The sequence below is a fragment of the Fibrobacter sp. UWCM genome (genome assembly GCF_900129735.1).
Lineage (GTDB): Bacteria > Fibrobacterota > Fibrobacteria > Fibrobacterales > Fibrobacteraceae > Fibrobacter.
On record NZ_FQWR01000006.1, the window covers coordinates 115343 to 173013 of the forward strand.

The following is a 57671-nucleotide window of genomic DNA, read 5'->3' on the forward strand; positions in this document are numbered from 1 at the left end:
CAAGTACCGGCGCAAGCGTGGTACTCAACCACATGCGCGGGACCTTCGGGAACATGCAGCAGGATTTCAAGCCCTATGCGAACGTGGTCGCAGAGGTGCGCGAAGAACTGGTATCGCGCGCGGAAGCCCTCATCAAGGCGGGCGTCGAGAAGTCCAAAATCTGCATCGACCCCGGCATCGGATTCGGGAAGACAGCACAGGACAATATCGACCTGATGAAATCTACCGAGGAATTCCTCGCGGAAGGCTACCCCATCCTTGTGGGCACATCCCGAAAGTCCTATATCGGGAAGATTGCGGGCCTCGAAAAGAGCGACAGGCTCATCCCCACCATCACCGCGGGCATTATCGCTGTCCTCGGGGGTGCATCCGTACTCCGCGTTCACGACGTGCGGGAGACAAAAGAATCTATACTTTACCTGGAGGCGCTGAAGACCCATGGTACTGTTTAAACTTTTTGACGTCATCGACGTGAGAATGGCCGATATCCTGGATGTCCTCCTGATTTCCATTCTCCTTTACTACGTGTTCCTGCTGTTCCGCGGTACACGCGCCGTGCAGATGATCGTGGGCGGCCTTTTGCTGATTGTCGCCTGGCTCATCGCGCAGTGGTGGGAACTGCGGAGCATCTCGTGGATTCTCAGTAACCTTACCGGAATCGGCATCATCGCGCTCGTGATTCTTTTCCAGCCCGAAATCCGAAGCGCCCTTACCCGCATAGGCCAGACCATAAGCCGCGCGGACATACGGCAACTGTTCTTCCATTCCAGCGGTCTCGACGAAGTTACCGAATCCATTACGTCTGCAGTGCAGGACCTCGCCAAGAATCATGTGGGTGCGCTCATCGTGCTCGAAAAGCGCGTGGGCCTGCGCAACTACGAAGAAACCGGTGAAATCCTGAACGCCCGAATCAGTTCACGCCTGCTGAGGGCCCTGTTCTTCCCAAATTCCGCCCTCCACGACGGCGCAGTGCTCCTGAACAGCCACAGCATCGTCGCCGCAGGCTGCATTCTCCCCATGCCCACGGGTAACGCCGAAGGCGATGCGGGCTACGGCATGCGTCACCGCGCCGCAAAGGCACTCGCCGCAGAATGCGATGCCATGGTGATTGTCGTTTCCGAAGAGACGGGCGGCATTTCCATCGCCTACCGCAACAGCCTGCGCCGCAAGCTTTCCATCAAGGAACTTGAAGCCGAAATCAAGCGCCACTGGGCAGAACTCTTCCGCGAACAGGTCGTTGTACCGGAGAAGGTCGACGTAGAAGACAACTAGCAATAAACTTTTTTAGAACTACGGCAATATGAACGAGAACAACGAAAATACGCAAGAAAGCAAAAACGCGAGCAAGAGAAAGAAGAAGAACATCGCCGTACTGGTCATCATGTTCCTTCTGCTCGTCTGCCTTTTCATTGTGCAGTGCCAGCTTGACAAGATCAAGCAGGAAGCACAGCAGAAGGCTCAGGAAACAGAACTGGAAGCGCGCCAGAAGCATATTCTCGATAGCCTTCGCAGGCTCGAGCAGGCAAAGGCCGACAGTCTCGCGAATGCAGAAGCCGCACGCATCGCCGACAGTTTACGCCTTGCAGACAGTGCTAGAGTCGCAGATTCCATGCGCGTCGCCGATTCGCTCGCCTCGCTCAAGCCCGAAATAAACAAGGATAGCCTGCGCCACGTGCGTGACAGCATCAAGCACGTGCGCGACAGCGTCGCAGCCGCCGACAAGGCCCGCAACGATTCGCTCGCGGCAGTCGCCGACAGCCTCGCAAAAGTTGAGAAGGCCCGCCTCGATTCTCTCGAAAAGAAACGCGTGCAGGACAGCATCCGCGCCGCAGACCAGGCTCCGCCCTCCGCCGAAATCGTACCGCCGAGCGGCCGCTACTACGACCCCATCAAGCTGAAGGTCAAGTGCGACGAAATCAAGTGCAAAACGTTCCTTTCTATCGGTGACACGCTGAACCCCGTAGAGGCGGGCAAGGCCGTGGAATACAACAAGACGGGTAGCGTGTTCTACTTTGCGGAAGATTCCGTCGGGAACCGCACCAGGTGGGAAGAAGCAAAATACGACATGGCATCGGACAACATCTGCGGCAAGAACGCCTACCCCGTGCCCGTTGGCGGGAAGACCGTTTGCGTGGACGCCTACGAATACCCGAACGAAGCCGACGCCACTCCGCGCGACATGGTGAGCCAGGAACAGGCGGAAGAACTCTGCAAGCAGGCAGGCAAGCACCTCTGCAGCATCGACGAATGGCAGGCAGCATGCCGCGGCAAGGACAAGACACGCTTCTCGTACGGTGACGGCTACAAGCAGAACAAGTGCAACACGAACACCAAGGCCATGAAACGCAGTGGGCGCAAGGAACAGTGCCGCAGCTGGTTCGGCATGTACGACATGAACGGAAACCTTTGGGAATGGACCTCGACCAAGAGCAAGGACCACCCGAACATGTTCCTCGTGGCAGGCGGTGCCTGGAACACGAACAACGAAAGCAAGTGCACCGACAGCAAGTTCAGCTTCTATCCGCAGAACCAGTACCCGAGTGTCGGCTTTAGGTGCTGCAAGTAGGCGGCTGCGCCGCAGTGTGAAGTGTGTAATGTGTAATGTGTATTTTTCTCGTAGAGGATAACTCTACTAAGGTGCTAAAGCATCAAGTATCGTTTAAGTCATTTCTCATTCCACATCCCACATTCCACACTATTCTAAAAGTTCTACATGCAGGTGTTCGGCTTCTCCCTTTTCCCACAGCACGCGGAAGCGGTACCCCAGACGCAACTGGACCATTTCAACCAGCTCGCGGCGCTTGTTCATCGGCAGGTTAACTATCCGAAAATCTAGCGCGGCATTCATGTAGTGCTTCGAGTTCTTCGCATGGTACGGGTAGTCGTTCCCGCTCGTAATCACAGGCACGTAATCATCGCCCATCACCTTATGGAAGCAATGCACCACCTCAATTCCGGCGCTATCCATCGCAGGGAGCAGGCTTTCAAGATACACGCCCTCCTTCTGGCGGGTTCTCTTAAGCAAAAGCAGGTGCACACCCTGCTGGTTGAACGGCTTGTTTTTCGCCTTCAGGCTGCGCAGGTATTCTTCTGCATCAAAAACGATTTCCTCGTGCTTGATTTCGACATGCGGAACAGGCTTTATTTTCGATTTCAAAAAGAAATAACCGCCCACCACAGCCGCAATGGCAAGAATGGGCGCAATTAAATACAAATGTTTAACAAAAAATTGCATTTTTCCGCACACAAAAATACTATTTTAATGGCATGAAAAAGATTCTCGCCCTCATTACCGTTTCCATTCTCCCCCTGATGTTCACCGCCTGTGGCCTAAAGTCCGATACTGGATCCTATATCGGCTACTGGCAGAGCGATGCGAACACCATCTTTGAAGTGCTTACCGAAAACGGCGAAGACTACATTATCCGCAACATCTACGGCGACCTCACCGCAAAGGTCGTGGATGGTGCTCTCCGCGGCAAGAACAACGTTGATATGGACTACTCCATGACGGTAAAGGGCGATTCCGCATACTACCTGTTCGCGGACATCACTACCGGCTACAAGCGCATCACTAAAGAAGAATACGACAAGATCTTCGCGACGCTCTCCAAGCCCGCAATCCAGTAATTCCGGATTACCCGCAAAAAGTTTAAAGCCGCTGTAAAGCGGCTTTTTTCATTTGCAGTTTTTTTATTGTTTGTTGTTTATTGCTTATCGTTTATCGCGCGCGGCCTACTTGCCGCTCATCGTCTCGACAACAATCTGTTCGAGCGCCTTCGCATTGGGCACGCCACTCCACACGCCCTTGATGTAGCCCTCGCTATCGAGCAGCATGAGCGTCGGTACGGCGCGAATCCCGTAACGCATCCACATTTCTTTCTTTGCGTCGCGGTAGAGCGGGTACGGCGAGCGGTGCTGCCTCTCGTAGAAGGCGTTGAGCGTCGGGAGCGCTTCGTCTGCAATGCCGATGACTTCCAGCCCCTGGTTGCCGAGCTTGTTGTAGAGGTTCTCGAGAATCGGGAGCGTCTGCCTGCAGGGGCCGCACCATGTGGCCCAGAAATCGAGCAATGTCGCCTTCGGTTTATCTTTCCGCCTGTCGGCATTCTGGTAGAAGTTCTTGCCGAATTCCGCCATCTTGCTCCCGATGGCAGAACCCGTGAGGCTGCTGATGTCATCGGGACGGTCGGTGAGCTTTACCTTGAGGTTTTTCTTCTTGCCGTCGCGCAGGATTTCGACCGCAACGGTAGCGCCCGTCTTGGAACCGGAAATGACGGAGGTTATCTGCGACATGTCGGCAAGCGGCTTACCCGCAAAGCCGATAACCTTGTCACCCGCGACAATGCCCGCGGCCATACAGCCCGAACCGGGATGCACGCCCTTCACGTCGAGTGCCAGGTGGTTCTCGAATTCAGTCTTCTTGAAAATAAGCCCGAGCCACGGACCCGCAAACGAGGGAACCGTAGCAAATACAATCAGCAACAGTGCAGATAAACTAAATCGCATAGTCTAACCTCTAAAAGAACAGTACGGAAAATTTCAGGTAAAGGAAGAACCTTACCGGTTCCACAATCGGCAAGTGTTCGTTTTCCTTCTCGACAGGCTCGCCTATCACGTAGCTGCCAAAGAATTCAAGCCTCCCTGCAATCGAGCCCTTTTCAAAAAAGAGAATGTCACGGCCATACCCGAACGACACCACCGGCGAAAAATGCGAGCCGTCCTCGTGATCGAGGTAGAAGCCCGATACCGCAAACTTGAGAAAGTCGTCGTGACCGGAGCGCATGAGCGAGCCCAGAAAATACCAGTGCCAGTCAATGCCCGCCTCCAGGAATTCGGCAGCAAACGGAACCGTCCCGAAAACTCCGAGAGAATGATTCTTGTGCAGCCTGTATTCGGCATCGACACCCACCGAGCCATCGAATGTCTTGAGGTAGTAGTCGAGCGACGCTCCCCCACCAAACAGGAACGAGGGCAGCGGGCGTTCATCCTTCTTTGCACGGTCCTCTATGGGTAGCCCCATAAAGTCATCGGCCAGGCACACGCCCGCGACAAACAGAACCACCAGCAAAGTAAGAGAACGGAGCATCATCCAGACAAACTAAACAGAGCGGACCATCGGCTTCTTGGGATTACGGTCATCGTATTCGCCAAGCGACTTGTAGCCGTCATTCAGCAAGGCATCGTAAAGTTCGTTGCGCATGGCATGTGCGGCCATCCAGCGGAAGGCCACCACGGAGTAGCACTGCACCGCGTCGACACCGAGCTTGATGAGGTCGTAAATCTTGTAGCCGTGGTCAATGCCGCCGCACGCAATAACGCTCATCTGCGGGTAATGCTCGCGGATGTACTTCACGTTCCAAACCATGTTATCGAACAGGGGCCTGCCCGACATACCGCCGCAGTCACCATCGGCACGGAGCGGGGTCAAGTCCTCGTACTTCGCGTTCATCGGGAGTTCGCTCATCTTCGCCGTCGGGTAGGTATTGCCAACGACCACACCGTTCACGCCGGTCCGGACAAGCATATCCATGATGGAAATCAGGTGACGTTCCGAAAGGTCGGGGCTAAGCTTCGCGTACACCGCCTTCCTGAGCGTCTGGGAATTCCGCACGTTCATGATTTCGGTAAAGATGCGTTCCGAGAAACTCATGTCCAAGTCGACGCGCGACTCGCCCGTATTGGGGCAACTCACGTTAATCTCGATGTAGTCCGCCGCACGGTAGGCAATCGAGAAACTCTCGACGATATCCTTCAGTTTTTCTTCAGGGTCCGAAAGGCCCGGAGTCTCCGCAACGGAAATGCCCACGCAGAGTCCGGCCTTGTGCGCCTTCACGAGCTGAGAATCTACGCGGCGCGCGATAACCTCGACACCCTCGTTGTTGAGCCCCATACTGTTGTGGATAGCGCGGTCTTCTTCCAAAAAGCCAATGCGCGGCCTGTGGGTGTTGCCCTCGCGGAAATGGCGCGTCGCCGTTCCCACGGTAATGCCGCCAAAGCCCACGTTCGCATAGTCGCGGATGCGTTCTGCCGTCTTGTTCGCACCGGCGGCCAGGATGATGGGGCACCCGAGGTAAAGCGAATTGCTGCGGTCCGAAAACGTAATTACACGACGGAGCGGCTTCGAAAGATCTGGGCGGCCGCCCATGAAGGGAATAAACGGAGCAAAACGTGCGACGTGCTTGAACGAGTCGTGCCTGAACTCCGGAGACTTGTGGAAAATCTTACGGATAAGCGCAAGAACCTTGTCGCTAAAACGCAAATAATATTCGTGGTTGATGCAATCATTCGCCATATTATTTAAATTACAAAAAAAAGAGGTAACAAAAGTGCTTTTGAACGTAGAAAAGACTACTCATGCAAATTTCGACGGCTATATCGAGGCCCTCAAGCGCCTTGTGCGCATTCCATCCATCAGTTTTGACAACTTTGACCAAAAATTCGTGCAACAGAGCGCAGAAGCCGTAAAGGCGATGTTCGAGGAGGCGGGGCTCAAGAATGTGCAGCTCTTGCTGCCGCCAAGCGGGAGGGCGACCGTATATGCGGAGAGCCTCACGAGCCCCGACAAACCCACGATTCTGCTCTACGCGCACCACGACGTGCAACCCACCATGCGCGAGGCCCTGTGGAACAGCGCTCCGTTCGAACCCGAGATTCGCGGCGACCGCATCTACGGGCGCGGCACCGCCGACGACAAGGCGGGCATAATCACGCACCTTGCTGCATTCAAGCAAGCCCGCGAACTGCTCGGCGACAAGGGACCGAACCTCAAGTTTATCATCGAGGGCGAAGAGGAATCCGGAAGCGCGGGCTTCGCAGAAATATTGCGCGAGCACGCGAAACTCCTGAAGTGCGACGCGGTGATTGTGGCCGACCTCGGGAACTTCGCGAAGGGGACACCCTCCATCACAACGACACTCCGCGGGATGAGCGCCGTGAACATCACCCTCCGCAGCACCAAGACGCCGCTCCATTCCGGCAGCTGGTCGGGCCCGATTCCCGACCCCGCGCAGGCACTCTGCCGCATGATAGCATCGCTGACCGACGAGCACGGGAACATCGCCATCCCGAATTTTGAGGATGGCCTCGTACCGCCTACGCCCGAAGAACTGGAATCGTACCGCAGTCTCGGCTACAGCGAAAAGACGTTCCGCAGCGAGAGCGGCGTTTTGAACAAAGTAAGTCTCACCGTCCCCGAAGGGGAAATTCTCGAATCGCTCTGGCGCAGGCCTTCCATCGTGGTGACCGCGATGGAGTCGGGCAACCGATCGAGCGCGGGTAACGTGCTCCAGGACTGCGCCTACGCCCGCATCGGAATCAGGCTTGCGCCCGGCATGAACGCGGACCGCTGTTCACAAATGCTCGTGGACTTTTTGAAGGCTCAGGTCCCGAACGGGCTCGAATTTACCGCCGAAATCGAGGACGGAGCAAACCCGTTCGTCACCGACACGCAGCACCCCTTCTTCAGGAAGATGAGCGAAGCAATGGCGCAAGCCTACAAGAACGATACCAAGTTCATCGGCTGCGGGGCAAGCATCCCGGGTGCAGAACTCTTCCGCAAGACCTTCGGCGACATTCCCATACTGCTCACCGGCCTCGAGGACCCCGAATGTGCGGCCCACGGCGAGAACGAGAGCCTCTACCTGCCCGATTTCGAGGCAGGCATTGTCGCCGAGACGCTGTTCTTTATGTCGCTCGCATAGGGCGACCCCATTTTTTAGAATTTGCTATATTGAAAAACATGGAAAAGAAACTGGTTGTACTGACGGGCGCAGGAATTAGCGCAGAATCCGGACTCCGCACCTTCCGCGGAAACGACGGGATGTGGGAACACGAAAACATCGAGGACGTATGCACGCCCGGTGCACTCAGGCGTGACCCGAAGCGCGTCATGGACTTCTACAACTTCTTGCGCAAGGGGCTCCCCGAACACAAGCCGAACGCAGCCCACATTGCACTCGCCGAACTCGAAAAGCGCCTGGGCGACCGTTTTCTGCTGGTGACCCAGAACGTAGACGACCTTCACGAACGTGCGGGCAGCAAGCGCGTTTTGCACATGCACGGCGACCTGATGAAACTCCGCTGCATGAACCACCCCGACCACGAATTCATGTTCAAGGGTGAAGAAACGCTCGAGACCAAGTGCCCGTTCTGCGGCGCAGGTACTCGCCCCGATATCGTGTTCTTCGAGGAAGTCCCGCTCTACATGGAAATGATCCAGGACGCGCTGCGTGAATGCGACGAGTTCGTGTACATCGGCACGAGCAGCGTCGTGTACCCCGCCGCCGGTTTCAAGAACTTTGCCAAGCGCTTTGGCGCGAAAGTGACATGCCTTAACCTCGAAATTCCCGCACACGACCCGGATACCGACGTATTTGTGCAGGGCAAGGCGACCGAAATCGTACCCAAGTGGTGCGAAGAGTTTAAGTAAGACGCGCAACCAACGCGCGATAAAATTAGTTTATATAAAATGCCGCGACTTAGCGAATCCGAAGCTTTAGACCTGTTTTTAAACGCACCGCTCGACGAACTCTGCGCACGCGCAAACACCGAGAAGGAACGCCTGCACGGGAAATCCGTGTACTGGGTGAACAACCGCCAGATCAACTACACCAACGTGTGCGTTCTGCACTGCAAGTTCTGCGCCTTCTCAAAAATCAAGAAGGATAGCCCCACCGCATACGACTGGGACTACGGCACCATACGCAACAAGGCCGCAGAGGCGATTGCCGGAGGCGCGCGGGAACTGCACATCGTAGGCGGGCTCCACCCGGACCACCCCTTCGATTACTACATCGAGATGTTGCGCAAACTGCGCGTTGAATTCCCGAAAGTGAACCTGAAGGCTTTTACCGCGGTAGAGATTTGCCACTTCGCGAAAATCTCGGGCCAGACGCCCCTGCAGATCATGACCACGCTCAAGGAAGCGGGCCTGGACGCCCTCCCCGGCGGAGGCGCTGAAATCTTGGTGCAGAGCGTGCGCGACCAGATTTGCCCCGGCAAGGAAACCGGCGAGGAATGGCTCGACGTGCACCGCGCCGCACACAGGATTGGCATCCCGACAAATGCGACCATGCTGTTCGGACACATCGAGAAGCCCGAGGACCGCATCGCCCACATGCGCATGCTGCGCGACCTGCAGGACGAAGCACCCGGATTCTTCGCGTTCATCCCGCTCGTGTACCACCCGGAGCACAACGCGCTGCACAAGATTGTCCCGAACATCACGAGCGAAGAGGATATCCTGCGCACGGTCGCAGTCGCCCGCCTCTTTTTGGACAACTTCCCGCATATCAAGGCCTACTGGATACAGATGGGCATCGAGACCGCGATGAAAGCGCTCCACGCCGGAGCATCCGACCTGGACGGCACGATTATCGAGGAAAAGATTACGCACGCCGCCGGAGCCACCGTGCCCGTGGGCATGAGCCCCGAGCGCATGAAGTCGCTTATTGCAGGCGAAGGCCTCATCCCAGTCGAGCGCGACGCACTATATGAACGATTCTCTTGACGAGAATTGTTCCCTCCATACCCCTTTAAGGGTACTTTATCGGGAATATTGCACATAGCCCACCCACTTCTCCCAAATATTCATATATTGGGAGTATGATGCCGTATAAACGAATCTTATCGACACTCCTGCTGTTCGCAACGTTTGCATTTTCCCAAGGCATCGGTCCCGAGCAAGTCGATTACAACAAGGTGAAAGTAAACCCTGCCGAGATGCAGAGCGAGCTGAACACGCGTGCAGACCTGCTGCAGGCCCTAAAGACGGGCAACACGACCAAGGTCGACAGCGCCCTTCTCGTGTTGTCGTATGAAAAGGTTCCAGAATCGGCGATAGACAGTCTGGAAATTCTCCAGGTAAACCTGATACGGGGGCGTTACGACCTGGCTGTCCCGCAATTCGCGAATATGCTCATGAAAGAGCGTAAAAAAGTCCGTTACTCCTTCGCCAACGATTCCCTATACCATTATCTAAGAAACGAGAGCCGCTTTGCAGCCGAATATACGGACCGTCCTGCGGAGCGCGACCTAGAAGAACGTCATTTGAAATTGAAGGGGTACATGACCGAAGCGGCACAGGCAAACATAAAGCAGGAATACAAGGATCTTGCATCCATTTTTGTGGATTTGCACCCTTATTTTATTTTGTACGATAAGGGATACTGGATTTATCTTGGCTCCATATTTGAGGACATCAGCCCTGACAGCATGGCAAACATTATCAGTATTCGATCAGAAGAACATGTTGATTTCCATAACGACATTGATACGCTTGCCGCCACAATGATGCTTATAAGAATGGAAACCTTTTGCGAGAACTATCCGGAATCGGAGTATTCGGAGTGGCTGAAGAGAGTTTCCAGGAATATTGAGGATTCTCTAAAGAGATATAAAGAATTCAGAGCCTATTATAAGGATAAATTTTATACAGGCGGCCTGGGGTTTGAGCTATTTATAGGGAACTCTTCGACTTTTGTAGTGGGCGTTCCCATACAGATTTCCAGGTTCATTCTCACTCCATCTTATATAAATGGAGAATCCTCCATAACAATAAAAGAGGACCAAGCAAAAGTACGCAATGATTTTGACGAGTTTTTCGTTACGGCAGGAATTGACGTATACGAAAACAAGTGGCTAAAAATTCAGCCTTTTGCCGGTGGATGGGATTTCTTTACAGCCGGTTTACAAGCGGATTTCCGTTTTTGGATGTCAAAAACGCCCGGCGAATTTCATGGTGCAGAATACATGACCCTTAAATTCCGGTACATGGGAATCTATCATGACACCAAGACCGCAACAAGTGACGAAACTGAAGAAGTTGAATGGACCGAAGAAAAGGAATGGGACCACCGGTTCTTCGTGGGCATAGGCGTCCATTTCTGGTAAAAGCATAACTCATTCTGCCTAACTTTTTATACATTATGGACATGAAGACGTTATCTAGAATTTTATCTGCACTCCTGCTGTTTGTTGCATTCTCCTTCGCCAGCATATCGCAGGATTCCTCCGTCAGTCGTTTCGACAAGCTCAACGACCTTGCCGCCACAGGCGACTCCGCCGTCACGACAGTCGACGCCAACAAAACCGCTGCAACCGACGTTTCCAGCGCCGTGGATTCTATCGGTCGCTCTACTCCCTCCAGAATGACAGCCAATAAGAAGCGCGCCGTCTGGATTAAGCTAGAAGGCGACGTGGAACCTTCCATGTACGATTTCTGCGCCCGCGCCATCGCCGACGCCCTCAAGGAAAACCCGGACTACATCGTATTCGAAATCAACACCTTCGGCGGCAGGCTCGATGCCGCCTTCGACCTGGTCGATACCATCATGGCGGTCAAGGGCCCCGAGACCATCGCCCTCGTGAAGAAGAAGGCCATCAGCGCGGGCAGCCTCATCGCTCTCGCCTGCAAAAAACTCTACATGCTCGAAGCCACGACCATCGGTGACTGCGCGCCCATTGTGCAGGGCGGCGACGGCACCCCGCAAATCGTCGGCGAAAAAATACAGTCCCCGCTCCGTGCCAAGTTCAGGAACCTCGCCCAGCGCAACGGCTACCCCGAACTGCTGAGTTCCTCATTCGTGACGCCTGAACTTGAAGTGCTTGAACTCAACGCCAAGCTCGACAAGGGCAAAAAGACAGAACGCGACACGACGCTCATCATCGAGGGCCAAAAGTACGCCGTACTCGACAGCGCCGACAAGAAGTTCTGGGGCGCACCGAAAATCCTCGTGAAGAAGGGCGAACTCCTGACCATGACCGACAAGGAAGCCGAGGAACTCGGATTTTCGAAGGGCACGTTCAAGGACCGTAACGAATTCGAGACGACGCTTGCCATCGAGAAGGCTAGCGAAGTTGAGACCACGCTCGGCGAAGACATCGCCGCCGCCATCGCCGCCATTTCGGGCATCTTGCTCATCATCGGGTTCGGCGCGCTCTATATCGAATTCAAGACCCCGGGCTTCGGGCTCTTCGGTATCATCGGCATCATCCTCATCGGCATCGTATTCCTCGGGCAGTTCGCCCCGCAGCTCGACGGCTACATTCCAGCCATCCTGCTCGTCGCGGGTGTAATCCTCTTCCTCGTGGAAATATTCGTGATGCCCGGAACATTCCTGTTCGGCATCGGCGGTATCATCTGCATGATAATTGCGCTTGCGATGTCGTTCTCGCCTGCAGAACTCCCGGAATACGTCCCCGACGCCGTCGAGACGACGTTCGATGCGACCCCATGGCTACTGGGATTGCTCTACATGCTATGCTGTGCGGGCGTTGCGCTCGTGTTCCCGATTGCCGCCAGCAAGTACCTGATTCCGCTCCTGCCCGAAGGCTGGACCCCCATGCTCAAGACGGACCTGGAAACCGCCGCATCCCCCACGGAATCCGTGCAGGAAGTGCATGTAGGCGACACCGGTACCGCAAAGACGTTCCTGCGCCCCGTGGGCCAGGCCAGCTTTACCATGCCCGACGGCAGCACCAAGCTCTTTGACGTGCAGACCCACGGCGAAATTATCGAGGCGAACACCCGCGTGAAGGTCGAATCAGTGCAGGAAGGCCATATCTGGGTCGTTCTGGACGAGAACGCCTAAAAATTTTAGTAGAATTTGAAAAAATAACACCGGAGACAAACAATGGATACACTCCTTATCGTTGGAATCATCATCGCGGCGATTGCCGTCATCATCCTCCTCGCCTTTATCGGCAAGTTCTTCAGCCTCTGGCTCCAGGCCTTGTTCTCCAGGGCGAACGTGAGCATTTTCCAGCTCATCGGTATGCGCCTGCGTAAGGTGCCGCCGCAGGTGATTGTTGAAGCCCGAATCCTCAGCTGCAAGGCCGGCCTCCCGGTCGATACGAACCTGCTCGAAGCCCACTACCTTAGCCGCGGTAACGTGCTCCGCGTGATTCAGGCGCTCATTGCCGCCAACAAGGCAAACATCAAGCTCGACTTCAAGGAAGCCGCAGCCATCGACCTCGCCGGCCGTAACGTGCTCGAGGCCGTGCAGATGTCCGTGAACCCGAAGGTCATCACGACCCCGAAGGTTTCCGCAGTGGCCCTTGACGGTATCCAGCTGCACGCCATTACCCGTATTACCGTGCGCGCCAGCATCCAGAAGCTCGTCGGTGGTGCCGGCGAAGAAACGGTTATCGCCCGCGTTGGCGAAGGCATCGTGTCTTCCATCGGTTCTGCGGTAAGCCACAAGGAAGTGCTGGAAAACCCGAACATGATTTCCAAGAAGGTGCTCGCCTCCGGCCTCGATGCCGGTACTGCATTCGAAATTCTCTCTATCGACATCGCCGACGTGGACGTGGGCCAGAACATCGGCGCCATCCTCGAGACCGACCGTGCCGAGGCTGACAAGAAGATTGCACAGGCAAAGGCAGAAGAACGCCGCGCCATGGCTTTCGCCGCCGAACAGGAAATGAAGGCCAAGGTGATGGAAATGAAGGCGAAACTCGTGGAAGCCGAAGCCCAGATCCCGATGGCCATGGCAACCGCACTCCGCGACGGCAAGCTCGGCGTGATGGACTACTACAACCTGAAGAACATCGAAGCCGACACCCAGATGAGGAAGGAAATCGGCAACGCTCCCGAGGCCAAGTAAGCAACCGTAGGGCAATATGGAAACCCTAATATTCCTAGCCATCGCAGCCGTCATCGCGATCTTCGAGAACAAGGTCAAGAAGGCCAGAGAGCAGAAGCAACTGCCGCCTTCCGAGCCCAGCGATTACGATAACGAATATGCGGAAGATTCTGAGGAAGAAGCGCAGGAGCCGCAAGTTCAGCCCCCGCGTTCCCTGCAGGATCTTATCCAGCAGTTCGAGAATGCCCAGCGGGAAGCCGCACAGGGCAATATCGAACCGCCCACGCCCCCCGTGCAAAGGCATCGCGACCCGAACATGCCGGTGACATTCCGCGATATTGCAGAAGCAGTAATTGAACTGGACGTCGTCGATGCAGAATTCCTGATGGACGAATTCAACTTGAGCGAAGGCGATGCAATCTCTGCGTTAAACGACCTGCAGAAATACCGCATCATCGGGCACGACATGGAAGACGGCGAACACGACGTGCTCGTGCACGACATGGACGAACTGGACAACCTGCTCTCGCACGAAAGGCACGTGACGCCGCAGCAAAATGCGGAAGAACCCACCGGATTGCAGGAACCTACCGCAGATGCCGAAATGGAACAGGCGCGCCAACAGGAACTGGAACGCCAGCGCAAGCTGAACAGCCTTGAAGGCCGTGCAAAATCTGCAAGGGAAAGTGCCGCTGCATTTACCGCCACGGAAACCTCAAGCGACACAGAAGACGGAACCGCTCCGAAGCCGCGCCGTGCCCCGCTCGTTTCCACAAGGAGCCTTGCCGACGTGCGCAAGGGATTCATCTGGGCGAAGGTGCTGGACGAGCCGCGCTTCAAGCGCCGCTGGAGCACACAGTACAGGTAACCACGGCAAACGCCTGGTGACGCCTACAGGAAATAGCCCGTAAAACTAAATTGTAGGCTCCATAGTTTCATGGGGGACGCTTCTCGGTAAGCGGCCCCCTTTGTCATTTCGACAATTCCCTCCTTTTCGATGCGGGTCATGTCCATGACAAAGCGCATTCCAAGGAAACAATCCCAGCCGATATTAAATCCACCACCGACAACAAGAGACCAGCCGAACGGCTCCACGTCGAAGTCAAAGGATTCATCACCATCATCTTCGATTGAAGCGATATCACCATCAACATTCAGGTTAAACTGGGCGCCAGCCTCAAGATAGAACTTTGATATCGGTACGACCCGAACCAAAACCGGAAATGCAAATCTATACACATACAACCCGAAATTCATCTGGTCACCATAGGGGTCTTCGGGCGGGATGCTGTAAACATCTTCATCTAACCTGAACCAGGCCATACTAAATTCCGCCTCACCTACAAACCCGACAAAGCCGTTCAGCCGATACATGTACGAAGCGCCGATTGCAATTTTCATTCCCCCAAAATTACCCAACGCCGCCTCCCCGACACCGTCTTTTGCCGAGCCGAACGTGCCTCTTACCGGAGCGTTATCCCACACATAGTCAAACCCGAAGGCAAAACGCCCGCCCAAATAATGCGATTTGTCTTGAGCAGCACCTTCTGCGAAGGCGAATGATGCAAACAGCAGCGCAAAAATGCAAATTCGAACGGCTTTCATATCTTCTCCTGCTTTAAATATAAAATATTTTCGATAAGACTCATCTTTTTTTCTGTATTTATTGTATTTTTCCCATAGAGATCGAGGAAAGTGTCATGAGAAAGCTACTCAGGAAAATCAGCGTTTTCGCGTGTTCCATATTCTGGGGGAATGGCGCAAGAAGCGGCAATCCGTTCAGGTTTATCCGCAAGTACTGGGCGCAGCTGCTCCTTTCTTCCATTGCCATACAGACCATCGCCTGCGCATACGGCGGTGAAGACCCCTATGACTATTCCGACGACTGTGACCCGGTATTCGACACCGAGAAATTCACGAACGAAGGCTATACCGACTGCGAAAAACAGATTGTCGAACAGGCTTTAATCGCAAAAGACCTGCAGGACAACCTGGGCAAGCGCGAGGATGCCACCATAGAAGCCTGGAACAAGGTGCGCCAGAAAATCAGCGAGATTGCCGAGACCTGCGACATGAACCACCTCTATATGGAAGGTTCATTCACATCCCTTTACTGTTCAGACGGCAGAGTCCTTATTCCTAAGTAAAATTCGCGTGGGCACCTGACGGTGCGGTAAATCAAGCCTTTGAAAACCTGGACAGGAACTGCGCCAGGCGCTCGTTGCCCGATTTGCGGAACACGTGGTCGGGGGTTCCCTGCTCCACGATGACCCCACCGTCCATGAAGATGACTTTGTCGGCCACGTCGCGGGCAAAAGCCATCTCGTGAGTCACGATGACCATGGTCATCTTGTCTTCGGCAAGTTTCTTGATAATCTTGAGCACTTCGCCAGTCAGTTCCGGGTCCAGCGCAGAGGTGGGTTCGTCAAAGAAAAGAATCTTCGGGTTCATCGCGAGAGCGCGGGCAATGGACACCCGCTGCTGCTGACCACCGCTGAGTTCACAGGGATAAGCCTTTTCCTTGCCCTCGAGGCCCATACGCTTGAGCAAGAACCGCCCCATCGCGCGGGCATCTTTGCGGTCGTCCCCCAACACGCGCACCGGAGCGAGGCAGATATTCTGCAGCACCGTCAGGTGCGGGAACAGGTTGAAGTTCTGGAACACGAGTCCCGTAGAAAGTCGAATATCGCGGAGCGTTTTCGCCGGCGCGTACTTGACCGCCGGGCCAGAGTCTAAAGGTCCCTTCGCCGAAGCGCCAGGCACCACCATTTCCTTGCCGTCGACCTGCACCAGGCCGCCGTCAACCGTTTCGAGCTGGGTAAGGCAGCGCAACAGCGTGCTCTTGCCGGAACCGCTGGGCCCGATAATCGAGAGCACCTCGCCCGCCTTCAAGTCAAACGAGATATCCTTGAGCACATGCAAGTCGCCAAAGGACTTCTTGACGTGTTCTACCTTGAGAATCGGCGCAGATTCATTCACGTTTTCCATTCCACGCCTCACTTATAGTAATTGAGCTTGCGTTCCACGTAGGCAAAAAGCACACTCAGCAAAAGGTTCGCCACATAGTAGAATACGCCCGCCACGAACAGCGGGTAAATGCTCGCGTAAGCGGCCTGCTGTTTCTTGGCCAGCGCAAAAAGTTCCGTCACCGCAATCACCTGCGCAAGGGAAGTATCCTTCACGAGCGTGATGACTTCGTTCGCGCTCGCGGGCACCACGCGCTTTACCACCTGCGGGAGGATAATGCGGAAGAACGTCTGCGTGCGAGTCATGCCCAGCATGTAGGCCGCCTCGTACTGCCCCTTGGGTATGGACTGGATACCGCCGCGGAAAATTTCGGCAAAGTAGGCCGCATAGTTTATCGAAAACGCCACAATTACCGCCGGGAAGCGGTCAAACGAAAAATCCACGCCCGCATATTCACTCAGGTAGTAGGAGCCAAAGTAAATCGCCACAATCTGGAGCAGCAAGGGAGTGCCGCGCATCACCGAGATGTAGAACGATACCGGGTAACGCACCACGCGCCACTTGCTCATCTTGAGGACCGCGATAAGCAGGCCCAGCGGAATCGAGAACAGGAGCGTGAGCCCGAAAATGGCGAGCGTCGTGCAGAAGCCGCCCCAGAGAATCGGGAGTAAATTGCTCAGGTCAGACATGGAACCGCGCGCCGGCCGTTACTTGCCGAACCACTTGGCAGAGATTTCGTCGAACTTGCCGTCGGCCTTCATGGCAGCCAGGGTGGAATTCACGGCATCACGCAGGGCCTGGTCCTTCTTGCGGAAACCCACGGCGTAGACTTCGTCGGAGAGGCCTTCCTCGAGCACCGTGTAGTCCTTCGCGTTCGTCACAATCCAGTACTTGGCCACGATTTCGTCCAGGAACACGGCATCGACACCGCCCTTGTCCAAATCCATGAGCGCCGTCTGGTTGTCGTCAAACGGGACGATTTCCTTGGCGGCCTTGCCCGCTTCAGAGGCATCCAAAAGCTTCTGGGCGGTAGAACCGTTCTGCACGGCAATCTTCTTGCCGGCGAGGGCCGCGAGATTTGCAAGAGCCTTGTCCTTCACCGTGAAAATCATGCGGTTCTTGAGGTACGGGTCGCTCAAGTTCATCGCTTTCGCGCGGGCGCTGTCCACGCTCATGCCGTTCCAGATGCAGTCAATCTTGCCGGTGTTCAGTTCCTGTTCCTTAGCGTCCCACGAAATCGGCTGCGTCTTGAGTTTCACGCCCAGGCGCGCACAAACTTCGGTAGCGAGGTCGATATCGAAACCCACGATGTTGTTGTCCTTGTCGCGGAAACCCATCGGCGGAAAAGAATCGTCGAGACCGAGCACGAACTCGCCCGCCGCCTTCACCTTGTTCAGGGATTCATCGGCCTGAGTCTTGGATTCCGCCTTCTGGTCGTTGCAGGCAGAAAGAACCGCGGCACACGCAACCGCCGCAAACATCGCTAAAAGCTTTTTCATAAATGCTCCTTTTTCATTTACAAGAGAAATAAATTCTGTTCATTTTCAATCAAATCTTCGGCAAGATATTTAGCGTCAAGGTTTTCAATGCCCTGTTCGCGATTGGCTATTTGTGTAGAAAGTTTACTTTTGTAGTAAATGTCCATCGCTTTGCGCAAGTCTAAATTTTTCAGGGCAGCAATATTTTTTATGATGTCCTGCTCAAGATTTTCAATGTAGACAGTTTCAAGATCCGACATTTTACACATCCAACGCTTTATAGTCTTTAAATGAAAGAATTGTTGTCAGCGCATCCTGACTTACAAAGCAATACTGGTCGTTCGGTTCGGAAAATCGCAATTCAGAAAGAGTCTTTTCTTTATCCCATAAGCCGCGAAAAAACATATCAACAGTTTTGAAAACATCGTCATCTGCAACTGGACCAGATATAACATCGTATTTACAATAATCTGAACCACCTTTGCGGCAAGCGCATACGAAATCAAGCCATGCAGACAGATTATCATGCAAACTCAAAAAACTAAATTTTTCTAAATCGCAGGTTTCCATTTCAAACGAATTGAGTATGGGACGATTACCATTACGCAGGGATTTACGTCTAGCCCAGCGTTCAGCCTGCTTTCTGTACGATGTTACATAGAATCCCTGACCAAAATCAAGGAATCGCTTAGAATGATTCACATCAGGAGTCTTGATAATTGAAGTCGATCCGTGATAGACAATCATTTCAACACACCCCTTTCACGAGCAAGTTCAGAAAGGTCATCGACCATCGCCTCTGCTCCGAGGGTATGCAAAACGTCATAACACTTAATGACATAATTGTCCAAGATGCCACTTGAATTCAATATTCCATAAACCCTACCTGGAGAAAGTTTCCAAGCAGACGCCAGCTTATGGATAAGAAAAATCGTAAAATTCAGTATTTTGGCATCCATACCATGAATATAACTTTTTTTTCAAAGATTTGCAAACTTAGACGGTGAGCCGTTCGTTACAAAAAGGCCTCATTCCAATGACTACGGACAATTAATCGCCCTTTTTTTTGAAGAAAATGTAAATTTATTTCTGTAAAATCAAAAGAGCCTGAAATTTTGCGCTTTTGGGCCGCCCATGGTATAGTGGATGGCCGGGAAGATACGCATCGGGACCTTGTACGGGTCTTCGTCAGTAATTTTTTCCTGGGCGTTCCCGCACATCACACATGTGCGGTCGGGCTATATTTTAGGGGCAGCCATCTTCGCTACGCTCGAAGCCAGCCTCCTAAAACCGAGACCACGGTCTTGTCCCCAAGGGGTCACTATCCCTAACGCGAATGCTACTCGCCTGCAGAAATAACCAAGACCGCATCCCCTATATATTCAGTAGCATTTCCAAATTCTTTAACTTGAAATGTTAATTTCATAGTCTGTTTCAAATTAAGCTCGTAATCCATTTTCCCACCTCCAACATAAAAGCAAGTCATTCCATCTACTTTATACACAGAAGGTTGAACTAAATTTATCGTTCTTTTCACAACTACAGAATCTTTTGTTTCTAGTATCGTATTAACTTTAGTATGTGAATATTTAGCGTAAGCAGTAGAATAATCTTCTATCAAACATAAAGCTAATTCATATGGTCCCCAATATCCCTTGGGATTCCATTCGTCTTTATCTATGTTTAGATAAGGTTCTTTTTCTAAAAAGATTTTATTTGTCGCTAACCCGCTATCAATTTCAAAGGTTTGCCTACTGCCATCAAGTTTTACTGAGAAACTAGCAACAGTCTCCCTATTACAACTGCATAGCAGAATGCATAAAATCAAAAAAAAGAATCTCATTTATGGACCCAATTTCCTGCTTTTATCGTTAATCGCGGATTATACGCCATGTCTAAAAGTTCATTCGGGTCGTCAATTAATAATTCCAGAGTCATTTTCTGAGAAATATCGAAATTTTTGGGAAAAGTTTGATACTTTATATAACAAGCGCAAAAATCACTTTCAATAGGATCTGTTGTAGGCCGACCAACATAAGAAAGCAACAAGGAATCACTCGCATACAATTTCAAATCTACTGTTACATAATCCAGATTTATTTTTTTATCTGGAAAATAAGGAAAGCCATCTGAACATATCGAAAAAAGGTAATATCCATTATTGTTTTCGTCTATTGAGTGTTGCCGAGATGTTTGCAATCCGTTTTCCAAGACAAATTTCTGGGGGGCTTTTATTTCTAGGTTCATTGGGAGCGACGCGATAGTTTCATTCATCGCACAACTTGTCAAAAGAATTAATAATACACAACAACAGATGTAATTAGACATACTCAAAAGCATTTTAAAATCCACTCCGTATTTTTTTTACCGCCAAGTTCCAGAACAAGCGATGAATAAAATTTGTAAGATTTTCGAAAGCATAAGGTAAATATATAAAAACGCGAACATTTTTCGCTAAAAGCCGGGCGTTGCGGGCTGGCGTCTGAAGCCCGCTAGAAGGGGTGCGCGGAAGATCCGGCTTGGGCGGGACAATGGAGATGCCGGAACAGAGTCCGGCATGACAATGAGGGCGGGGCCGGGACTGAAGCGAGGGGGAAGCCTCCCCCAACAAAAAAAGAGAACTGCCTTTGGGACAGTCCTCTTTGAAAAGGAGATCCCCGCCTTCGCGGGGATGACATAAGAGGGGCGCGGGATGCGCCCATTCCTAATTAGTCTTTTCCGTACACCTTTTCGGCGTAGGTCACGGTGGCGCCGAGGTATTCGCGGTTCATCTTGGCGATGTAATCCACGGTGATACCCTTCGGGCAGGCGGCCTGGCATTCGTAAAGGTTCGTGCAGTTGCCGAAGCCTTCCTTGTCCATCTGGGCGACCATGGCCAAGACGCGCTTCTTCGCCTCGACCTTGCCCTGCGGCAAGAAGCTGAGGTGAGAAACCTTGGCAGATACGAACAACATAGCGGATGCGTTCTTACAGGCGGCCACGCAGGCACCGCAACCGATACAGGCGGCAGCGTCGAAGGCGCGGTCGGCATCGGCCTTGGGAACCGGGATCGTGGAAGCTTCAGGAGCGGCACCGGTGTTGACGGAAATGAAACCGCCAGCCTGGATGATGCGGTCGAATGCGGTACGGTCCACGGCGCAGTCACGGATAACCGGGAAAGCGGCGGCGCGCCACGGTTCGATCACGATGGTGTCGCCATCCTTGAACTTGCGCATGTGAAGCTGGCAAGTGGTGGTCGCATGGTCAGGACCGTGCGGCATACCGTTGATGACGAGAGAGCACATGCCACAGATACCTTCGCGGCAGTCGTGGTCGAAGGCGAAACCTTCCTTGCCCTGCTTCATCTGTTCTTCGTTCACGATGTCCAGCATTTCCAGGAAGGACATGTCGGGAGAAACATCGTTGATCTTGACAGTTTCGAACTGTCCCTTGGTCTTGGCATCCTTCTGACGCCAAATCTTCAAAGTCAAATTCAGTCCGCTCATTATTTGTAGCTCCTAGTAGCGAGGTGGACGTTATCAAAGGTAAGAGGTTCCTTGGAAAGTTCCGGTGCGACACCGTCGCCCTTGTATTCCCAGGCACCCACGTAGCAGAAGTTTTCGTCGTCGCGCTTGGCTTCGCCTTCCGGAGTCTGGCTTTCTTCGCGGAAGTGGCCGCCGCAAGATTCCTTGCGGTGCAGGGCGTCAAGAGTGAGGACTTCGGCGAATTCGAGGAAGTCAGCAACGCGGCCAGCACGTTCGAGGTTCTGGTTGAAGGAACCTTCGGAGCCGAGCACGTTGACGTTTTCCCAGAATTCGGCACGGAGGGCCGGAATCTTCTCGAGGGCGGTCTTCAGGCCGGCCTCGTTACGGGCCATGCCCACGTATTCCCACATGATGTTACCGAGTTCACGATGGATATCGTTGACCGTGCGGTGACCCTTGATGGAGAGGAGCTTGTGGATGCGTTCTTCGGTCTGCTTCTTGCAGTCTTCGAACGCGGCATCGGATTCAGAAACCTTCTCGAGCTTGGTGCCCGCGAAGTAGCCGCCGATGGTGAACGGAATGACGAAGTAACCGTCGGAGAGGCCCTGCATAAGAGCAGAAGCGCCGAGGCGGTTTGCACCGTGGTCGGAGAAGTTGGCTTCACCGAGAACGAAGCAGCCCGGAATCGTGGACATCAGATCGTAGTCCACCCAGAGGCCGCCCATGGTGTAGTGGATGGCCGGGAAGATGCGCATCGGGACCTTGTACGGGTCTTCGTCGGTGATCTTCTCGTACATCTGGAAGAGGTTGCCGTATTTGGCAGAGACGCCAGCAACGCCCATGCGCTGGATAGCATCGGCGAAGTCGAGGTACACGGCCTGCTTGGTGGAACCCACGCCGAGGCCAGCATCGCAGACCTGCTTGGCGTTACGGGAAGCCACGTCACGCGGAACGAGGTTACCGAAGCTCGGGTACTTCTCTTCGAGGTAGTAGTAACGATCTTCTTCCGGAATCTGGTCCGGGCTGCGGGTGTCGCCAGCCTTGCGCGGAACCCAGATACGGCCGTCGTTACGGAGAGATTCACTCATCAAGGTGAGCTTCGACTGCAGGTCGCCGTGGCGAGGAATGCAAGTCGGGTGAATCTGCGTGTAGCAGGGGTTAGCAAACAGGGCGCCGCGCTTGTAGGCACGGAATGCGGCCGTGACGTTAGAACCCTGGGCGTTTGTAGAAAGGTAGTAGACGTTACCGTAACCGCCGGTGCAAAGGCAGACAGCGTCACCCACGTGGCTTTCAAGTTCGCCAGTGATGAGGTTACGGACGATGATACCGCGGGCCTTGCCGTCGATCACGACGAGGTCCATCATTTCGCGGCGGGGGAACATCTTCACCTTACCGGCGGCAACCTGGCGCATGAGAGCCTGGTAGGCACCGAGCAAGAGCTGCTGCCCCGTCTGACCGCGAGCGTAGAACGTACGGGAAACCTGCGTACCGCCGAAGGAACGGTTGTCGAGGAGACCACCGTATTCACGACCGAACGGAACACCCTGGGCCACGCACTGGTCGATGATGAGGTTCGAGTTTTCGGCCAAGCGGTGCACGTTGGCTTCGCGAGCGCGGAAGTCACCGCCCTTCACGGTATCGTAGAACAGACGGTAAACGGAGTCGCCGTCGTTCTTGTAGTTCTTGGCAGCGTTGATACCACCCTGGGCAGCAATGGAGTGTGCGCGACGGGGGCTATCCTGGATGCAGAAAGACTTTACGTTGTAACCAAGTTCGGCGAGGGATGCAGCGGCAGAAGCACCGGCAAGGCCAGTACCAACCACGATCACCGTGAACTTACGCTTGTTGGCGGGGTTCACGAGCTTGAGTTCGAACTTGTGCTTGGTCCACTTTTCTTCGATGGAACCACCGGGGATTTTAGAATCAAGAATCATTAGTGGGCTCCTTAAAATTAAGCGTTAAAAGAAACTTCGACGGTGCCGACAGAAGGAATCACGAAAGAAGTCTTGGCGGCTTCCTTGGCCTTCTGCTGTTCATACTGCTGCTGGAGTTCGTGAGACTTGGCACGCAGGGCTTCCGTTTCGGGCTGGTTAGCGAGATAGAAGGCGGCGATGGCGGTAATACCGAAACCGGCAGCAACGATAACGCTGTAAGCGATACCGGCGATGTCGATAATCGGGGTCCACTTCTGGTGAGCAATACCCATGGTCTGGAAGGCAGACGAAATGGCGTGGAACAGGTGCATGCCGATAACGAACATGCTGATCACGTAGAACACAGCCCAGAAGGGGTTGGCAAACATGTCGATGGTGGTGAGCCACATGTCGCGGACGATTTCGCCCTTGTCGTTCAGGTACAGGTAGTGTTCGCCGAACTTGAGCATCATGAGGTGCTGGATGAGGAAGCCGAGGATGAAGAGGCCGGACCAGATCATGGTGAAGGTCGCGAAAGTCTTCTTGCCCTTACGAGCGTTGACTTCGTAGTCGATTCCACCGCGAGCCTTCTTGTTCTCGATCTTCAGCGTAACCGCGAGGAAGATATGGAGAGCGAAGCAAGCCACCAGGCCGAGTTCGACGAGATAGATCATCTTAATCGGGAAGTGGAGCGGATTGAACCCGGTCAGGAACTCGGTGTAGGCATTGTAAGACGCCTGGGCCGAAGCCTGGTCAAAGTTCAGGAGTTGGAAGTTACCACACATGTGGCCGAAGATGAACAGGGCGAGTGCCGCACCCGTGCATCCCATGATCTGCTTCTTACCGATGGAGGAGGTAAGATACTTGATGATCCATTGCATTGAGTTGTGTCTCCTTGAGGGGTTTTTGTTTTAAACTTAGAGGACGCAGCAAGCCTTGAGGTTCGGCATTTCGTAAGCGTAGCGTTCGTCTTCCTTGAACCAGAAGTCCAGTTCGCGCTTGGCGGATTCAGGACTGTCGGAGCTGTGCACGACGTTTTCGGTCATGGAAGGGGCAAAATCGTAGCGGAGGGTACCGGGTTCCGCCTTAGCCGGATTGGTTGCACCGTTGATAGCGCGAACCTTGGCAATGGCATTTTCGCCGCCGAGGGCGAGCATCACGGACGGGCCCTTGGTCATGTAGGCTTCGAGTTCCGGGAAGAACGGCTTTTCCACGTGTTCGGCGTAGAAACCGCGAGCATCGGCAGAGGTCATCTGGTGCATCTTCACGGCGCAGACGGAGAGGCCTGCAGCGATGTAACGGTCGATAATGCGCCCAATGAGGCCGGACTTTACGGCATTGGGCTTGATCATTGCAAATGTCATTTCCATAGTAGGTACCTTTTGTTTTAAGATGTGGGAAATATAGATATAATTCGGATTTCGGAATTCAGATTTCAGAATTATAAACGTCATTGTGGACGCAGCCGAAGTAATTCACTCCGAATTCCGAATTCCGAATTCTGAATTCAGAATTTACTCCTCAGATTCAATCTTCTTCATCAGGTCTTCGGCGAGTTTTCCGCCGGACTTGATGTTCTCGATAAGCCAGTTCACGTCCTTCCCCATTTCGCTGTTCGGGTACTTGGCCTGGAATTCCTCCAGGACCTGCAGGGCGAGCGTATCCTTGTGCAAGTTTTCGTTCAAGATGAACCCGCGGCTGAACATGGCCTTCTCGGCATCCGGGCTGTCGGGCCACATCTTGTAGAACACGTTGTATTCCGCCTCGGAGAAGGAATACTGTTCCGCCTCGGACTGAATCTGGGCAATCTGGAGCGTAGCCTTCGCAAACAGCGTGTCGTTATCGGGATAGAAGTCGCGGACCTTCTTCCACTGCTCGACGGCGGCTTCGTAACTGCGGGCCTTGTAGAGGGAATCGGCCGTAGCCTGCATGGCAGCAGCACCGGCGGCAGGCTGCTCGACCGAAACGCCTTCCTTGAACACCTTCACCTTCGCGTTGGCCCAGATTTCGGCCTCTATGCGTTCCTTGCGCGCCTTGCGGAGCACGCCGATGCGGTTCGAGAACACCTGCTTGCGGGTTTCGTCCATCGCGCGCTTTGCATTGATGACGTAGTTGAAGTAGTAGTCGCGCTTCAGCACGTTCTCGGGGAAGCGGATGTAGTCAACCAGGTCGGCCTTCGATTCTTCGTACGATAGCCTCGGGCGCACCGGGTTGCCGTTCTTTTCGAAATACGCCTTGAGGGAATCCTCGGGCAAAGCGTTCTTGGCCTGCGCCATCTCGTCGTAGTGCGAAATGATGTAGTTGTCGCGGGTCTGGCGCACCAGCGCGCGGTATTCCCAGGAAGAATCCAGGCCAATCGCACGAGCCTCGTCGGCAAAAGACGCGCATTCCGCAAGGCTACGGATAATACGTTCGCGCATATTGTTCGTCTTCGGCATGCCAGGTTCTTCTTCGAATATCTGCAGGATTTGCTTCTCGGTAACAAGCGGGGCGCCGTTCTTCGAGATAAGCACGTAATCCGGAGGGAGCTCCAGGTATCCCGCCCCCAGCATGTGGTTTTCCACGTCAGCCTTCGCGCGGTCGTAGGGCTTGACCTCCGGCGGAATTTCACGGACAAGATAGAACACATGACGGCCGGGAGTGCGGGTCGAACCCAGCACCGGCGACAGCGTACCTTCGGGCTTGCCCGTAAACGCTTCGGCAAGGCCGTTGATAATCCCAATCCCGTACGGGAGGGCGTAGCCTTCCTTCACCACGCCCACGTAGCCGCCATTTGCGGCGGTTTCCTTGTTTACGCTCTTCTTTGCGGCAATCGCCTTGAACTTCTCGAGGTCCACGGGCTTCTTGAACAGCTTGGCAAGCGCGGCGGAATCTTCCATCTGCACGTGATAGACTTCAAATGCAGGTGCAGTCTTGAATTCTTCCTTGTGCTTCTCGTAGTAGCCCTGCGGGTCGGGCGGCACAATCTTCTCGATCGTAACCGGGAACTTCTCCTTCACCGTCTTGATGGTATTGCGCACCATCTCCTGCTTGAAGCCGCCGATAAACGCCGCGGTGTCGCCACCCGATTCCTTGAGTTTTTCGGCCTCGCGTTCGAGCAGCAGGCGATCGGCCACCTTCCCGCGTACATCGATAAACTCGACCTTGCCCGTAGAATCGGCAAAGTCGGCCTTATGCGCATCGAAGAACGCCTTCAGGTCGGCATCGGAATACGTGAGCTTTTCCATGGAATAGAAGCGCTGGTACACGAGCGTGAGCAGGCGGTCATCCATGTTCTTGGAATAGGATTCCCAGTTTTTCCCGAGTTCGGGGTATTCCTGCAGGGCCTTAGAAACAACGGCAGACCTCGTGAGCACGCCCTTTACAATGTTGTCATAATCGGCACGCCCGGTAGCGGAAGTCATTACCGCAAAATCAATATCTGTATTATAGACGGTCTCGTTATCTACCTGGGCAAACTTGCCCTCACCAGAACCGAAACCGTTGCACCCTACAAGGGCAAGGCCACAAAGGGCACCCAGAACAAGAATCTTTCTATTCATCAAATCCTCTTGGATATTTTGTCCCCGTAAATATAAACAATTCATAAAAATCAGACCCACGCCGAACAGAAAAGGCCACCCCGAAGGGCGGCCCTATAGCATCTACAAAGGAAATTTTACGTTAAATCCTGAAATCGAGACCCACGCCGAATCCACGACTGTCGCGGTTGTACACGTCTATCCCGTATTCCACCTGCTCGTCGTAATCCTGGTAGAGCGTGTGGAAGTAGCTCAGGTTCATGCGCATCCAGTCCGTAATGCGGTAGGCAAGCCCGAACCCGAAACTCGTCGAGGAGATATTGATATTCATGTCACTGATGTAGCCATCCTTGATGCCGAAGCGGGTCACCTGCACGCCACCGCTTATGGTGAAGCGCGTAAGGAAGTCCACTTCCACACCGTAGAGGAACTCGTTCGTATCGTCCACGTAGTCCTCGAGATCGCCGCTGAAATCGGCCTTGCTGTCAAACCAGTGGTGGTACCCGAAGGCAAGGCGCAGGTTATCGAGCAGGGAATAGTTTATACCGATTGCAAGGAACGAAGGAATGTCGTTGTGATCTTTTTTGCCGTCATTAAACTGTTCGAGCGGGGTATCGTTCTTCTTGGTGTCATTTTCCATCTCGATGGAGGTGTTGTACTCGAACTTTGCACCCAAAGTAAGTCGTTTGTACTTAAAACCGAGACCGACAATCGGGGTAATGCCAAAGCCCGTCTGGTCCAGTTCCAAGTCCATCGTCATCTTGTCGTCAAGAGTCTCGAACGTGCCCGCGAGCGTCGCGTACTGCACCTTTTCTTCTTGAGTCTTGGCGCTTTCCGCAAGTGTCGCGAATGTTTCTGCAAGCGTGGACGCCTCCACCATCTTGCCCTCGGGATTAACGCCCGGGATAACGGAATTCAGCCGGAGGTTTGCGACCGAGCCGTCGTAGCTGTTCATCGCATAGTTGAAGCGTGCACCCGCATACACCGAGAACATCTTGTTGAACTCGTAGGCGGCACCGAGAGTTGCGCCAAAGATGTACGAGCTCGCCTCGAGCGAAACATCGATGGCGCTGTTCGTAGTCGTAAGCCCCTTCTCGGCGAGTGCCGCCTCCATCTGCTTGAGCGGGGCGTATGTAAGCGCGTAGAAGCTCGGGATACCGTCATCGAAATTTACCCTGCCGCCACCGCCAATAACGCCCATGTGGCCCGAAAGCGCAAAGTTGCCGTGGTGCCAGGTCACCAGCACGCTCGGGAGCGAAGGCACAAACGCATTGCCCTTGAAGTTCGTGCCGTCCTTGAATATCGGGGACTTCTCGACAGTCGTCTCGCGGCTCTGCCAGAACGTCTGGTTGTTTGCCGAAATGTACAGGCCATCTTCCATGAACGCCGTACCCGAGGGGTTCGCGTACGGGGCATCCACGTCGGTGCTCGCGTCGCGGGCCACGCTGCGCTGGAAAAGCACGGACTGGTTGGTGTTGGTGTTCAGGCCGCCCGCAACGGACAAAGTATTCAGCGTTGCGATGGCCAACAGGCATACGGTCGATTTCGCCTTGTCGAGCCTCATGAGTTTCCTTCCCTGGATAGGAGAAAATGTTTTGGACGGCGCATAACTTAGCAATCAGGCCAAAAAATCCGACTACAAAATGCTTACTTAAATCTTTCCGTAATTTTTAAATAACCGTTTTGTAACATTTGTTAACGAAAATATGTGACATCCATCGCATAATTTGTATGTCATAAGTGAAAGACCGCACCAAAAACCACACACCCAGAGGCACCCAAAATCCTCCTTGTACACGCAACTCTTTGAGCATCAACGAGTTATGCACCCATTTCTGGCATATTCCGGACCGCGACATATAATATGTTTTCTATAATTATGCACGTTGAAGATAGGTACTTCGACATTTGCTTTGACCGCCGCCATTGTGACGGTCGTTGTTGGCGTTCTTGCCCTGGGCGCCTGGTTTACGCGTATTGCCATAATTACCTACTTGTCGAACCCGCACACCTACGGCGACGTGGAAGTCACCCCCCACGGGTACACGCTCGGGGGCCCGCTCACCCATTCCTGGGATTCCGTGACCGTAAAGCAGGGCGACAACGTCTACACCGTAAAGGACTTTAACCTCGACATTACCATCCTGGGCGAAGGCAAGGGCGGCAAAGTTTCGCTCGGCGAATTTGCCGCAAGCATCAAGACGAGCCCCGACACAAACGGCACCGACAAGAAAAAGGACCCGATAGGGGAAATCGCCTTCCCGGAAAGGGCCAAGTTCTACCTGCCCGTAGAGGCGAGCGTCGGGAAGATTTCCGTGGATATAAACGAAGGGAGCGAAGACGCAAAGCACTGGCAGGCAACGGACCTCTCCATCAAGAGCGAGGGTATGCAGGCGGCAAGCATAAAGCTCGACAGCATCCAGGGCGACTACCTTGCAGAAACGGCGAGCATCGATATCCGCGCGGACTTCGCGGGCGAGAACGTGGCCGTGAAGGGCAAGGTCAAGGCCGGCAAGGATGCCATAAAGCTCGACGTGAAGGCGCCGAAGAACAACATGGCGGCAGTCAAGACCCACGTGGACATGGAAGTGAAGAAGCCCGAGGACTGGATACCCGTGGAAATTCCGCCCGCGGTACCGACCATCGGGGCAATCAAGGTGAACGGCGATGTGAGCTTCGACCCGAAGACGCGCAAACCCAAGTACAACCTGAACCTGCAGACGAGGGTCGGCGAGTTCTGGCCCCTGATGGCAAGCAACGCGAAGATAAACCTGAAGGGCGACGACGAGCGCTACCACGTGCACGTAGACCTGTACAACGACGAGGGCGGGCACATTATGCTCGAGGGCGACATGGACAAGAATCTCGACGGCGATATTAGCGGGTACGTCGAGTACATGAGTTCCATATTCGGCCCGCACATGATGCCGCTCGACATGAAAATCCATTCCGCGCACAAGGAAGGCGACCGCATAGACGTGAGCATCGAAACGCGTCAGGGCTCCACAATCGATGCGGTCGTTAACCTGGGCGACAAACTGCTCGTCACGTTCGAGGGCGACTTCTCGCCGTATGAACCGTGGGCGCTGGACTGGAACTTCGGGAATCTCACGCTCCGCAACCGCTTTACCATCGACGGCAACTTCCAGAACGGGGTGCTACACGCGAAGGCGAAAATCCCGAACGTGGACTTCGCCTACCAGATGAAGGCCGATTCGCTCGAAGTGGAGCTCGACCTCAACAGGAACGGCATCCTGTTCAGCAACGGCATCATCTACGGCGAAAAGGAAACCTTTGACTTCTTCGGCGACGTGATGTGGAATCACGAAGACCCGCACACCTCCTGGGACGTGACGCAGCGCGAAGGCGGGCATGCTTACGCGTACATCGCATGGACCGACTCCATCACCATCGAGGTGCAGGCCGACAGCGTGGACATCAACACCATCCCGTTCGCAAAGCTAAAGATAAGCAACGACATCTACGGCACCGTATCCGGACACTGGCGGCAAAACTTCACCGACAACGTGGGCTCGATTGACGTGTTTGCCGAAGGAAACTACGACCCGTTCGAAATCCGCGCACACGTGAAAGCAAGGCAGAGCGGGGACTCCATCTTCATCGACAGGTTCCAGGCCATGCAAGACAAGAACATGGTGGAAGCAGAAGCGGCGTTTATCCTTCCGAACGACTCCAACCCGGAATTCAAGCCAACAGCGTTCCTGCCCATACAGGTGATTCACGCGTGGGCGTCGGCAAAGGACTTCAGTATTCCGGTGCTACTGGAACCGCTCAACGACACGACTCTTGCCAACGGATTCATGAGCGGCGACATCGCGTACGAAGAAGGCAAGGGCCTGCTCGGCAACATCGACTTCACGCAGCTTGAATTCAAGAAGATTGCACACACCATACTCAAGGTAGACAAGGTGAACCTTTTCGCCGAGGGCGACAAGGTAGAACTCAATTCGTACGTGAACATCGGCAACGGTGGATGGGCGGGTTCCTCGCAGGTTATCGTCGACAACGTGTTCAGCAGCGAGCGCCACGTGAGCGTAAGCCACAGCACCGACAACGGCGGCGACGTCGCCGTCGAGGGCATCATAGACTCGCTGTACACATTCACGGGCAAGGCGAATGTATCGGGCGCATGGTTTATCCCGGGCACCACAACAGAAATCAAGCGCACCGACCTGCAGATAGACGTTTCCGCAAAGCTCAAGGAAGGTATCAAGGGCATAACCGCAGAGATTACCTCGGATTCCACGTTCTACCAGCCTCCCAAGATGAGCAGGCTCGTCCCGTTCCGCGTGAGGGGGCACCTCGAAAACGGGATTGCCGAAATTACCGAATTTTCGACCCGCAACAACGAAGGCGAAACCATCAACGTTACCGCGGCATACAGCCTCGACAGCATGAAGCTTGAACGCTTCAACATCAGTTCCGACCAATTCAGCCTCAAGTCCGGGCAGCATTCCATAATGGTGAAGGATGTCTCGGGCTCGCTCGAAGACTACGACAACGAGCTGGTGGTATCGGTGAGCCTCCCCTACATCCAGTACAACTTCTTCGACGAAACATTCGGCGAAGGCGAGATACAGGCTCAGAGCAACCTCGACTTTACTATACCGCGTTCCACCAGCGACCGACTCCAGAACAAATCCATTTCGGGCAAACTCATCGTCGACAAGATGATCTACTACAAGGCGCTTGAGTTCCAGATAACGCCGAATTCGCTCAACCGCATCCTCACGATGTTCAACAACTTCATCACCAGGTTGCGTACCACCGAAGCGCAGGAAGCAAAGATTTCTACCGCAAGCCCCATCAACCTGATGGTTCACGTGAACGACTCGCAGAGAGATTCCATCGCCATCGTGACTCCGTTCGCGACATTCCCCTTCACGTTTGACTTCTGGGTGCTCGGCAACACCAACAGGCCGCTCCTGCGTGGCGACGTAACGAATTCCAATGCGGGCTTTATCGGCGTGCAGGACCTTTACGAATTCGAACTGAACTCCTTCAGCATCTCGTGGATGGACGTCCCGTGGCAACACGGCGTACTCGAAGTATCGAGTGCGCAGGAACTCCCCTACTGCGACGACACCGGCGAAAAGGAAAACGAGACCTGCCCCATCAACTTCGACATCACGGGAACGATTACGAACCCGCAGCCCACGCCTACGAGCAACTGCGGTACTGAATCGAGCGCAGCAGCCACCTACTACAACATCATCCTCGGGTGCATCGCCGACAACAACGACGAATCGACCGACTGGAACAAGATTGCAGGCAAGGCTATCGGCAAGATGATTTCTACCACGGCCAACAAGACGCTCGGCGGCGAGTATATCGGCGATATCGACATGAAGGTAATGCTGTTCAGCAACAACACCACAAGCGACAAGGATTCAAGCTACTTCAAGATACCGATTTCACTCGACCGCTGGGTGAAGAACATGAAGTTCATCTTCGGTTACACGCAGGACCAGAGCGAAAACCCGACATATGACCAGGCCCTGCAATTCGGCGTGACCTACACGCTCCCCGTATTCCAGGACAAGTCGTTCTCGCACAAGAACCACCTCAACCCGTCGCTCTACCTGAACGGGCAGCTCATCTCGAAGCAGTACCTCACCAACACGGGAGCAAGTTCTAACGAGAACCGACTCGAAAAGAACGTCGGTCTCAACTACGGTTACCGATTCTGGAACGCGTGCCTGCTAGGCCTGGGCTACTGCGAAACGATATCCTCCAACGCATCGCTCAAGGATAGCGAGGAGAAGGAGGCACAAAAATGAAAAAACTAATCTGCTTCCTGCTTTTTGCAATCGCATTCGTCTTTGCCGAAGATACGGAGAAAAACCCCTGGAAGGTGCAATTTGACGGAAACGTTGTGTTTTCGAATTTCCAGTTGAACGAGCAACTCGAAGTTCCCGACGAATTCGGGAACCTCGATACCACAAAGCAAGACTTTATGATGGGCCTTGCCACCGAAAACATTCGCGCGCTCTACTATTCGCAAGGGTTCTTCAGCCTCAGCATGAAAATGGAAATCAGGCGTGAAGTTGATTCCGAGAACAAACGCAAGCGCGTTTACGTCATCTCGCTGCGCGAAGGCGAACGTTACCGGTTCGGCGGGACAAGCATCATCGTGCCCGATTCGTCCAAGATCGATATTGACATGAGCAAGCTCCGCACGAACGACAAGGAAAGGATTTTTTCGCAAGACGACATCGCCGAAGACATCCAGTTTATCCAGCAGACCTACCGCAAGGCGGGCTACCTGCACACCTACGTGTTGCCAGGCGAACTCATAGACACAACGCAAAAAGTCATCATGGTCGAGATTATCGTGAACCCGGGTGCAATGGTCATCATGGGAAACATGGTGAGTACCGCACAGAAAAACCTCGACAAGTCCAAGAAAGAACAAGAGGCTGGACTTTCCGATACCGCATGGCTATCGTCGCTATGGAAAATCCCGCAAGGCGAAATCATTGACGGTAACCAGTTCAACACATTCAAGTCAAAATTACTTTCTACGCAGTTATTCACACAAATTAAACTTACCGACTCCCTGAGGACAGACGGGCTATCGGACATTCACCTGAACGTGACCGAGCGCGTACCCGGCGAAGCGCGCTACGGCCTGTTCTACGAAGAAATGTACGGGTTCGGCGCCATCGCGTATGCAAAGCACAAAAACTTCTTCGGTAAGTTCAACGAATTTTCCACCTCGTTCCAGCTGGCAGAGAACAAACAGGAAATTTCACTCGGCTACGCAAACCCGCTACTCTTCGGAACATCTTTCACGTTTATCCCCACGGCAATCCGCCTTGAAGACCGTCTGAGTTTCAACCACGAAAAGACCGCCCCGCCGGCCTACCCCGATAGCGTCGAAGAGCGTTACGAAATCATCAACCGCGGCGACCTGACTTTCGGCATTACCGACCACATCCGATTCCGCGGGACGCTCGATACGCGTTTCGTGAGCAAGAACGGAGCCGACATGTACAAGGTGAAGGGCGAAATAGCGCTCACCTTCGACTACACCGACGACTACTTCAACCCCACGAAGGGTGTGCGCGTGGCCCCGACCGTAGGCGCGGGCACGAACCTGAACGCAAACCTCGAAAAACTCACCATGATAGGCAACCCGTACACCTACGGCGAGGCAACCGTGAACCTCTACCACCCGCTGTTCTGGACATTCTACGGAGCGCTGAGCGGGAGCGTGGGCAGGTTCTTCGAGAAGGCGCTTGAAGACGATGCGCGCGTGTTTTACCAGGGCGGTTCACGTTCTGTGCGCGGGTACCGATTCCGCAGCATCTTCGCGAGTTACGAGAGCTACACGACCAGTACCGACGACGATGGCAACGAGGTCATTGACACGGTCATCAACACGGGACTTACCCCGATGTACCTGCGCATAAACGAAGAAATCCGCTGGACGCTCCCCTGGAAGGGCTGGAGGCACTGGCAGATTGTGCAATTCTACGACTGGACCCGCGTGATGGACAACGAACGCGACTTGTACAAAGAAACTGCGAAAGAAGCGCTCGGCCTCGGGCTGCGTTACCGCTGGCAGTTCCTCACATTCCGCCTGGATTACGCGTTCAAGAAGAACTTGAGCGACTGGAGCCTCGAAGGCTTTGCCTGGGGCAGGTTTGCGTTCGACTTGTCGCAGACGTTCTAATGCGGCAAAGCCGCAATGTGGAATGTGGGATGTGAGATGAGTAATTACTAATTACACATTTCACATTACACATTATCTGACAGTCTTTTTATAAAGAGAAGAAAGTCCCGTGCCGGCACGGTTCACGTCGGCTTCAACTCCGGCGGCGGCGAGAATGTCGCGAATTTTTTCGGGAGTCGGAAAGGCCGGCGAATTGTCCGCGGGAGTATTGCCCGCGGGCATTTTGCCTGCGGATGAATTGCTCGCCGATAAATTGTCGCGGACTTCCACCCGGAACGTCGCGGTTTCGCTCGCGATGTCGGCGACCCGCCCGCTCTTCAAGACGTGCCCGCGGTCGATAATCGCGAAGTCAGTCGCCTCCTCTTCCATCTCGGCGAGGATATGCGAGCAGACGATGGCCGTACCGCCTTCCTGTTTACGCCAGTCGGCAATGAGTTTCCACACGGCCTCGCGCGACATCGGGTCGAGATTCGCCACCGGCTCGTCCAGAATCAAAAGACGCGGCGCAGGAGCCATCGCGCGAAGCAACTGCACCTTCTGGCGGTTTCCGAGCGAAAGCTTGCCCATGCGGGTATCGAGCGGCGGGAGTTCCAGGCTCTTCGCAATGCGGGCAATGCGTTCGCGGGCCTCAGTCTCATTCCACCCGGGAATGCGGGCCGCATAGAACCCCACGAAATAGTCCACGTACTCATTTATCGAAAGTTTCGGGTATATGCCCGGATTCTCGAGCAGTATACCGCAGGCGAGCGGGTCGAGGAACGAACCTCGCGAGCCCGAACCTGCAGCCCCCTTCGCGCCAGAATGCGTATTAGACACGCGCACGTCGCCAGCAAGTTCAATCGTTCCGGAGAATTTCGCGAAACGCCCGCACAGAAGGCGCAACAGCGTAGTCTTCCCCGCCCCGTTCGGGCCAAGCAGCGCAAAGAAACTCCCCCGCGGGATTTCGAGCGACACGCCCGAAAGCGCGTCCACGCCCGATTTCGGGTAGCGGAACGAGACATTCTCGACTTTTACCAGCGGGTTTTCCATCGCGCGCCCCGCAAAACTACTTGCAGAATTCCTTGACCGCCTCGGCCGGGTTCTTGATGAGCGCGAAAGCGTCCTTCGTCTGGCGCACCGCCTCCATCTGCACCTTCTCGGATGCACGCTGCAGGTACTGGATGCAACGCCAGTCCGTACGCACGGCGGCAAGCTGCACCGGCTCTGTACGGTCCTTGATGCTCACGAACTCAAAAGCATGGTAGTCCTGCTTCACCGCGGCAATCACGATGGCTGCCGACGGGCGCACAATATCTTGCAGGGCATGCCAGACGCGTTCCACGAGCGCCGCCTGGATCTTTTCGCCCATGAAGGGCACAGCCTTTACGGCTTCGGCACTCGCGCGCACCGCCTCGGCCCACAGGTCTTCGCCCGCGTTGTCAATCTTCTTTACGATTTTCCAGTCGCTACGCACCGCTGCCTTGAGCAGGTCGGGGTTCGTCACGAACTTGAGGATATTCGGGTCGCCGTTCACCGCGGCAAGGAGCGCAGGCTCGTCGAGGGAGTTGAGCGCCACCTTCAAATCTTCGCAAAGGCCGTTCTTGATGTAGAGAATCGCCTGCACGTTCTGCGCGAACGCCGCCTTCTGCGCGGCAACAGTCGGGTTCTCGATAAGGCTGATGGCATACCAGTTGAGGCCAATCGCCTCGAGTTGCTGTTCTTCGGTCGGGTTCTCGATTTTCTTGATTTCAGTCCAGGACTGCATAAAACCTCTTGTTTATGCGGTAAAGATAGTAAACTTGGCAACCGCTTCACTCGGCTTGCTAGTCCTTAAGGCAACGGACCGAGAACCCGTAGTTGTTGTAATCGTCGCTGGACATACCCGCAGCATAGTCGGCGTTGAAGTCCAAGAACGCGCTGTACGGACCGTTATTGATTTCAGTAGAACTCACAGTAGAACTCCGGAAGAACGTGTGGGCGCCCGCGTAGAGATATCCCCCACCTTTAACCCTGTAGCCAGCAGGGAGCGCCGAGAATCCGAATGCATCCGTTCCTTTGCCACCGGATGTGGACTTGAGCATTTTGCCTGCGGTCGCTTGTCCACCAACAGCAGTGATCAACGTTTCCCATTCGGCCTTGCTAGGCAAATGCCAGCCGTCGGGGCAAACATCAACCACAGCATCCCACGTGTATAGTCGACCATACTTTTCGCAATACTCGTCAGAGTCCTTGTAGCAGAAACTAGAGTCCGTTTCATAGTTGAGGTTCTCCGCCATCCACCACTGGTCGCCGATTTTAACGGTCTTGTAAATCTGGCCGTCGCGGTCGTCTGTCAACTCGCTATATTCGCAATTGTCTTCCGTTTCGGTTTTACAACCGACGACAGAATCCGAAGACTTCGTAGAACTGCTGGATTTGGCACGGGAAGAGGACGAACCATCCGAAGGACGGGTCGAGAAATCGCTACCATCGTCACCACAAGCGACAAGCATCGCCGCACAAGCAAGAATTCCAAACCAAAGGGAACGCATATTTCCTCCTAAAGTTAGTCCCTGACACAACGGACAGACAACCCGAATTCCTTGAAGGTTCCGTTCAGGACCGCAGTCTTAGTGGGGCTGACCAAGTGCAATTTGTACGCTTCTGCGTTATTGGCGAACTCGCTATTGACCTCAGTAGAGCTCCAGAACTCCGCATAGAAGCCTTCGTAGTTGTAATACACTTCCTTGATGCCCGCAGGCAACGCAGTAAAGGAATAATCATCCGTTCCGTTGCTGCTTATACTCAAGTCACTCAAGTTTTTCAATCCATCTTTGGACTTGATGTGAGCAGGCATCGCTAAGGCCAAGCCAAAGGCCAAGCCTTTCGCACTGCTTTCCCAACCGCTAGTGGACTTGAGCTTGGTGCCTGCTCCCATCCATTTTTTTTCATTTTCCTTATCCTGTGTTCCGCCCACGGCCCTAAACAGAGTCTCGAACTCAGCCTTGCTGGGAAGGTGCCAATCGGCGGGGCACGCACCTCTTGCCGCATTCCACGAATAAAGCCTTCCGTATTTCTGGCAGTTTGACTCTTCGTCTTTATAACACCAACTACTATCCGTTTTGAAATTGAGATTCTCCGCCATCCAAACCTGTTCACCAATTTTCACGGTTCTGTAGGTTTGACCATCGCGGGAATCAGTCATCGTTCCTACCTCAGAATTGGAGTCACAAGCGTTTATCGCAAACGACAACGCAAGCAAAGCAAGAATGGCAAAAGTACGATTCATAGAAAGCCTCATGAATTCTATAATTATACATTTTTTTGGCTGGTTCACCGCCACTTTGGCAATTTTGTGCTTTCTCTATATATAAAAGATCCCCGCTTTCGCGGGGATGACAATGTGGGTCTAGATCCCCGGTCAAGCCGGGATTGACAAGCCATTACTTATAAAGCGGGTGCTTCTTGCAGAGAGCCACGATTTCTTCGCGGATCTTGGCGAGAGCAGCATCGTCGTCCTTAGCCTTGATAGCGCGGTCGATGATGCGGGTCACTTCGCGGGTATCTTCTTCGTCAAAGCCACGGGTCGTGATAGCGGCAGTGCCAAGACGCACACCGGACGGATCCATCGGCTTGCGCGGATCGAACGGGATTGTAGAACGGCTGCAGGAGATGCCCACCTTTTCCATGGCCACTTCGGCTTCCTTACCGGAAACGCCCTTGGAGGTCATGTCCACCACGATGAGGTGGTTGTCGGTACCGTCGCTAATAACCTTGTAGCCCAGCTTCATCATTTCGTCGGCCATAGCCTGAGCGTTCTTGATAACGTTCTTTGCATAGACCTGGAATTCCGGCTGCAGAGCTTCGAGGAATGCAACGGCCTTACCGGCGTTGATGTGGTCGTGCGGACCACCCTGCATGCCCGGGAACACGCCCTTGTCGATTTCCTTGGCGAGGGAAACTTCCTTGAGTTCACCCTTGACCATCTTCTGGATGGTGCGGTCCTTGCACATGATGATAGCGGAACGCGGGCCACGGAGAGTCTTGTGGGTCGTGGTCGTCACGATGTCGAAGTACGGCACCGGAGAATCAATAGCCTTACCGGCGATGAGGCCAGCGACGTGAGAAATGTCAGCCATGGTGAGAGCGCCAACTTCGTCTGCGATTTCCTTGAAGCGCTTCCAGTCGAGGTTACGGCTGTAGGCAGAGAAACCGGCGAGGATCATCTTCGGCTTTTCGCGGAGAGCAATTTCGCGGACCTTGTCCATGTCGATGCGGCCCGTTTCCTTATCGACTTCGTACTGCACGAAGTTGTAGAGCATACCGGAGAAGTTCACCGGATGGCCGTGAGAAAGGTGTCCACCGTGGTCGAGCTTGAGGCCGAGGACCTTGTCGCCCGGTTTGAGGACGGCGAAGTACACGGCGGCGTTGGCCGGAGAACCGGACAGCGGCTGGATGTTCACGTGGTCGCAACCAAAGAGCTTCTTGCAACGTTCGATGGCCAAAGCTTCCATTTTGTCGATCACTTCGTTACCACCGTAGTAGCGCTTGCCCACGTAGCCCTCGCTGTACTTGTTGGTCAGCACGGAGCCCATGGCTTCCATGACGGCCTTGGAGGTGTAGTTTTCGGAAGCGATGAGTTCGATGCCATATTCCTGGCGTTCGGCTTCTTCCTGGATGATGTTGTAGATTTCCGGATCGGTCTGTTGCAGTGTAGATTTGAGCATTTAGCTACTCCTTGATTTGTACGCGCCAAATATAGATAATAAGAAGTCCAAAAAAAGGATTAAGGCGTCAAAATGAAGCAGGAAACAGGAATTCTGGCGAGTACGCGCACCTATTCCATCATCACGCCGTCTTCTTCGTCTTCCCCGTCGTCGTAATCCTCGATGGTCTTGTCACCGGGAACAATGATGAGCCCTAGTGTCACGGGGTTACCCTTCAGGTCGATGTAGGCTTCCAGGTAGAGTTTGGTCGAAAGGCGGATAAGGCGCAGGTCGAGCATGGTGCCGCCCTTGTGGATGCTCTTGGGGTTACGGTTGAAGAACAGGAACTTCTTGTTGATGTACTCGAAACGGTCCTTCTCGTAATTGATGCTCCACTCGGAGTTGCCGTCCTTCTCCTGGCGGTAGAGGCAGCGGTCGTTGTCGATATCGCACTCGAAACTCGCACTTTCCTGGTAGCGCTTGTTCCACTCGCGGCTAAAGGCGCAGCTCTGCACGCGGCCCGCGCCGTTGCGGTTCTTGTTCAACTGGTCATTGATGACAACGTAATCCATCTTCTTGTCCTTGACCTGGTTGTACACGTTCATCAATATGATGTAGGCCTCGATGTTTTTGGGGCACTTGCCGTCAAGTTCCACTTCTTCGTGCGCCTTCAAAAGCGTCTGCTGCATGTCGAGGTCGATGGCATCGGGAATCTCGCTTTCGCGGAGCTTGTCCAGCACCTTCTTCGGCGGGATAACCACAATCTTGTCGCCCTGCTTGATGGCATAACCCAGCTGGTCACGCACGTAGTCAAGGCACTGTTGCACGTGGATATGCACCGTGTTGGAACCGCCCGAAACGAAGTCCACGCCTATACGAACGTTCCATGTGGAAGCGTCGCTCTTGGAGCCCTTCACCAGTTCGCAGAAAGGATCCTCGCGGATACCGTCGATAAACACGATTTGCGCATTGAGCTTGGTAACGAGCGAGCCTTCCTTGTCCATCGCGCTCCCGAGACTCCAGAAGTTCGGGTTCAGGCGGAGCACCTCGGCAAAAGCCTTGTCGCCGTCGAGCGCAGGCAACAGCGAATCGTTACGGGCATTCTTCTCTTTCAAAAGTTCGGAATACTCCGTCGTCACGTTCATGTTGCTGAAGCCGTTGCGCGCCTGCGGAGCGGGGAACGACCACGCCAGGGAGGCAAAAAGGAGAGCGAGCGTTACAAAAAGTGCAGAATAAACAGTTCGTTTCATACGGGTATAAAATACAAAAATAGATCCTTCGACTACGTGCTGCGCACTCCGCTCAGGATGACACAACAGGAAGAATATCGCGCAGGTTCATCAGATGCGGTATATGGAAATCCACCCAAGCCGGCGCTTCTACGCTCGGGTTCACGAGCACGGTGGTCCAGCCCCGCCTATGCGCGGGTTCCAGGTTCCGCAGGGAATCTTCCAGGAGCACAATATCGCGCTTGTCCGCGGGCATCGAGCATTCCCATCCGGGCATCGCGCCACATCTCTCCGGCCAAACACGCGCAAGCCATCGCTCCATCTTCTCGTACGCGCTCTCGTGCGGTTTTCCCACCCAGTCCATCATCTTCAGGTCAAAAACGCCATCTATCGCGGGCGCAATTCCCATGTGCGCCATGCCTGCCTCGCTCCAGTCGTGCCGCCCGTTGGTAAACACATAGCGGGGGCCCTGCAGGCCTTGCAACAGCGCGAGTTTCTCGGGAGCACGCTTCGGGTACGTCAGATATTCCGGTTCGTGAATGAAGTCGAAGAATTCGTCCGGGTCGGTACCGTTCATCGCCATGAGGCCAGCAAGCGTCGTGCCGAACTTTTCCAGGTAATCCGTGCGAATCCTGTGCGCCGATTCAAAATCGCCGCCGACAGTCTTCTGCACAAAAAGCGAAATGCGGTGGTCGAGCGAATTGATGACATAGCGCTCTTCGTCACCATACAAAGTAAGGTCGTAATCGAAAAGCCAGACCTTCAAGGGACCCCCGCCTACACGCCCATCGCAAGGCCGCCAATCTGGCGCGCCAGGTATGTGGCGTAGTTGTCCGTCATGCCCGTCACAAAATCGAGCACCTGGTGGTAGGCCTCGGCGGCGGTCACGCTCTGCCCGATTTTCGCCTGCCCGATAAGCCGTACGATGCGGTCGGCACGGTAAGAATTCCGCCCATTTTCACGGTAATCGTAGACGCCGTTGATAAAGGCGTCGAGAACGGTCGCAAGCGTGGTATAGCTACCGACTTCGAGTTCCGTCTTGCGGCGGTCCGGGTAGATGCGTTCCACGCCCAGGCGCTTCGCAATGCGGATACCCCACATGGCATCGGATTTCGTGATATCTATCAGGTGGCTGTTGAGCTTGCCTTCCATGATTTCTTCATAGTGCTTCACGAACGTCACGGCAACGTCGTCTATAATGTTCTGGAAAGCCTTTCCGCGAATACTGCTGAGGAAGTCGCGGAAGTTGCGACCGTTTTCCTCGTATTCCTTGTCGATATTTATTTCGGGACCGCAGAGGTAGCTGAACATGTCGCGCACGTCGCCGAACGAAAGAATCCCGAGTTCAATGGCATCTTCCACGTCGAGGATGGAATAGCAGATATCGTCGGCGGCTTCCATCAGGTAAACGAGCGGGTGGCGCACCCACTTGCCGTTATCTATCTGCGGGAGCCCGAGCGTTTCGGCGGTAATCCCGTAGAGGTCCGCCTCCGTCGAGAACAAACTGGTGGGGCAACCGTACTTGGCCAGTTGCGGGTACTTTATCATGGCGCCGATGGTCGCGTAGGTAAGGCGCATTCCGCCATCGAGAAAGTGGTACTCCAGCTTGCTCAATATGCGGTGCCCCTGCGCGTTGCCGTCAAAATTCTCGAAGTCCGCCATTTCCTTGTCGCTCAAATCCTTCAGCGGGGCGCTCTGGCGGTTCTTGCGGAACCACTCGCGGATAGCCGCCTCGCCCGCATGTCCGAACGGCGGGTTACCGATATCGTGAGCCAAGCAGGCCGACTGCACGATGGTTCCGAACTGGTATTCGTTGATATACTTGGGCAAGTACTTCTTGATGAGGTGGAAAACCGTAATCGCAAGGCTACGCCCCACGCTCGAGACCTCGATACTGTGCGTGAGTCGGCTATGTACGTGGTCGTTCACCGAGAACGGGTGAACCTGCGTCTTGCGGCCAAGCCTGCGGAAAGCCGTCGAAAAGACAATGCGGTCGTAATCCCTGTGATAATCGGAGCGGTTCGGGTCCGGGTCTGCCGGGTGCCCGTAGCGCGTAGCGGATAAAAGAGTTTCCCATCTGAGCATGGCGCAAATATAAAAATTCTGCAAGGCGAGAGAAGCGACAAACTTGTTTGGCATTTATTTCTATCTTTCATTACATGATTACGCGCATCATCGACCGCAACTTCGCCAACATGCGACTGGACCGTTTTTTACGCAAGGCATTCCCCGACGAATCCCTGTCGGTTTTCTTCGCCGTCATCCGCAAAAAAAAGGTGCGCGTGAACGGAGTCGTCGGCAAGGCGAACCAGATGCTGCAGGAAGGCGATACCGTCTGCATCTACGAGAACTTCAAGAGCGTGGAAGCAGATAACAAGACGCACGCAGACACACTTGCCGCTTCGCTGCTGCGGTGTGACGAGGGCAACGCAGCACAGGCGCAAGGTGACAGCAAACAAGCAACTCCCAGCAAGTCCGGTTTCGCGAAAAACAAGTCCACATGGGGCACAACAGACGAAAGAAGAAAGACGAAAGACGAAAGAATTTCCTGGGGTGCGAAGGACCTGGATATCGTCATCCAGACAGAAGACTACGTCATCGTGAACAAGCCCTCGGGACTTGCGAGCCAGCCAGGTTCCGGTACGCGCCCGGGCGAAAGCCTCGTGGAATACCTGTGGGAATGGGGCCGCCGCGAAGGTCTCGATTTCAAGCCCACCATCGCGCACCGCCTGGACCAGGAGACATCGGGCATGCTGATTGCGGCCCTCCACGGCGACACGCTGCGCGACTTTACCCGCATGATTCGCGAACACGAGGTGGAAAAGTTCTACTTCGCGCTCGTGAAGGGCAACCTGAAAAAGGAAAAGGGCACGATTTCGGAATCGCTCACCCGCACCGATGCCGCAAAGGGCAGCAAGATGAAGGTCGGCGAGAGCGGCAAGGACGCGAAAGAGGCCGTAACGCACTACCGCGTGAAGCAGCACTACAAAGGCTACGACCTCGTGAAAATCAAGCTCGAGACCGGGCGCATGCACCAGATCCGCGCACACTTTGCAAGCATCGGGCACCCGCTCCTGGGCGATACCCGCTACGGCGACTTCGCGCTCAACCGCGAAGTGAAAAAGACGCTCGGGCTCCACAGACTATTCCTGCACAGTTGCAGACTCGAATTCGTATGGCAGGGCGAACGCAAGGTATTCGATTGCCCGCTCCCGAAGGAACTGCAAAGCGTTATAGATAAATTAAAACCCATGCGTTTCAGGCACGATATTGCCGACCCGCGCGGGGCAAGGAAATAAGGTAGCTCAGGAAACAAGATGCGCGCACTTATCCTCTCCGATATTCACGGTTCCGCCATCGCCGCAAGGCAGACGCTTGCTTTTTTCGAGAAATTCAACTGCGACAAGATTTTTTTGCTGGGCGACACGCTCTATCACGGACCGCGCAACCCGCTCCCGGCGGGTCACGGCCCCATGGGGGTCGTCGATGCGCTTGCTCCCTACAAGGAGCGCATCGTCGCGGTCCGCGGGAACTGCGATGCAGATGTTGACCTGATGATGCTCGACATGCCCATCGAGGATGAATTTGCTGTCGTGAAGGACGCGGGTACGGAAGGCGCACCCGAAAAGACGCTGTTCCTGAGCCACGGGCACATCTTTATGCCGGAATGCTTCCCCGCAGATGCGCTCCACACACTCGCCCCGAACGACCTGGAACTGAACGGCAGAAGCGTCGACGCGTACGTCTACGGGCACACGCACATCTGGAAATGCGAAAAGAACTTCAAGGGAGTCCTGCTCGTGAATCCGGGTTCCACGAGCCTCCCCAAGGGCGGAAACCCGCCGACCTTCGCCCTCTATGAGAGCGCGACCGGCTCCTCCCCCGCCAAGTTCAGCATTCACAGGCTTGACGACGGCAGCGAATTAAAATGTGTAATGTGTGATGTGTAATGTGAAATGTTTTTCAATTACACATTACACACTTCACATCTCACACTCCCCATCCTACTTTTTTTACTAACATTTAAGCCATGGTCTTAAACGTTATCTGGCTCATCTTCTTCTTTGGCGCGTTTATCGCGTGCATGGTACAGTGGATTGCCTTCGGCGACACCGGAATCTTCAACAAGGCAATCCTCGGCGCGTTCGACATGTCGAAAACCGCGTTCGAAATCGCCCTCGGCCTTACGGGCATACTTTCCCTCTGGCTCGGCATCATGAAGATTGGCGAGAAAGCGGGAGCCGTCCAGATTCTCGCGAAAATCGTCTCCCCGCTGTTCAGCCGCCTGTTCCCCGAAATTCCGAAGAACCACCCGGTCGTGGGCACGATGCTCATGAACATCAGCGCGAACATGCTCGGGCTCGATAACGCCGCCACCCCGATGGGCCTGCAGGCGATGAAGCAGTTGCAGGACTTGAACCCGAACGAAGACAAGACCGTCGCAAGCAACTCGCAGATCATGTTCCTCGTGCTGAACGCGAGCGGCCTCACGCTCATCCCGGTCAGCATCATGACCTACCGCGCACAGATGGGTGCGGCAAACCCGAGCGACATCTTCCTCCCAATTCTCCTTTCCACGTTTTTCAGCACCATGGCGGGCATCTTCGCGCTCAGTTTTTTCCAGAAGGTAAAACTCAAGGACCCGGTAACGGTCGCATGGCTTGGCGGGCTTTCGGCCTGCGTCATCGCCATCATGTTCTACTTTAGCCACCTTACCGCCGAAGCCATCGGCACCACGAGCCTCTTCATCAGCGGCATCGTGCTGTTCGGCATCATCGTCGCATTCCTCGGGCTCGCGGTGTACAAGAAGGTGCAGGCCTACGAGGCGTTTGTCGAAGGCGCTAAGGACGGTTTCCATACCGCAGTGATGATTATCCCGAACCTGGTCGCCATCCTCGTGGGTGTCGCCGTATTCCGTGCGAGCGGCGCAATGGACTTGCTCATGAACGGCATCTCGTGGGTTCTCGGGCTGTTCGGCATCGGGAACGACATCGTGCCCGCACTCCCCACCGCATTCATGAAGCCCCTTAGCGGGAGCGGTGCCCGCGGCATGATGATCGACGCCATGAAGGCACTCGGCCCCGACAGTTTTGCCGGACGTTTAAGTTGCATGTTCCAGGGAGCCGCCGACACCACGTTCTACATCATCGCGGTGTACTTCGGTTCTGTTGGTGTTAAGAAGACACGCCACGCCGTCACTTGCGCCCTCATCGCCGACGCCGTGGGCGTGCTTGCCGCTATCGCAATTGCGTACCTGTTCTTCCCGCCGGTCTAGTATTGAAGAGGCATCTTCGCGACCAGCCTCTTCTTCGGGAACAACATTAGTGACAGTTTTGTCGCAATCCAATCGCTAGCAATTTCGTGCGCGTTTCCGTTCCAGTGGGAATCAGTCTTCCAGAAAATATCCTTGCCGGCCTTACGCGCCTTGAAGAACGGAACCGTCAGGTCAACGTTCTCGATGCCCGCCGAATCGAGCATGTCGTAGAAATCGAAGTAGTGCCTTGCATCGGGAGATGCCTGCGGCAAGCCTGCAGGCAACAACCATTCATTCACATCGTTGCGCCAGAAAAGATTCCTGTTCGGAGCCATCACAAACAGGAGGCGCGCGCCGAAGGTTTTTGCCAAGGAATCTAGGTCCTTCAGGTGTTCCACCACAGCCTTGTATTCTTCAGAATTCTTGTTGTAAAGGAGCACTCCGGCAGTATCTTCCGCAAAAGCAAGGAATGGTTTCTCTTCGTGATAAACGCCAACCCCAGCCCAGCCTTCGTCCGCACCCGGATGCGTATCCTTGTAGAGCGAGTAGCGCCACGTATCCGTGAGTTCCCGCAGGGCGGCCGTCGGCGGGAAGCGGCGCAACTTAAAGTCGACCGTTCCCGGAGCCTCGAGGAAGGCTCGACGGCGGATGCGCTTGACTTTCGAGCCTAGGCCCTTGCCCTCGTTCCAGGGCGCCACGTCACCGTAATCAAATACCGCATTCGCACCGAAGTTCGCATATACATTGCGTTCGACACATTCCACTACGATAACTTTCGGAACAGGCTTCCCTTCCTTCGCGCGGGCAGCGGCAAGCGCAAACAGCGACTTCGGGGAGCCCTGCAGGTCAATGTAATCCACCGCAGCAACCTTTCCGATTCTTTCCGCAGACAGTTTATCCGAAACCTCTTCGGGCAAGGGCTTGTGCCCAAACTGCACGCGGCTAAAACTGTCACCCAGCCACCACACGATACCCGAATCGAGCGAGGCCGTATGCACGCTTTCATCGGGATGGTACGGCTTGTCGACATCTTCCTTGAACTTCTTTACGGAAGTAAGCCTGAAGAGGTCTCCCCTGCCGGTAAACCACTGCGGGAAGGCTCCGCTAAAGAACAGCACCAGCATCAGGAGCGAAACGAGCCCGAGCCCGCGAACACACCAGAGAGCGATTTTAGTCTTTGTATCCATCGTCGCTCCTAGAACTGGAAGTAAATGAATCCCTGCCCGCTAAAGCGGCCGAGGAAAATGATTGCCAACAGATAGACAAGGCACCATGTCCAGCGCCACGCACCCGGTTCATCGCCCACCACGCAACCGCGCGTTCCACCGCGAGTCACAAGCGAGCGGATACCCCATATCAAAAGGCCCACAAGCACAGCAAGGGCTGCAGGAATATGCACAGCATCGTTATCGACACAGAAAAGCGAATGCGCACAATTTCCACCGCACAACATAAAAGGACCTTTCAGGAATGCATCATCGTGAGGAACAATGTACGCCTGCGTCAGGCTTTCAAACGGTCCGAAATTAAAGATGCCGACAATGTAGTTGAGCCATGTACCGAAATCCGGTGCGCGGAACAGCGTGAAGAACAGCACGACAAGCGCAAAAGTCTTGATACGGCCAAGCCACGGGTGCTTTACCGGGAGCTTGCGCCACGGACGTTCCAGCACATACGCGACACCGTGACACACGCCCCACGCCACGAACGTCCATGCGGCACCGTGCCAGAGCCCGCTCAAGAAAAACACGATAAGCACATTCACTACCGCAAGCGGGCGCCCCTTGCGCGAACCGCCGAGGCTAAAGTACACGTATTCGCGGAACCAACTCGTGAGCGAAATGTGCCAGCGTTTCCAGAAGTCGTAGATACTTGTCGCAAGTAATGGCGCGTTGAAGTTTTCCATCAGCCTCACGCCAAAAATCCGCGCGATACCGATAGCGATATCCGAATAACCCGAGAAATCGAAGTAAATCTGGAAGGTAAAGAATATGCCCGCAAGGATCAGTTCTACAGGAGAGATGCTCGACACCTGGCCCGACGCAACACCGTTAAACACGCCATCCACGAATACGCCCAGGTGGTCTGCCAGCACCGCCTTCTTGAAGAAGCCCTGCAATATGCGGAACATGCCCGCCTGCAGGTCTGCAACATCGAAGCGATGCTCGAGCGCAAGTTGCGGCATCAGGTGCGGAGCGCGCTCGATAGGGCCGGCCACCAACTGCGGGAAGAACGTCACGTACAATGCGTACTGCGCGATGTTCCTGCATGCGGGAATCTTCCCGCGATAAACGTCAATCACGTAGCTCAGGCTCTGGAACGTGTAGAACGATATGCCCATCGGGAGCAACAGTTTGGGCAAGTCCAAAGGTTTCCCCATCCACGGGGCGACAATCGCATTCCACGTTTCCTCGAAGAATCCCAGGTACTTGAATGCAAACAGAAGCCCGAGGTCAAAGCTCAGCGAAACTGCAAGCGCGATGCGCCGTTTAATATTCGCTTTAACATCCGCGCCGGGCAAACCTTCAGAAGGGCCACCCGCACTCCGGCCAAACCTTTCGATAAAGCGCGCCATCGTGTAATCCACGCCGATTGTCGCAAGGATAAGCGCAAGGTACTCGGGTCGCCACACCGCATAAAAGTAGAGGCTCGCAACAAGAATCAGTATGCAACGGAACTTGCCGCCCCAGGCATTTTCCCTGCCCACGGGAACCGCGTAGTATAGCCCTACGACAGCGACCGCAAACAGAATGAAATACCAGGAATGGAAAAGCACGCTACTTCAAGACTCCGGTCGCCTGCGCAATAAGCACGCCGATATAGCCCACGTAGGCAACGAGAAACACGGTACCTTCAAGGCGGTTGATGCGGCCAATGCGCTTGCCATCCGCACCGACTCTGCTCTTGCGGACAGGGAGCCCGAACAACAGCAGGAGAACAGTCAGCACGGCCATAACCGGCAGATCACGACTCAGGATAGAAGCGCTGAAGGAATGCATCGGCGCAATCATTGCTGCGATACCTACCACCATGAGCGTATTGAACAGGTTCGACCCGATAATGTTGCCAATGGCAAGGTCGTTCTCGCCCTTGCGGGCTGCCGCAATGGAACTCGCAAGCTCCGGGAGCGAGGTACCCACGGCAACGATGGTTAGGCCAATCAGCAAGTCGCTCACGCCGAGAGCACGCGCGATTTCTACCGCCCCCCACACGAGCGCACGGGAACTTGCCACCAACAGAGCAAGCCCGAGCACAAGCCACAGGATAGACTTTCCGAGAGAAAGATTTTCGCCCTCGCCCGATTCCGATGCAACCGTTTCTTCCGCAGCCACACCCTTTTTCTGGCGAAGTTCGCTCACGACATTGAAGGTCATCACGCCCGCAAAAACGAGCAGCACGACAATGCCGTCGAGCCTGCTGATGGAGCCGTCCATCGCCTGGAATATGGCAACAGCCGTAACGGCAATCAACACGGGCAGGTCACGCACGAGAGCCTTCCGCACCACGATGACCGGCGAAATAATCGCTGTCACGCCGAGAATGAGGGCGATGTTTGCGATGTTGCTCCCGTAAGCGTTTCCAAGAGCAAGTTCAGGAGCATCCTGCATGGCAGAAATCGCCGAGACGACCATCTCCGGAGCGGAGGTGCCAAACCCGACAATAACCATACCGATAAGGAGCGTAGACATGCCGCAAAACTTGGCGACACCTACCGCTCCATCAACAAACTTGTCAGCACTCCATACCAGGACACCCAATCCCAGGACTATAGCGACAATCGGAAGAATCATAAACTATTAGAGGACGTAGAAGGAAATACCGAAGAGGAAGGTGTTCGAGGTGAGCTCGTTGATGCGCCAGCCGGGCACGCCGTCATAGGCATTGGAAATACCGCATTCGTAGCGGATATCGAACGAAAGGTAATTGTTCGCCTTGATGGAGAGACCGAGCAGGAGCGCGAAGTCCATGGAATTGCGGTAATCCAGGTCAATCATGTCGGCATTGCCGTTCACGGGAGTACCGTCAGCCTTCTCGTAGGAATACTTGAACGTATCCTGGACAGGCACGGAGACCTGCATACCAAAATCAAACGAGAAGTTCGAGTACATGGACTTGAGCATGAACAGGAGCGGGATAGTCACGCGGTCCATCTTGAACTTGACATGCGCTTCCTTGGAATAGTCGCTACCGTAAGAGTAGGAGGCGCTAGCCTCACTATGGTCGAACAAGGCGCCAATCTTGAAGCCCATCGTGTATTCGTTCAACGGCACCACGGCAAACAAGCCGGCCTTCCATGCAATACCATCATAGGATTCCTCGAAATCCCAGTTGTTGTCGAAGAGAGTGTTCATGCCGGCAAAGCCCTGCACACCGAAGGAGAACTTCATCGGGATGGGTTCAGCCTTGAGCCTATACACGCGGGTTTCGCGAACAGTAGTTTCGACCGGAGCGGTTGTCTGCGCGCCATACACGGGCTGCGATTCGGCATCTACGCCGCGGACAGCCTTCGGAGCAGGCATGTCGCCTTCGTCGGCAACAGGAGCGGGCTGCGGTTCAGGCTGCGGGGCCGGAGCGGCAGTCTCTACAGGAGCCGTTTCGGTTACCGAGCCTGTCGAGGCATCCTGGGCAGGAGCAGGTTCCTGGGCAACGGCCTGGGGCGCTTCGGGTGCAGTTTCCGCCGCAGGTTCCGTCGCAGCGGCGGGTTCCTGTGCCGGAGCGGCCGGGGCGGCCTCAGCAGGAGCCACTTCCTGAACGGCGGCTGTTTCCGGTGCGGGTGCTGCAGCTTCCGCTACGGGAGCCGCTTCTTGTGCCATGGCAAAAGCTGTCAGAGCCAGAACAAAACCGAACGATTTCATTTTCGTGTTCATAATTACTCCATTTTGCATTATTTACTTTCTTTGTATCAAAATACAAAAGTTTTGCTATCTTTCCAAACATGAAGTTCAATATAATCGCCACAGAATCGCAAAAAGCGAACGCCTACGCCCTCTTTTTCGTAAAAAAATCAGTGCAGTTTTCCACAATCCTGTCGGAAAACGGTAAAAAGCAGGTCGAATCCGTTCTTAACGGCATGAAGGACGGCCCGTTCGAGGACCTCGAATTCCTTGAAATCGATGGCAAGCCGACGTTTTTCGTAGATGCGGCAAAGGAGCGCGGGCTTTCCGCACTCGACCACCTGCGCATGGCCGCCTACCGCCTGGCTGGCCGCGCCATGAAAAAGCAGGTTCCCAGCGTGAGCATCTTCCTCGCCGATGCGGCAGATGAGCAGTTCAAGGCGATTCTCCACGGGCTTAGCTACGCCGACTACAAGTTCGACGCATACAAGAGCAAGCAGGAGAAGAACTTCCAGGTAACATTCGAGATTGTCGCGGGCGAGCACGTCAAGGTTTTCAAGAAGATTGCAGAAGATGTCGCTGTCGAGCAGAAGGCGGTAACGCTTGCAAGGAACCTCATCAACACCTGCGCCAGCGACCTCTACCCCGCTGAGTTTGTTCAAAATGCGAAGACCATCGCGAAATACACGCCGGGCCTCAGCATCAAGGTGCGCGACATGAAGCAACTCGAAAAGGAAGGCTTCATGGGCCACGTGACCGTCGGCAAGGGCAGTTCGCACGAACCGTACATGATTACGCTTTCGTACGACGGAACGAAGGGGGCCAAGCGCACCTCGAAGGACCACCTGGTGTTCGTGGGCAAGGGCCTCACGTTCGATACCGGCGGGCTCTGCCTCAAGCCGCCCAAATCCATGCCCGAAATGATTAGCGACATGAGCGGGGCGGCGACCGTACTTGCCGCCATACAGGCTATCGCCACGCTCAAGCTCCCGATTCACGTGAGCGCCGTGTGCTGCCTCGCCGAAAACGCAATCGGCAACAAGTCTGTGCTCCCGGGCGACATCTTCAAGGCCAAGAACGGCAAGACCGTGATGGTCGACAACACCGATGCCGAAGGCCGCCTGGTGCTTAGCGACGGGCTTGCAGAAGCAGGCGAAATCGGGGCAACGCACATCGTAGATCTCGCCACGCTCACCGGTGCCATGGTCCGCGCACTCGGGTATGCCATCGCGGGTTTCTTCAGCAACGACGACGATCTCGGCCTGAAGGTTATCAACTGCGGCGAAGCGTGCTGCGAAAAGTTCTGGAGCATGCCGCTCGAAGAAGAATACGCCGACGCGCTCAAGGACAAGTTTGCCGACCTCAAGAACACGGGAACCGATGCGGGCGCAATATCCGCGGCACTGTTCCTGCAGGAATTCGTTCCCGAAAATACCGCGTGGGCGCATTGCGACATCGCGGGTACGGCATTCGTCACCAAGAAGTGGAAGTACACCGAATACGGCGCCACCGGTTTCGGCGTGCAGACGCTTATCGAACTTGCAAGAGAATTTGCACAGGCATAAGGCAACCCAAAACGAGGACGCATAAAATGGCCTGCGCAAACTGCAAAATCCGTGCCCAGTACGACAAGAACCCCAAATCGCTCATCGGGCGGTTCTGGCGATTCCACATCAACTTCTGCCCCGGCTGGAAGGCTTACCTGAAAAGCCTTTCCGAAGAAGAACGCGCCCAGCTCGCCGAGAAATACGGTCTGAAATAAGTCCGGATTGATAACGCATAAAACCGAGCAAACTATATATTAGCCCGAGCAGACTAAAATGGCCGCAAGCCCTCATTTAGTCTGCTGGAAATTACTTTATACGCAACAAAGTCTGCTGTTTTTAGACTTTTGAGCAGACCATTTCAGATATTTTCGTAAATTTGGTCTGCAGGAAAGCAAATTACTTGCACCTAAAAGTGATTTTTTAGGCCCGCTGGGCAGACCAAGCGGGCAGTACGCATGCATTTGGTCTGCTAGAAGCGTTTACTTGCTTTGCAAATTCTGGAAATAGCACTGCGCAAAATGAGACTCGCCCACTTTCGGCGGGATTTCCTGTGAGCGGCACTTGGCCTGCAACTCGGCGGAAAGGCTCGCACACTTTTCGCAGCGGTCCGCAAATCGGCAGCCCTTCACAAAGTCGCGCGCATGCGGCACTGACCCCGGGATGGAGCGCAGGTTGCGCATGTCACTGTGGTTTTCGGGGATGGCGGCCAATAGCCCCTGCGTGTACGGGTGCATCGGGTTATCAATCACGTCGCGCACGGGCCCGCATTCTACGATGCGGCCGGCGTACATCACCGCCACGCGGTCCGCGTATTGCGAGACAATGCCCATGTTGTGGGTAATCAGCAGGACCGCGGTACCCGTGCGATTCGCCATATCTTTCAAGACCGCAAGGACCTGCGCCTGCACCGTCACGTCGAGTGCCGTAGTCGGTTCGTCGGCAATAATCAGCCTGGGCTTCGGGAGCAACGCCATCACGATACACACACGCTGGAGCATGCCACCCGAAAGTTCGTGCGGGTAGGCGTTCAGCACGCGGTCGGGGTCGTTAAAGCCCGCGAGAGTCAGCATCTCGCGGATTACTGCCAGCGGGTCGGCGGCGCCATCCTTGCCCGCATCAGCCTTGCCCGCGGAAACTGCGCCGTCCTTACCCGCATCAGCCTTCACGCAGAACCTGAACACCTCGAGCAACTGCTTCTTGATGGTCACGACCGGGTTCAGGGCCTGCATCGGCTCCTGGAATATGCACGCAATCTCGGACCCGCGGATTTTCTGCAGTTCAGGGAGCGGGAGTTTCGCCAAATCAATCGGCGCGCAGTCCTTACCCACAAGAGAACCCTCAGCGCAGTCCTTACCCGCATTCGAAGCGCCCGCGGCATCGCGTCCCGCATGGAACAGCACCGAGCCCTCGACAATCTGCGCGCCCGGCCACGGGAGCAGCCGCAGGATTCCCATCGCAGTCACGCTCTTGCCGCAACCCGACTCGCCCACCAGCGCAAAGAACTCGCCCGCATTGATTTCGAACGAGACGCGGTCCGTCACCTGCACCGGCTTGACGCCATCGCGCGGGTTGCCGTTCTTGTCGAACCCGAATGCCACCGAGAGCCCGCGCACCCGCAAAACCGGATTAGACATACCTGTCCCCCGACTTCGGGTCGGTATGCGACTCCGCAATCGACCTTAATGAAAAAAGTTTTCCTCTAGAGTCGATTGCTCCGCGCTTCCACGGCTCGTCAATACGAGCCGTTCCCGCTTGGCATGGCCCCTTCAGTCGCCTCAGGTTAGACATACCTGTCCCCCGACTTCGGGTCGGTATGCGACTCCGCAATCGACCTTAACGAAAAAAAATTTTCCTCTGGAGTCGATTGCTCCGCGCTCCCACGGCTCGTCAATACGAGCCGTTCCCGCTTGGCATGGCCCCTTCAGTCGCCTCAGGTTAGACATACCTGTCCCCCGACTTCGGGTCCATAGCATCCCGCACGCCCTCGCCCACGAACGTGGTGAGGAGCAGCGTCACAAACAGTGCGGCAACCGTGCTCACCGAAATCCACGGCGCATAAAGGTTGTTGAGTCCCTGGCTCATGAGTTCGCCCCAGCTGGGCGTGGGCGGCTGCAGGCCGAATCCCAGAAAATCGAGCGAGGTAAGGCTCCCGATACCGCCAATCAGCGTGAACGGGAACAGCGTCACCACGGGCGTCATCGCATTCGGCAGAATTTCCTTGAAAAAGATATGCCTGTGCCCCATGCCCAGAACCTTCGCCGACTGCACGTACGTCATGCCGCGAAGCTTGAGGAACTCCGCACGCATGTAGTAACTCAGCGAAATCCAGTTGAACGCCGCCATAATCAGAATCAAGAGCCAGAAACTGCGCCCGTAAATGCTTCCAATCAAAATCACCACGTAGAGCATCGGGAGCGACGACCAAATTTCAATCATGCGCTGCATGCCGATATCCCAGAACTTGCCGAGGTAGCCCTGGATACCGCCGATGACAATCCCGAGGAACGTCCCGAGGACAGTCAACAACAAACTAAAACTGATGCAAATTCTGAACCCATGTATCAGGCGGGCCAAAACATCACGACCATTGCTATCTGTGCCGAGCCAATGCCTTGCACTCGGCGCAAACGGGGGCGCTCCGTCCTCGCTCAGGTCCGCCTTCAGCGGGTCATGCGCAATCGGGGGCATAACCGCCCAAACCTCGGGGCATCCGCCCGCGCGGGTAAAGCCCTCGGCAGCATCTTCCTCGCACTCGCGAACCGCCTCGAAAAGCTTGCCATAGTCGGCTTCCGTCTGGTATTCCCCGCCAAAGTCCGCCTCGCTGTACCGCACGAACGCCGGGAAATACGTCTTGCCCTCGTAACGCAACACGAGCGGTTCGTCGTTCACCGTCCACGGGCTCGTGAGTGAAAGCAGGTACGCCACCACGAGCACCACCAGCGACCAGAACGCCCGCTTGTTCTTGCGGAAGCGCTTCAGCCGGTTCAAGGTTTCTGTGGATACGCGGAATTTCATCAATGCGGAATATAGAAAAAACTCCCTGCAACAGGAAAATTTATTAGTTTAGTTCCATGCGCAAAGGAATAAACACCTTAAAATGCCTGGTCATGGCAATCTTCGTCGCCCTGTGCGGGTGCAGCGACCCCAATGAGTTGAAAACAGCCCGCAGAGACTTTACCCCCTCCAACGACCTGCGCCTGGAAGACTATATCGCCGCGGCGGATTCCATGGCCTTTTTCACATGCACCGAAAGTACCCCACTGCTCGATGAGCAAGCATCCTCGCCCCTCGCCTTCGCAGTGTACCAAACCCGACTAAAGAGGGACTTCGACGACTTGACGAAAGCCTTAGAATACAAGGACCGTAAAAAAAGGAGCGGCATACACTTCGACAAACAATGGAGCGCCTACTATGTAGAACTCTATAGGCAAGGCAAGCCCATCGATTCCACCAAAATCTATGCAACCCATAAAACACAGGGATTCACAAAAAACGGATATGTCTACTATTTCGCCGACAATGACAAAGTTGCAGAATTCTTCGAGTCCCGCAATATCAAGAAAATGCCCTGGGGGTGCTGGCCCGACAAGCGAGGCCCCCAGTCAAAGGCTTTTAAGCCCGCAAAACGCAAGGAACGCATTTCAGAACCGCAACCGATGGTTTTTAGACCCGGGTACCGCGATCGCAGACGTTAAAATTTATTTACACAGTTCTGCTGGCATTTTTCGCCCCCATACATTCCCCATTTAAGAGAATTTTTCAAAAAATTCCCGTTCTTTCACGCTCAATCTTTATATTTTTCTCTACGGATTTTTGCGCCACGGGTGTGCGCCACATGCCCGGGGTGTATATGATCAGATTTTTTCGAAAAAACCTAAAAATTGGAGACACACATGGCAAAAAAGATGATTGCGTGTGATGGTAACGAGGCCACCGCTAGCGTAGCATTTGCTGTTAGCGAAGTTGCGGCTATCTACCCGATTACACCGTCTAGTCCTATGGCTGAGCACGCCGACAACTGGAGTGCTGCAGGCAAGAAGAATATTTGGGGACAGGTTCCCCGCGTGTTTGAAATGCAGTCCGAAGGTGGCGCTGCCGGTACCGTTCACGGAGCGCTCCAGGCCGGTGCTTTGACCACGACCTTCACCGCTTCCCAGGGTCTTCTCTTGATGATCCCGAACATGTACAAGATTGCGGGCGAACTGACCCCCACGGTCTTCCATGTGACTGCCCGTGCCCTTGCCATGCAGGGCCTTTCTATTTTCGGCGACCATTCCGACGTGATGGCCTGCCGCCAGACCGGCTTTGCCATGCTCGCCTCCAGCTGCGTGCAGGAATGCCAGGACCTCGCTCTCGTGGCCCACGCTTCCACTCTCGAAAGCCGCGTGCCCTTCATGCACTTCTTCGACGGTTTCCGCACCTCTCACGAAGTGATGAAGATCGAAGCTCTCGAAGACGGCGTTATCCGTAACGTCATCGACGAAAAGTACGTGAAGGCATGCCGGCAGCGCTGCCTCACTCCGGACCGCCCGACCATGCGCGGTACCGCTCAGAACCCGGACGTTTACTTCCAGGGCCGCGAAACGGTGAACCCGTTCTACCTGAAGGTTCCGGAAATTGTCCAGAAGTACATGGACAAGGTCGCTAGCTACACTGGCCGTCAGTACCACATCGTGGACTACGTCGGTGCACCCGACGCTGACCGCGTGATCATTTCCATGGGTTCTTCGACCTGCACCATCGGTGACACCGTCAAGTACCTGAACTCCAAGGGAGAAAAGGTCGGTCTCGTGAACATCCGCCTGTACCGCCCGTTCCCGATGGAAGCCGTGGTTGCAGCCCTCCCGAAGACCGTCAAGAAGATTGCCGTCCTCGACCGCTGCAAGGAACCGGGTTCCGCTGGCGAACCGCTCTTCCAGGATGCCCTGACCGCAATCAGCGAAGCCGTGATGGCTGGCAAGATGGCCATGCCGAAGATGATCGGCGGCCGCTACGGTCTTTCCTCCAAGGAATTCACCCCGGCCATGGTCAAGGCCATTTACGACGAACTCGCCAAGGCCGACCCGAAGGCTCGCTTCACCGTCGGTATCAACGACGACGTGTGCCACACGAGCCTCACCATCGACCCGAACTTCAAGCTGGAAAGCGACTTCTTCCAGGCCATGTTCTTCGGTCTGGGTTCCGACGGTACTGTGGGTGCCAACAAGAACTCCATCAAGATTATCGGTAACGAAACCGACAACTACGCCCAGGGCTACTTCGTCTATGACTCCAAGAAGTCCGGCTCCATGACCACCTCTCACCTCCGTTTCGGTAAGAGCATCATCGACGCCCCGTACCTGATTGGCGAAAACGAAGCCGACTTCGTGGCATGCCACCACACTCCGCACCTGGAATCCGTGAACATGCTGAAGTACGCGAAGGATGGCGCAACCTTCCTCGTGAATACTCCGCACTCCGCCGACACCGTGTGGGATACCTTCCCGCGTCCGGTGCAGGAAGAAATCATCAAGAAGC

General features: G+C 54.7%; 54 protein-coding genes (2 of these 54 running past the window's edge). 21 read left to right on the forward strand and 33 right to left on the reverse strand.

Translation table 11 applies throughout. The features are described 5' to 3' along the window. The 3 genes in view from folP to BUB22_RS05885 are tightly spaced (at most 28 nt apart) and all read left to right on the forward strand, a layout consistent with a single transcriptional unit that may run on beyond the window. A protein-coding gene (gene folP, locus BUB22_RS17295) for a dihydropteroate synthase (protein ID WP_254794658.1) crosses the window boundary here: on the forward strand, positions 1-452 show its 3' portion. 376 nt of this gene lie to the left of the window's left edge; the window shows 452 of its 828 coding nt (coding positions 377-828); its start codon lies beyond the left edge, outside the window; its stop codon occupies positions 450-452. After that, the gene (gene cdaA / locus BUB22_RS05880; RefSeq protein WP_072810962.1) at positions 439-1272 is read left to right on the forward strand and encodes a diadenylate cyclase CdaA; all 834 of its coding nucleotides are present in this window, start codon (positions 439-441) and stop codon (positions 1270-1272) included. Before folP ends, cdaA begins: the two co-directional genes overlap by 14 nt. A 28-nt stretch (positions 1273-1300) precedes the next feature. Then, entirely contained in the window at positions 1301-2566 is a 1266-nt protein-coding gene (locus tag BUB22_RS05885) for a formylglycine-generating enzyme family protein (protein WP_073114326.1), read from the forward strand. A 129-nt stretch (positions 2567-2695) separates the two neighbouring features. Here the strand turns inward: BUB22_RS05885 and BUB22_RS05890 are convergent, their stop codons facing one another. Continuing rightward, complete coding sequence (locus BUB22_RS05890) at positions 2696-3214, reverse strand: hypothetical protein (RefSeq protein WP_073114327.1); 519 nt, start codon at positions 3212-3214, stop codon at positions 2696-2698. A gap of 53 nt (positions 3215-3267) precedes the next feature. Here BUB22_RS05890 and BUB22_RS05895 point away from each other — a divergent pair, with 53 nt between their 5' ends. Further along, positions 3268-3630: a hypothetical protein gene (locus BUB22_RS05895; RefSeq protein ID WP_073114328.1), complete on the forward strand. Its 363-nt coding sequence runs from the start codon at positions 3268-3270 to the stop codon at positions 3628-3630. A 105-nt stretch (positions 3631-3735) separates the two neighbouring features. Here BUB22_RS05895 and BUB22_RS05900 read toward each other — a convergent pair whose 3' ends face one another. The 3 genes from BUB22_RS05900 to BUB22_RS05910 are packed head-to-tail and all read right to left on the reverse strand — an operon-like array spanning position 3736 to position 6292. After that, entirely contained in the window at positions 3736-4506 is a 771-nt protein-coding gene (locus BUB22_RS05900) for a TlpA disulfide reductase family protein (protein WP_073114329.1), read from the reverse strand. A 10-nt stretch (positions 4507-4516) separates the two neighbouring features. Further along, positions 4517-5089 (reverse strand): hypothetical protein, encoded by a 573-nt coding sequence (locus tag BUB22_RS05905; RefSeq protein WP_073114330.1) that lies wholly within the window; start codon positions 5087-5089, stop codon positions 4517-4519. A gap of 9 nt (positions 5090-5098) precedes the next feature. Then, positions 5099-6292 carry a beta/alpha barrel domain-containing protein gene (locus BUB22_RS05910; protein ID WP_073114331.1) on the reverse strand — a complete coding sequence of 398 codons (1194 nt, stop codon included), beginning with the start codon at positions 6290-6292 and terminating at the stop codon, positions 5099-5101. 34 nt (positions 6293-6326) lie between these two features. Here BUB22_RS05910 and BUB22_RS05915 point away from each other — a divergent pair, with 34 nt between their 5' ends. The 7 genes from BUB22_RS05915 to BUB22_RS05945 all read left to right on the forward strand — a co-directional run bounded on the left by BUB22_RS05915 (position 6327) and on the right by BUB22_RS05945 (position 14451). Continuing rightward, positions 6327-7700 (forward strand): M20/M25/M40 family metallo-hydrolase, encoded by a 1374-nt coding sequence (locus tag BUB22_RS05915; RefSeq protein WP_073114332.1) that lies wholly within the window; start codon positions 6327-6329, stop codon positions 7698-7700. A 38-nt stretch (positions 7701-7738) separates the two neighbouring features. Then, positions 7739-8428, forward strand: a complete 690-nt coding sequence (locus tag BUB22_RS05920) for an SIR2 family NAD-dependent protein deacylase (RefSeq protein WP_072810985.1) — start codon at positions 7739-7741, stop codon at positions 8426-8428. Between the two features lie 39 nt (positions 8429-8467). After that, positions 8468-9508, forward strand: a complete 1041-nt coding sequence (mqnE, locus tag BUB22_RS05925; protein WP_073114333.1) for an aminofutalosine synthase MqnE — start codon at positions 8468-8470, stop codon at positions 9506-9508. Between the two features lie 95 nt (positions 9509-9603). Then, positions 9604-10890, forward strand: a complete 1287-nt coding sequence (locus tag BUB22_RS05930) for a hypothetical protein (RefSeq protein WP_073114334.1) — start codon at positions 9604-9606, stop codon at positions 10888-10890. 41 nt (positions 10891-10931) lie between these two features. Further along, positions 10932-12590, forward strand: a complete 1659-nt coding sequence (locus tag BUB22_RS05935; RefSeq protein WP_254794656.1) for an NfeD family protein — start codon at positions 10932-10934, stop codon at positions 12588-12590. Between the two features lie 42 nt (positions 12591-12632). Next, positions 12633-13604: a flotillin-like protein FloA gene (floA, locus tag BUB22_RS05940; RefSeq protein ID WP_072810990.1), complete on the forward strand. Its 972-nt coding sequence runs from the start codon at positions 12633-12635 to the stop codon at positions 13602-13604. A gap of 16 nt (positions 13605-13620) precedes the next feature. After that, positions 13621-14451 carry a hypothetical protein gene (locus BUB22_RS05945; protein WP_073114335.1) on the forward strand — a complete coding sequence of 277 codons (831 nt, stop codon included), beginning with the start codon at positions 13621-13623 and terminating at the stop codon, positions 14449-14451. A 23-nt stretch (positions 14452-14474) separates the two neighbouring features. Here the strand turns inward: BUB22_RS05945 and BUB22_RS05950 are convergent, their stop codons facing one another. Further along, a complete protein-coding gene (locus tag BUB22_RS05950) occupies positions 14475-15188 on the reverse strand; it encodes a porin family protein (protein ID WP_073114336.1) in 714 nt (237 codons plus the stop codon). Positions 15189-15283: 95 nt separating this feature from the next. Here BUB22_RS05950 and BUB22_RS05955 point away from each other — a divergent pair, with 95 nt between their 5' ends. Further along, the gene (locus BUB22_RS05955) at positions 15284-15730 is read left to right on the forward strand and encodes a hypothetical protein (RefSeq protein ID WP_073114337.1); all 447 of its coding nucleotides are present in this window, start codon (positions 15284-15286) and stop codon (positions 15728-15730) included. A gap of 31 nt (positions 15731-15761) precedes the next feature. Here the strand turns inward: BUB22_RS05955 and BUB22_RS05960 are convergent, their stop codons facing one another. The 14 genes from BUB22_RS05960 to BUB22_RS06025 all read right to left on the reverse strand — a co-directional run bounded on the left by BUB22_RS05960 (position 15762) and on the right by BUB22_RS06025 (position 28490). Further along, positions 15762-16571 (reverse strand): amino acid ABC transporter ATP-binding protein, encoded by an 810-nt coding sequence (locus tag BUB22_RS05960; RefSeq protein WP_073114338.1) that lies wholly within the window; start codon positions 16569-16571, stop codon positions 15762-15764. A gap of 8 nt (positions 16572-16579) precedes the next feature. Then, entirely contained in the window at positions 16580-17239 is a 660-nt protein-coding gene (locus BUB22_RS05965; protein ID WP_073114339.1) for an amino acid ABC transporter permease, read from the reverse strand. An 18-nt stretch (positions 17240-17257) separates the two neighbouring features. Then, the gene (locus BUB22_RS05970) at positions 17258-18049 is read right to left on the reverse strand and encodes an amino acid ABC transporter substrate-binding protein (protein WP_073114340.1); all 792 of its coding nucleotides are present in this window, start codon (positions 18047-18049) and stop codon (positions 17258-17260) included. Between the two features lie 17 nt (positions 18050-18066). Further along, positions 18067-18288 (reverse strand): hypothetical protein, encoded by a 222-nt coding sequence (locus BUB22_RS05975; RefSeq protein ID WP_073114370.1) that lies wholly within the window; start codon positions 18286-18288, stop codon positions 18067-18069. A 1-nt stretch (position 18289) separates the two neighbouring features. After that, positions 18290-18775, reverse strand: a complete 486-nt coding sequence (locus BUB22_RS05980; protein WP_073114341.1) for a DUF3990 domain-containing protein — start codon at positions 18773-18775, stop codon at positions 18290-18292. After that, the gene (locus BUB22_RS05985) at positions 18772-18987 is read right to left on the reverse strand and encodes a DUF3791 domain-containing protein (protein ID WP_073114342.1); all 216 of its coding nucleotides are present in this window, start codon (positions 18985-18987) and stop codon (positions 18772-18774) included. The genes BUB22_RS05980 and BUB22_RS05985 overlap by 4 nt, the downstream gene beginning before the upstream one ends. A gap of 380 nt (positions 18988-19367) precedes the next feature. Next, positions 19368-19871: a hypothetical protein gene (locus BUB22_RS05990; RefSeq protein ID WP_073114343.1), complete on the reverse strand. Its 504-nt coding sequence runs from the start codon at positions 19869-19871 to the stop codon at positions 19368-19370. Then, positions 19868-20302 carry a hypothetical protein gene (locus BUB22_RS05995; RefSeq protein ID WP_073114344.1) on the reverse strand — a complete coding sequence of 145 codons (435 nt, stop codon included), beginning with the start codon at positions 20300-20302 and terminating at the stop codon, positions 19868-19870. Before BUB22_RS05995 ends, BUB22_RS05990 begins: the two co-directional genes overlap by 4 nt. Positions 20303-20736: 434 nt before the next feature. Further along, positions 20737-21513: a succinate dehydrogenase/fumarate reductase iron-sulfur subunit gene (locus BUB22_RS06000; RefSeq protein WP_073054923.1), complete on the reverse strand. Its 777-nt coding sequence runs from the start codon at positions 21511-21513 to the stop codon at positions 20737-20739. Beyond that, a complete protein-coding gene (locus BUB22_RS06005) occupies positions 21513-23426 on the reverse strand; it encodes a fumarate reductase/succinate dehydrogenase flavoprotein subunit (protein ID WP_073114345.1) in 1914 nt (637 codons plus the stop codon). The genes BUB22_RS06000 and BUB22_RS06005 overlap by 1 nt, the downstream gene beginning before the upstream one ends. Positions 23427-23443: 17 nt before the next feature. Next, the gene (locus tag BUB22_RS06010) at positions 23444-24286 is read right to left on the reverse strand and encodes a succinate dehydrogenase cytochrome b subunit (RefSeq protein ID WP_073114346.1); all 843 of its coding nucleotides are present in this window, start codon (positions 24284-24286) and stop codon (positions 23444-23446) included. Between the two features lie 36 nt (positions 24287-24322). Then, positions 24323-24775, reverse strand: coding sequence for a nucleoside-diphosphate kinase (gene ndk / locus BUB22_RS06015; protein WP_072811014.1), 453 nt, complete (start codon positions 24773-24775; stop codon positions 24323-24325). 144 nt (positions 24776-24919) lie between these two features. After that, positions 24920-26947 (reverse strand): peptidyl-prolyl cis-trans isomerase, encoded by a 2028-nt coding sequence (locus tag BUB22_RS06020; protein ID WP_073114347.1) that lies wholly within the window; start codon positions 26945-26947, stop codon positions 24920-24922. 121 nt (positions 26948-27068) lie between these two features. Next, entirely contained in the window at positions 27069-28490 is a 1422-nt protein-coding gene (locus BUB22_RS06025) for a hypothetical protein (RefSeq protein ID WP_073114348.1), read from the reverse strand. A 322-nt stretch (positions 28491-28812) separates the two neighbouring features. On the opposite strand from BUB22_RS06025, the gene BUB22_RS06030 reads away from it, so the two are divergent. Together BUB22_RS06030 and BUB22_RS06035 are read left to right on the forward strand one after the other, a co-directional pair. Next, positions 28813-32727, forward strand: a complete 3915-nt coding sequence (locus BUB22_RS06030) for a hypothetical protein (protein WP_073114349.1) — start codon at positions 28813-28815, stop codon at positions 32725-32727. Further along, positions 32724-34625, forward strand: coding sequence for a BamA/TamA family outer membrane protein (locus BUB22_RS06035; RefSeq protein WP_073114350.1), 1902 nt, complete (start codon positions 32724-32726; stop codon positions 34623-34625). Before BUB22_RS06030 ends, BUB22_RS06035 begins: the two co-directional genes overlap by 4 nt. Positions 34626-34697: 72 nt before the next feature. Here BUB22_RS06035 and BUB22_RS06040 read toward each other — a convergent pair whose 3' ends face one another. From BUB22_RS06040 to BUB22_RS06075, 8 genes are all read right to left on the reverse strand, one after another. Further along, positions 34698-35654 carry an ABC transporter ATP-binding protein gene (locus tag BUB22_RS06040; RefSeq protein WP_254794657.1) on the reverse strand — a complete coding sequence of 319 codons (957 nt, stop codon included), beginning with the start codon at positions 35652-35654 and terminating at the stop codon, positions 34698-34700. Between the two features lie 16 nt (positions 35655-35670). Then, on the reverse strand, positions 35671-36369 hold the full coding sequence (locus BUB22_RS06045; RefSeq protein WP_073114351.1) for a hypothetical protein: 699 nt from the start codon (positions 36367-36369) through the stop codon (positions 35671-35673). Positions 36370-36427: 58 nt separating this feature from the next. Then, positions 36428-37135 (reverse strand): fibrobacter succinogenes major paralogous domain-containing protein, encoded by a 708-nt coding sequence (locus tag BUB22_RS06050; RefSeq protein WP_139258774.1) that lies wholly within the window; start codon positions 37133-37135, stop codon positions 36428-36430. A gap of 14 nt (positions 37136-37149) precedes the next feature. Continuing rightward, on the reverse strand, positions 37150-37872 hold the full coding sequence (locus BUB22_RS06055) for a fibrobacter succinogenes major paralogous domain-containing protein (RefSeq protein WP_073114352.1): 723 nt from the start codon (positions 37870-37872) through the stop codon (positions 37150-37152). 154 nt (positions 37873-38026) lie between these two features. Continuing rightward, positions 38027-39310, reverse strand: coding sequence for a serine hydroxymethyltransferase (gene glyA, locus BUB22_RS06060; RefSeq protein WP_073114353.1), 1284 nt, complete (start codon positions 39308-39310; stop codon positions 38027-38029). A 110-nt stretch (positions 39311-39420) separates the two neighbouring features. Beyond that, on the reverse strand, positions 39421-40539 hold the full coding sequence (locus BUB22_RS06065) for a hypothetical protein (protein ID WP_072810402.1): 1119 nt from the start codon (positions 40537-40539) through the stop codon (positions 39421-39423). A gap of 52 nt (positions 40540-40591) precedes the next feature. Further along, on the reverse strand, positions 40592-41284 hold the full coding sequence (locus BUB22_RS06070) for an HAD family hydrolase (RefSeq protein WP_073114354.1): 693 nt from the start codon (positions 41282-41284) through the stop codon (positions 40592-40594). An 11-nt stretch (positions 41285-41295) separates the two neighbouring features. Beyond that, positions 41296-42603, reverse strand: coding sequence for a deoxyguanosinetriphosphate triphosphohydrolase (locus BUB22_RS06075; protein ID WP_073114372.1), 1308 nt, complete (start codon positions 42601-42603; stop codon positions 41296-41298). 74 nt (positions 42604-42677) lie between these two features. Between BUB22_RS06075 and BUB22_RS06080 the strand changes: the two genes are divergently transcribed. From BUB22_RS06080 to BUB22_RS06090, 3 genes are all read left to right on the forward strand, one after another. After that, the gene (locus BUB22_RS06080) at positions 42678-43817 is read left to right on the forward strand and encodes an RluA family pseudouridine synthase (RefSeq protein WP_073114355.1); all 1140 of its coding nucleotides are present in this window, start codon (positions 42678-42680) and stop codon (positions 43815-43817) included. A gap of 18 nt (positions 43818-43835) precedes the next feature. Then, on the forward strand, positions 43836-44468 hold the full coding sequence (gene yfcE, locus BUB22_RS06085) for a phosphodiesterase (protein ID WP_073114356.1): 633 nt from the start codon (positions 43836-43838) through the stop codon (positions 44466-44468). An 80-nt stretch (positions 44469-44548) separates the two neighbouring features. After that, the gene (locus BUB22_RS06090; RefSeq protein WP_073114357.1) at positions 44549-45793 is read left to right on the forward strand and encodes a nucleoside recognition domain-containing protein; all 1245 of its coding nucleotides are present in this window, start codon (positions 44549-44551) and stop codon (positions 45791-45793) included. On the opposite strand, the gene BUB22_RS06095 is transcribed toward BUB22_RS06090, so the two are convergent. From BUB22_RS06095 to BUB22_RS06110, 4 genes are read right to left on the reverse strand one after another with little or no spacing between them, the layout of a single operon-like run. After that, entirely contained in the window at positions 45790-46959 is a 1170-nt protein-coding gene (locus BUB22_RS06095) for an alginate O-acetyltransferase AlgX-related protein (protein WP_073114358.1), read from the reverse strand. The two genes, BUB22_RS06090 and BUB22_RS06095, sit on opposite strands and share 4 nt — an antisense overlap. An 8-nt stretch (positions 46960-46967) precedes the next feature. After that, positions 46968-48548 (reverse strand): MBOAT family O-acyltransferase, encoded by a 1581-nt coding sequence (locus BUB22_RS06100; protein ID WP_073114359.1) that lies wholly within the window; start codon positions 48546-48548, stop codon positions 46968-46970. Between the two features lies 1 nt (position 48549). Next, a complete protein-coding gene (locus tag BUB22_RS06105) occupies positions 48550-49563 on the reverse strand; it encodes a calcium/sodium antiporter (protein WP_073114360.1) in 1014 nt (337 codons plus the stop codon). 6 nt (positions 49564-49569) lie between these two features. Further along, positions 49570-50640 (reverse strand): porin family protein, encoded by a 1071-nt coding sequence (locus BUB22_RS06110; protein WP_073114361.1) that lies wholly within the window; start codon positions 50638-50640, stop codon positions 49570-49572. Between the two features lie 68 nt (positions 50641-50708). Here BUB22_RS06110 and BUB22_RS06115 point away from each other — a divergent pair, with 68 nt between their 5' ends. Together BUB22_RS06115 and BUB22_RS16665 are read left to right on the forward strand one after the other, a co-directional pair. Continuing rightward, positions 50709-52172 (forward strand): leucyl aminopeptidase family protein, encoded by a 1464-nt coding sequence (locus BUB22_RS06115; protein WP_139258776.1) that lies wholly within the window; start codon positions 50709-50711, stop codon positions 52170-52172. Positions 52173-52198: 26 nt separating this feature from the next. Next, positions 52199-52369 (forward strand): hypothetical protein, encoded by a 171-nt coding sequence (locus BUB22_RS16665; protein WP_175547249.1) that lies wholly within the window; start codon positions 52199-52201, stop codon positions 52367-52369. A 264-nt stretch (positions 52370-52633) separates the two neighbouring features. Here the strand turns inward: BUB22_RS16665 and BUB22_RS17230 are convergent, their stop codons facing one another. Next, positions 52634-53788 carry an ABC transporter ATP-binding protein gene (locus BUB22_RS17230; RefSeq protein ID WP_083535415.1) on the reverse strand — a complete coding sequence of 385 codons (1155 nt, stop codon included), beginning with the start codon at positions 53786-53788 and terminating at the stop codon, positions 52634-52636. Between the two features lie 301 nt (positions 53789-54089). Then, complete coding sequence (locus tag BUB22_RS06125; protein ID WP_073114363.1) at positions 54090-55169, reverse strand: ABC transporter permease; 1080 nt, start codon at positions 55167-55169, stop codon at positions 54090-54092. 56 nt (positions 55170-55225) lie between these two features. Between BUB22_RS06125 and BUB22_RS06130 the strand changes: the two genes are divergently transcribed. Both BUB22_RS06130 and nifJ read left to right on the forward strand, forming a co-directional pair. After that, complete coding sequence (locus BUB22_RS06130) at positions 55226-55849, forward strand: hypothetical protein (protein ID WP_073114364.1); 624 nt, start codon at positions 55226-55228, stop codon at positions 55847-55849. 198 nt (positions 55850-56047) lie between these two features. Further along, positions 56048-57671 carry the start of a pyruvate:ferredoxin (flavodoxin) oxidoreductase gene (gene nifJ, locus BUB22_RS06135; protein WP_073114365.1) on the forward strand. Its footprint extends 1946 nt past the window's final position, so the window shows 1624 of its 3570 coding nt (coding positions 1-1624); it begins with the start codon at positions 56048-56050; the stop codon falls past the right edge of the window.

Excerpts from the sequence above, each read along its gene's own strand:
- cdaA (WP_072810962.1), top strand. The coding sequence starts at position 439 with ATGGTACTGTTTAAACTTTTTGACGTCATCGACGTGAGAATGGCCGAT.
- BUB22_RS05885 (WP_073114326.1), top strand. The coding sequence starts at position 1,301 with ATGAACGAGAACAACGAAAATACGCAAGAAAGCAAAAACGCGAGCAAG.
- BUB22_RS05895 (WP_073114328.1), top strand. The coding sequence starts at position 3,268 with ATGAAAAAGATTCTCGCCCTCATTACCGTTTCCATTCTCCCCCTGATG.
- BUB22_RS05900 (WP_073114329.1), bottom strand. The coding sequence starts at position 4,506 with ATGCGATTTAGTTTATCTGCACTGTTGCTGATTGTATTTGCTACGGTT.
- BUB22_RS05905 (WP_073114330.1), bottom strand. The coding sequence starts at position 5,089 with ATGATGCTCCGTTCTCTTACTTTGCTGGTGGTTCTGTTTGTCGCGGGC.
- BUB22_RS05910 (WP_073114331.1), bottom strand. The coding sequence starts at position 6,292 with ATGGCGAATGATTGCATCAACCACGAATATTATTTGCGTTTTAGCGAC.
- BUB22_RS05920 (WP_072810985.1), top strand. The coding sequence starts at position 7,739 with ATGGAAAAGAAACTGGTTGTACTGACGGGCGCAGGAATTAGCGCAGAA.
- mqnE (WP_073114333.1), top strand. The coding sequence starts at position 8,468 with ATGCCGCGACTTAGCGAATCCGAAGCTTTAGACCTGTTTTTAAACGCA.
- BUB22_RS05930 (WP_073114334.1), top strand. The coding sequence starts at position 9,604 with ATGATGCCGTATAAACGAATCTTATCGACACTCCTGCTGTTCGCAACG.
- BUB22_RS05935 (WP_254794656.1), top strand. The coding sequence starts at position 10,932 with ATGAAGACGTTATCTAGAATTTTATCTGCACTCCTGCTGTTTGTTGCA.
- floA (WP_072810990.1), top strand. The coding sequence starts at position 12,633 with ATGGATACACTCCTTATCGTTGGAATCATCATCGCGGCGATTGCCGTC.
- BUB22_RS05945 (WP_073114335.1), top strand. The coding sequence starts at position 13,621 with ATGGAAACCCTAATATTCCTAGCCATCGCAGCCGTCATCGCGATCTTC.
- BUB22_RS05950 (WP_073114336.1), bottom strand. The coding sequence starts at position 15,188 with ATGAAAGCCGTTCGAATTTGCATTTTTGCGCTGCTGTTTGCATCATTC.
- BUB22_RS05955 (WP_073114337.1), top strand. The coding sequence starts at position 15,284 with ATGAGAAAGCTACTCAGGAAAATCAGCGTTTTCGCGTGTTCCATATTC.
- BUB22_RS05960 (WP_073114338.1), bottom strand. The coding sequence starts at position 16,571 with ATGGAAAACGTGAATGAATCTGCGCCGATTCTCAAGGTAGAACACGTC.
- BUB22_RS05965 (WP_073114339.1), bottom strand. The coding sequence starts at position 17,239 with ATGTCTGACCTGAGCAATTTACTCCCGATTCTCTGGGGCGGCTTCTGC.
- BUB22_RS05970 (WP_073114340.1), bottom strand. The coding sequence starts at position 18,049 with ATGAAAAAGCTTTTAGCGATGTTTGCGGCGGTTGCGTGTGCCGCGGTT.
- BUB22_RS05975 (WP_073114370.1), bottom strand. The coding sequence starts at position 18,288 with ATGTCGGATCTTGAAACTGTCTACATTGAAAATCTTGAGCAGGACATC.
- BUB22_RS05980 (WP_073114341.1), bottom strand. The coding sequence starts at position 18,775 with ATGATTGTCTATCACGGATCGACTTCAATTATCAAGACTCCTGATGTG.
- BUB22_RS05985 (WP_073114342.1), bottom strand. The coding sequence starts at position 18,987 with ATGGATGCCAAAATACTGAATTTTACGATTTTTCTTATCCATAAGCTG.
- BUB22_RS05990 (WP_073114343.1), bottom strand. The coding sequence starts at position 19,871 with ATGAGATTCTTTTTTTTGATTTTATGCATTCTGCTATGCAGTTGTAAT.
- BUB22_RS05995 (WP_073114344.1), bottom strand. The coding sequence starts at position 20,302 with ATGAATGAAACTATCGCGTCGCTCCCAATGAACCTAGAAATAAAAGCC.
- BUB22_RS06000 (WP_073054923.1), bottom strand. The coding sequence starts at position 21,513 with ATGAGCGGACTGAATTTGACTTTGAAGATTTGGCGTCAGAAGGATGCC.
- BUB22_RS06005 (WP_073114345.1), bottom strand. The coding sequence starts at position 23,426 with ATGATTCTTGATTCTAAAATCCCCGGTGGTTCCATCGAAGAAAAGTGG.
- BUB22_RS06010 (WP_073114346.1), bottom strand. The coding sequence starts at position 24,286 with ATGCAATGGATCATCAAGTATCTTACCTCCTCCATCGGTAAGAAGCAG.
- ndk (WP_072811014.1), bottom strand. The coding sequence starts at position 24,775 with ATGGAAATGACATTTGCAATGATCAAGCCCAATGCCGTAAAGTCCGGC.
- BUB22_RS06020 (WP_073114347.1), bottom strand. The coding sequence starts at position 26,947 with ATGAATAGAAAGATTCTTGTTCTGGGTGCCCTTTGTGGCCTTGCCCTT.
- BUB22_RS06025 (WP_073114348.1), bottom strand. The coding sequence starts at position 28,490 with ATGAGGCTCGACAAGGCGAAATCGACCGTATGCCTGTTGGCCATCGCA.
- BUB22_RS06035 (WP_073114350.1), top strand. The coding sequence starts at position 32,724 with ATGAAAAAACTAATCTGCTTCCTGCTTTTTGCAATCGCATTCGTCTTT.
- BUB22_RS06040 (WP_254794657.1), bottom strand. The coding sequence starts at position 35,654 with ATGGAAAACCCGCTGGTAAAAGTCGAGAATGTCTCGTTCCGCTACCCG.
- BUB22_RS06045 (WP_073114351.1), bottom strand. The coding sequence starts at position 36,369 with ATGCAGTCCTGGACTGAAATCAAGAAAATCGAGAACCCGACCGAAGAA.
- BUB22_RS06050 (WP_139258774.1), bottom strand. The coding sequence starts at position 37,135 with ATGCGTTCCCTTTGGTTTGGAATTCTTGCTTGTGCGGCGATGCTTGTC.
- BUB22_RS06055 (WP_073114352.1), bottom strand. The coding sequence starts at position 37,872 with ATGAATCGTACTTTTGCCATTCTTGCTTTGCTTGCGTTGTCGTTTGCG.
- glyA (WP_073114353.1), bottom strand. The coding sequence starts at position 39,310 with ATGCTCAAATCTACACTGCAACAGACCGATCCGGAAATCTACAACATC.
- BUB22_RS06065 (WP_072810402.1), bottom strand. The coding sequence starts at position 40,539 with ATGAAACGAACTGTTTATTCTGCACTTTTTGTAACGCTCGCTCTCCTT.
- BUB22_RS06075 (WP_073114372.1), bottom strand. The coding sequence starts at position 42,603 with ATGCTCAGATGGGAAACTCTTTTATCCGCTACGCGCTACGGGCACCCG.
- BUB22_RS06080 (WP_073114355.1), top strand. The coding sequence starts at position 42,678 with ATGATTACGCGCATCATCGACCGCAACTTCGCCAACATGCGACTGGAC.
- yfcE (WP_073114356.1), top strand. The coding sequence starts at position 43,836 with ATGCGCGCACTTATCCTCTCCGATATTCACGGTTCCGCCATCGCCGCA.
- BUB22_RS06090 (WP_073114357.1), top strand. The coding sequence starts at position 44,549 with ATGGTCTTAAACGTTATCTGGCTCATCTTCTTCTTTGGCGCGTTTATC.
- BUB22_RS06095 (WP_073114358.1), bottom strand. The coding sequence starts at position 46,959 with ATGGATACAAAGACTAAAATCGCTCTCTGGTGTGTTCGCGGGCTCGGG.
- BUB22_RS06105 (WP_073114360.1), bottom strand. The coding sequence starts at position 49,563 with ATGATTCTTCCGATTGTCGCTATAGTCCTGGGATTGGGTGTCCTGGTA.
- BUB22_RS06110 (WP_073114361.1), bottom strand. The coding sequence starts at position 50,640 with ATGAACACGAAAATGAAATCGTTCGGTTTTGTTCTGGCTCTGACAGCT.
- BUB22_RS06115 (WP_139258776.1), top strand. The coding sequence starts at position 50,709 with ATGAAGTTCAATATAATCGCCACAGAATCGCAAAAAGCGAACGCCTAC.
- BUB22_RS16665 (WP_175547249.1), top strand. The coding sequence starts at position 52,199 with ATGGCCTGCGCAAACTGCAAAATCCGTGCCCAGTACGACAAGAACCCC.
- BUB22_RS17230 (WP_083535415.1), bottom strand. The coding sequence starts at position 53,788 with ATGTCTAATCCGGTTTTGCGGGTGCGCGGGCTCTCGGTGGCATTCGGG.
- BUB22_RS06125 (WP_073114363.1), bottom strand. The coding sequence starts at position 55,169 with ATGAAATTCCGCGTATCCACAGAAACCTTGAACCGGCTGAAGCGCTTC.
- BUB22_RS06130 (WP_073114364.1), top strand. The coding sequence starts at position 55,226 with ATGCGCAAAGGAATAAACACCTTAAAATGCCTGGTCATGGCAATCTTC.